At 63.0% G+C, this 57,347-nt stretch carries 51 protein-coding genes and 1 pseudogene (1 of these 52 running past the window's edge); 38 read left to right on the top strand and 14 right to left on the bottom strand.

Annotated elements, in window-relative coordinates; genetic code table 11:
• The 4 genes from MUB52_RS18645 to MUB52_RS18630 form a co-directional block, all read right to left on the bottom strand.
• Window positions 1-257, bottom strand: the start of a protein-coding gene (locus tag MUB52_RS18645) for a TRAP transporter large permease (RefSeq protein WP_263845668.1). The gene continues 1,030 nt to the left of window position 1, outside the view; 257 of the gene's 1,287 nt are visible here — the first part of the coding sequence; its start codon is at window positions 255-257; its stop codon lies beyond the left edge, outside the window.
• Window positions 257-778 carry a TRAP transporter small permease gene (locus tag MUB52_RS18640; RefSeq protein ID WP_263845667.1) on the bottom strand — a complete coding sequence of 174 codons (522 nt, stop codon included), beginning with the start codon at window positions 776-778 and terminating at the stop codon, window positions 257-259. Before MUB52_RS18640 ends, MUB52_RS18645 begins: the two co-directional genes overlap by 1 nt.
• A 12-nt stretch (window positions 779-790) precedes the next feature.
• On the bottom strand, window positions 791-1,762 hold the full coding sequence (locus MUB52_RS18635) for a TRAP transporter substrate-binding protein (RefSeq protein ID WP_263845666.1): 972 nt from the start codon (window positions 1,760-1,762) through the stop codon (window positions 791-793).
• Between the two features lie 200 nt (window positions 1,763-1,962).
• Window positions 1,963-2,808: a MurR/RpiR family transcriptional regulator gene (locus tag MUB52_RS18630; protein ID WP_263845665.1), complete on the bottom strand. Its 846-nt coding sequence runs from the start codon at window positions 2,806-2,808 to the stop codon at window positions 1,963-1,965.
• A 1,337-nt stretch (window positions 2,809-4,145) separates the two neighbouring features.
• Here MUB52_RS18630 and MUB52_RS18625 point away from each other — a divergent pair.
• The 32 genes from MUB52_RS18625 to MUB52_RS18470 all read left to right on the top strand — a co-directional run bounded on the left by MUB52_RS18625 (window position 4,146) and on the right by MUB52_RS18470 (window position 39,527).
• Window positions 4,146-5,666: an alpha/beta hydrolase gene (locus MUB52_RS18625; protein ID WP_263845664.1), complete on the top strand. Its 1,521-nt coding sequence runs from the start codon at window positions 4,146-4,148 to the stop codon at window positions 5,664-5,666.
• 356 nt (window positions 5,667-6,022) lie between these two features.
• Window positions 6,023-6,823: a hypothetical protein gene (locus tag MUB52_RS18620; protein WP_263845663.1), complete on the top strand. Its 801-nt coding sequence runs from the start codon at window positions 6,023-6,025 to the stop codon at window positions 6,821-6,823.
• Between the two features lie 41 nt (window positions 6,824-6,864).
• Window positions 6,865-7,218 (top strand): hypothetical protein, encoded by a 354-nt coding sequence (locus MUB52_RS18615; protein WP_263845662.1) that lies wholly within the window; start codon window positions 6,865-6,867, stop codon window positions 7,216-7,218.
• 1,530 nt (window positions 7,219-8,748) lie between these two features.
• Entirely contained in the window at window positions 8,749-9,237 is a 489-nt protein-coding gene (locus MUB52_RS18610; protein WP_263845661.1) for a hypothetical protein, read from the top strand.
• A gap of 165 nt (window positions 9,238-9,402) precedes the next feature.
• Complete coding sequence (locus MUB52_RS18605) at window positions 9,403-9,537, top strand: hypothetical protein (protein ID WP_263845660.1); 135 nt, start codon at window positions 9,403-9,405, stop codon at window positions 9,535-9,537.
• Window positions 9,538-9,833: 296 nt separating this feature from the next.
• Window positions 9,834-11,534 carry a tetratricopeptide repeat protein gene (locus MUB52_RS18600; protein WP_404818250.1) on the top strand — a complete coding sequence of 567 codons (1,701 nt, stop codon included), beginning with the start codon at window positions 9,834-9,836 and terminating at the stop codon, window positions 11,532-11,534.
• Window positions 11,531-12,628, top strand: a complete 1,098-nt coding sequence (locus MUB52_RS18595) for an AMP-binding protein (RefSeq protein WP_263845658.1) — start codon at window positions 11,531-11,533, stop codon at window positions 12,626-12,628. Before MUB52_RS18600 ends, MUB52_RS18595 begins: the two co-directional genes overlap by 4 nt.
• Before the next feature lie 62 nt (window positions 12,629-12,690).
• Window positions 12,691-12,864 (top strand): AMP-binding enzyme, encoded by a 174-nt coding sequence (locus tag MUB52_RS18590; protein WP_263845657.1) that lies wholly within the window; start codon window positions 12,691-12,693, stop codon window positions 12,862-12,864.
• Window positions 12,865-12,944: 80 nt separating this feature from the next.
• On the top strand, window positions 12,945-13,403 hold the full coding sequence (locus MUB52_RS18585) for a hypothetical protein (RefSeq protein ID WP_263845656.1): 459 nt from the start codon (window positions 12,945-12,947) through the stop codon (window positions 13,401-13,403).
• 109 nt (window positions 13,404-13,512) lie between these two features.
• Entirely contained in the window at window positions 13,513-13,788 is a 276-nt protein-coding gene (locus MUB52_RS18580) for a hypothetical protein (RefSeq protein ID WP_263845655.1), read from the top strand.
• Window positions 13,789-14,388: 600 nt separating this feature from the next.
• Window positions 14,389-15,651 carry an ABC transporter substrate-binding protein gene (locus MUB52_RS18575; protein WP_263845654.1) on the top strand — a complete coding sequence of 421 codons (1,263 nt, stop codon included), beginning with the start codon at window positions 14,389-14,391 and terminating at the stop codon, window positions 15,649-15,651.
• A 105-nt stretch (window positions 15,652-15,756) separates the two neighbouring features.
• A complete protein-coding gene (locus tag MUB52_RS18570) occupies window positions 15,757-16,842 on the top strand; it encodes a dehydroquinate synthase/iron-containing alcohol dehydrogenase family protein (RefSeq protein WP_263845653.1) in 1,086 nt (361 codons plus the stop codon).
• Window positions 16,843-16,881: 39 nt separating this feature from the next.
• Window positions 16,882-18,285 carry an aldehyde dehydrogenase family protein gene (locus MUB52_RS18565; protein WP_263845708.1) on the top strand — a complete coding sequence of 468 codons (1,404 nt, stop codon included), beginning with the start codon at window positions 16,882-16,884 and terminating at the stop codon, window positions 18,283-18,285.
• 141 nt (window positions 18,286-18,426) lie between these two features.
• A complete protein-coding gene (locus MUB52_RS18560; protein ID WP_263845652.1) occupies window positions 18,427-19,248 on the top strand; it encodes a helix-turn-helix domain-containing protein in 822 nt (273 codons plus the stop codon).
• Between the two features lie 181 nt (window positions 19,249-19,429).
• Window positions 19,430-20,455: a branched-chain amino acid ABC transporter permease gene (locus MUB52_RS18555; RefSeq protein WP_263845651.1), complete on the top strand. Its 1,026-nt coding sequence runs from the start codon at window positions 19,430-19,432 to the stop codon at window positions 20,453-20,455.
• A 1-nt stretch (window position 20,456) separates the two neighbouring features.
• Window positions 20,457-21,518 carry a branched-chain amino acid ABC transporter permease gene (locus tag MUB52_RS18550; protein WP_263845650.1) on the top strand — a complete coding sequence of 354 codons (1,062 nt, stop codon included), beginning with the start codon at window positions 20,457-20,459 and terminating at the stop codon, window positions 21,516-21,518.
• Complete coding sequence (locus MUB52_RS18545) at window positions 21,515-22,288, top strand: ABC transporter ATP-binding protein (protein ID WP_263845649.1); 774 nt, start codon at window positions 21,515-21,517, stop codon at window positions 22,286-22,288. The genes MUB52_RS18550 and MUB52_RS18545 overlap by 4 nt, the downstream gene beginning before the upstream one ends.
• Window positions 22,281-24,428 carry an ABC transporter permease gene (locus MUB52_RS18540; RefSeq protein ID WP_263845648.1) on the top strand — a complete coding sequence of 716 codons (2,148 nt, stop codon included), beginning with the start codon at window positions 22,281-22,283 and terminating at the stop codon, window positions 24,426-24,428. The genes MUB52_RS18545 and MUB52_RS18540 overlap by 8 nt, the downstream gene beginning before the upstream one ends.
• Window positions 24,429-24,433: 5 nt before the next feature.
• On the top strand, window positions 24,434-25,261 hold the full coding sequence (locus MUB52_RS18535; protein WP_263845647.1) for a phosphoenolpyruvate hydrolase family protein: 828 nt from the start codon (window positions 24,434-24,436) through the stop codon (window positions 25,259-25,261).
• A 202-nt stretch (window positions 25,262-25,463) separates the two neighbouring features.
• On the top strand, window positions 25,464-28,673 hold the full coding sequence (locus MUB52_RS18530) for a flotillin family protein (RefSeq protein ID WP_263845646.1): 3,210 nt from the start codon (window positions 25,464-25,466) through the stop codon (window positions 28,671-28,673).
• Between the two features lies 1 nt (window position 28,674).
• Complete coding sequence (locus MUB52_RS18525) at window positions 28,675-29,112, top strand: SRPBCC family protein (protein WP_263845645.1); 438 nt, start codon at window positions 28,675-28,677, stop codon at window positions 29,110-29,112.
• Between the two features lie 34 nt (window positions 29,113-29,146).
• The gene (locus MUB52_RS18520; RefSeq protein ID WP_263845644.1) at window positions 29,147-29,614 is read left to right on the top strand and encodes a nuclear transport factor 2 family protein; all 468 of its coding nucleotides are present in this window, start codon (window positions 29,147-29,149) and stop codon (window positions 29,612-29,614) included.
• An 18-nt stretch (window positions 29,615-29,632) separates the two neighbouring features.
• Window positions 29,633-30,079: an SRPBCC family protein gene (locus tag MUB52_RS18515; RefSeq protein WP_263845643.1), complete on the top strand. Its 447-nt coding sequence runs from the start codon at window positions 29,633-29,635 to the stop codon at window positions 30,077-30,079.
• Window positions 30,076-30,861 (top strand): FAD binding domain-containing protein, encoded by a 786-nt coding sequence (locus MUB52_RS18510; RefSeq protein WP_263845642.1) that lies wholly within the window; start codon window positions 30,076-30,078, stop codon window positions 30,859-30,861. Before MUB52_RS18515 ends, MUB52_RS18510 begins: the two co-directional genes overlap by 4 nt.
• Complete coding sequence (locus tag MUB52_RS18505; protein ID WP_263845641.1) at window positions 30,861-31,337, top strand: (2Fe-2S)-binding protein; 477 nt, start codon at window positions 30,861-30,863, stop codon at window positions 31,335-31,337. Before MUB52_RS18510 ends, MUB52_RS18505 begins: the two co-directional genes overlap by 1 nt.
• Window positions 31,337-33,187, top strand: a complete 1,851-nt coding sequence (locus MUB52_RS18500) for a xanthine dehydrogenase family protein molybdopterin-binding subunit (protein ID WP_263845640.1) — start codon at window positions 31,337-31,339, stop codon at window positions 33,185-33,187. The genes MUB52_RS18505 and MUB52_RS18500 overlap by 1 nt, the downstream gene beginning before the upstream one ends.
• Window positions 33,187-34,215 (top strand): xanthine dehydrogenase family protein molybdopterin-binding subunit, encoded by a 1,029-nt coding sequence (locus tag MUB52_RS18495; protein ID WP_263845639.1) that lies wholly within the window; start codon window positions 33,187-33,189, stop codon window positions 34,213-34,215. Before MUB52_RS18500 ends, MUB52_RS18495 begins: the two co-directional genes overlap by 1 nt.
• Window positions 34,212-35,087: an AAA family ATPase gene (locus MUB52_RS18490; RefSeq protein WP_263845638.1), complete on the top strand. Its 876-nt coding sequence runs from the start codon at window positions 34,212-34,214 to the stop codon at window positions 35,085-35,087. The genes MUB52_RS18495 and MUB52_RS18490 overlap by 4 nt, the downstream gene beginning before the upstream one ends.
• A complete protein-coding gene (locus MUB52_RS18485; RefSeq protein WP_263845637.1) occupies window positions 35,087-36,175 on the top strand; it encodes a vWA domain-containing protein in 1,089 nt (362 codons plus the stop codon). Before MUB52_RS18490 ends, MUB52_RS18485 begins: the two co-directional genes overlap by 1 nt.
• Window positions 36,172-37,065, top strand: a complete 894-nt coding sequence (locus tag MUB52_RS18480) for an amidohydrolase family protein (RefSeq protein WP_263845636.1) — start codon at window positions 36,172-36,174, stop codon at window positions 37,063-37,065. The genes MUB52_RS18485 and MUB52_RS18480 overlap by 4 nt, the downstream gene beginning before the upstream one ends.
• The gene (locus MUB52_RS18475; protein ID WP_263845635.1) at window positions 37,065-37,913 is read left to right on the top strand and encodes an N-acyl homoserine lactonase family protein; all 849 of its coding nucleotides are present in this window, start codon (window positions 37,065-37,067) and stop codon (window positions 37,911-37,913) included. The genes MUB52_RS18480 and MUB52_RS18475 overlap by 1 nt, the downstream gene beginning before the upstream one ends.
• Window positions 37,914-37,925: 12 nt before the next feature.
• Window positions 37,926-39,527, top strand: a complete 1,602-nt coding sequence (locus MUB52_RS18470; RefSeq protein ID WP_263845634.1) for an isochorismatase family protein — start codon at window positions 37,926-37,928, stop codon at window positions 39,525-39,527.
• A gap of 288 nt (window positions 39,528-39,815) precedes the next feature.
• Here MUB52_RS18470 and MUB52_RS18465 read toward each other — a convergent pair whose 3' ends face one another.
• From MUB52_RS18465 to MUB52_RS18450, 4 genes are all read right to left on the bottom strand, one after another.
• Window positions 39,816-40,811 (bottom strand): hypothetical protein, encoded by a 996-nt coding sequence (locus tag MUB52_RS18465; protein ID WP_263845633.1) that lies wholly within the window; start codon window positions 40,809-40,811, stop codon window positions 39,816-39,818.
• Window positions 40,812-40,832: 21 nt separating this feature from the next.
• The gene (locus tag MUB52_RS18460) at window positions 40,833-42,389 is read right to left on the bottom strand and encodes an FAD-dependent oxidoreductase (RefSeq protein WP_263845632.1); all 1,557 of its coding nucleotides are present in this window, start codon (window positions 42,387-42,389) and stop codon (window positions 40,833-40,835) included.
• Complete coding sequence (locus MUB52_RS18455) at window positions 42,379-43,851, bottom strand: hypothetical protein (RefSeq protein ID WP_263845631.1); 1,473 nt, start codon at window positions 43,849-43,851, stop codon at window positions 42,379-42,381. Before MUB52_RS18455 ends, MUB52_RS18460 begins: the two co-directional genes overlap by 11 nt.
• A 139-nt stretch (window positions 43,852-43,990) precedes the next feature.
• Window positions 43,991-44,965, bottom strand: coding sequence for a UDP-glucuronic acid decarboxylase family protein (locus MUB52_RS18450; RefSeq protein ID WP_263845630.1), 975 nt, complete (start codon window positions 44,963-44,965; stop codon window positions 43,991-43,993).
• 67 nt (window positions 44,966-45,032) lie between these two features.
• On the opposite strand from MUB52_RS18450, the gene MUB52_RS18445 reads away from it, so the two are divergent.
• Window positions 45,033-46,010: a glycosyltransferase gene (locus MUB52_RS18445; RefSeq protein ID WP_263845629.1), complete on the top strand. Its 978-nt coding sequence runs from the start codon at window positions 45,033-45,035 to the stop codon at window positions 46,008-46,010.
• 1 nt (window position 46,011) lies between these two features.
• Here MUB52_RS18445 and MUB52_RS18440 read toward each other — a convergent pair whose 3' ends face one another.
• Window positions 46,012-46,884 carry a glycosyltransferase family 2 protein gene (locus MUB52_RS18440; RefSeq protein WP_263845628.1) on the bottom strand — a complete coding sequence of 291 codons (873 nt, stop codon included), beginning with the start codon at window positions 46,882-46,884 and terminating at the stop codon, window positions 46,012-46,014.
• Window positions 46,885-47,008: 124 nt separating this feature from the next.
• Here MUB52_RS18440 and MUB52_RS18435 point away from each other — a divergent pair, with 124 nt between their 5' ends.
• Window positions 47,009-47,992 (top strand): glycosyltransferase, encoded by a 984-nt coding sequence (locus MUB52_RS18435; RefSeq protein WP_263845627.1) that lies wholly within the window; start codon window positions 47,009-47,011, stop codon window positions 47,990-47,992.
• On the opposite strand, the gene MUB52_RS18430 is transcribed toward MUB52_RS18435, so the two are convergent.
• Window positions 47,983-48,846 (bottom strand): sulfotransferase, encoded by an 864-nt coding sequence (locus MUB52_RS18430; RefSeq protein ID WP_263845626.1) that lies wholly within the window; start codon window positions 48,844-48,846, stop codon window positions 47,983-47,985. The genes MUB52_RS18435 and MUB52_RS18430 overlap by 10 nt on opposite strands.
• Before the next feature lie 109 nt (window positions 48,847-48,955).
• On the opposite strand from MUB52_RS18430, the gene MUB52_RS18425 reads away from it, so the two are divergent.
• The 3 genes from MUB52_RS18425 (at window position 48,956) to MUB52_RS18415 (ending at window position 52,002) form a co-directional block, all read left to right on the top strand.
• Window positions 48,956-49,849, top strand: a complete 894-nt coding sequence (locus tag MUB52_RS18425) for a sulfotransferase family protein (RefSeq protein ID WP_263845625.1) — start codon at window positions 48,956-48,958, stop codon at window positions 49,847-49,849.
• Complete coding sequence (locus MUB52_RS18420) at window positions 49,843-51,249, top strand: lipopolysaccharide biosynthesis protein (RefSeq protein ID WP_263845624.1); 1,407 nt, start codon at window positions 49,843-49,845, stop codon at window positions 51,247-51,249. Before MUB52_RS18425 ends, MUB52_RS18420 begins: the two co-directional genes overlap by 7 nt.
• A gap of 522 nt (window positions 51,250-51,771) precedes the next feature.
• On the top strand, window positions 51,772-52,002 hold the full coding sequence (locus tag MUB52_RS18415; RefSeq protein ID WP_263845623.1) for a hypothetical protein: 231 nt from the start codon (window positions 51,772-51,774) through the stop codon (window positions 52,000-52,002).
• 31 nt (window positions 52,003-52,033) lie between these two features.
• Here MUB52_RS18415 and MUB52_RS18410 read toward each other — a convergent pair whose 3' ends face one another.
• The 4 genes from MUB52_RS18410 to MUB52_RS18395 form a co-directional block, all read right to left on the bottom strand.
• Complete coding sequence (locus MUB52_RS18410; RefSeq protein WP_263845622.1) at window positions 52,034-52,891, bottom strand: hypothetical protein; 858 nt, start codon at window positions 52,889-52,891, stop codon at window positions 52,034-52,036.
• A gap of 539 nt (window positions 52,892-53,430) precedes the next feature.
• Complete coding sequence (locus MUB52_RS18405; RefSeq protein ID WP_263845621.1) at window positions 53,431-54,552, bottom strand: cupin-like domain-containing protein; 1,122 nt, start codon at window positions 54,550-54,552, stop codon at window positions 53,431-53,433.
• Entirely contained in the window at window positions 54,549-55,004 is a 456-nt protein-coding gene (locus MUB52_RS18400; protein WP_263845620.1) for a toxin-activating lysine-acyltransferase, read from the bottom strand. Before MUB52_RS18400 ends, MUB52_RS18405 begins: the two co-directional genes overlap by 4 nt.
• A complete protein-coding gene (locus MUB52_RS18395; RefSeq protein WP_263845619.1) occupies window positions 54,998-56,134 on the bottom strand; it encodes a hypothetical protein in 1,137 nt (378 codons plus the stop codon). Before MUB52_RS18395 ends, MUB52_RS18400 begins: the two co-directional genes overlap by 7 nt.
• A gap of 922 nt (window positions 56,135-57,056) precedes the next feature.
• Here MUB52_RS18395 and MUB52_RS18390 point away from each other — a divergent pair.
• Window positions 57,057-57,347 (top strand): annotated as a pseudogene (locus MUB52_RS18390) (transposase); the annotation flags it as partial.

Below are 57,347 nucleotides of genomic sequence, written 5' to 3'. Positions count from 1 at the left end.
GCGGCGAAGGCGATCAGCTTTTCCGCGATTCTGCCCTGGTTCATGATCTCGCCCGCGATCATGAAGAGAAGTGCGGCCACCAGCAGGTAGTTGTTGGCACCGCCGAAGGGGATCAGCCCGATGATCTGCGGCATCACAGCGGGATCGAGGAGGATCATCGTGGCCGCGGTGACGCCCAGCACGAAGGCAATCGGCAGGCCCGCGATCAGCAGCGTGACCAGCAGAAGGAGGATGGCCCAGGCCGGGTCAAACGGCATCAGGCGTCGCTTTCCGGGATGAGGCTGTCGGGGTCGACACGCCCGATCACAATGCCCACCAGCCGCACGGCGCAGAAGGCGGCGATCAGGCCGCCACCCAGCGCCATCGTGCCCCGGAACAGCGTTACGGGCAGATCCACCGAGATCAGCATGCGGCCGAGAAAGCTTTGCGCCGCAATGCCTCCGTACCACGCCATCAGCGCGCCAAAGCCACCCATCAACACGAGGTTGAGACAGGTCACAAGGCGTTTGGCGCCGCCAGGAAGCACGCGCAGCACGGCATCGAAGCCCAAATGCTCGTTGGTGCGCGTGAGGTAAGCGGCCCCGATGAACGTCAGCGCCGCGAGGATGTGCGCTGGCAATTCCTCGCCCCACGACACGCTGTCGTTGAGCACGAACCGGGCGAAGACCGCCCAGTTCAAGAGGACAAGCAGAAGGCCCGCCATGGCGATCACCAACCCGTCGAGCGCGGTTGTGATCCAGCGGTCGAGCGTATCGATCAGTGTGACCAGACGGTCCATCTGCCCCGCGCCTTACTCGATCCCGAGCGATGCTTTCGTCGCCGCGATCATGTCAGCACCGATCACGTCGACGAAGGTCGGGCTCTCATAGAGCGGCGCGGCCGCAGCCTGAAAGGCGGCAAAGTCGATCTCGTTGATCTCCAGCTTGTCGGCCAGCGCGGCGATGGTCTCGCTATCGGTGGTTTCACCCCATTCGAACGTCCAGGCCGCCATGTCTTGCGCAACCGTCATGACCGTGTCCTGAAGTTCGGGGTCGAGGCTGGCCAGGTAGGGCTCGCCGAACACAAGAAAGGTCGGCAGGTAGACATGGTTCGACAGCGACATGTAGCCTTGCACTTCGTAAAGCTTGGCGGTGTCGACCACATTCGCGGGGTTCTCTTGCCCATCGATGGTGCCTTGGTCGAGGGCCGAGTAGACCTCGCCAAACGAAAGTGGCGTGGCGTTCGCGCCGAGCGTATTGAACATCTCGACCCGCTGCTTGTTTGTCGGCGTGCGGATCTTGAGCCCGTCAAGATCGGCGGGCACGACGATCGGACGGACCTTGTTGGTGATCTGGCGGAACCCGTTGTCCCACATAGCCGCCAGCACCATGCCGGAGCCCTCGAACCCCTCGGCCAGCATCTCGCCTGCAGGGCTTGCCGCAAAGGTTTGCACGGCTGCGCGGTCCTCGAAGAGATAGGGCAAATCGAAAATGGCGGTGCGCGTGTTGATCTGGCTGACAGCCGATGCGGAGAGGGACGCGTGATGTGTCCCGAGCGACAGGCCCTGCAGCACATCCTCTTCTTTGCCGAGGGTGTTCGACATGAAGATCTGAACGTCGATCTCGCCCGGCGCGGCGGCTTCAAGCCGGGTTTCGTACTCCTGCAAGAAGACATGAGCGAAGGAGCCCTCGGGCAGGGACGAGTTGATCTGAAGCACGGCCTGTGCCGAGGCGACGGCCGGCACGACAGTGGCAAGTGTTGCAAGCAGCAAATGGCGGGTCATTGTTCGATTCTCCTATCGTGAGACCACTCCGAGACGTCGAGCCGACGCGAAAATCATTTTTCATGGATAAGGTTTCGCGAAATAGCCTTTGCGTTGATCGTTGGGCTGCTCCGATGCCGTTGCCCAAAAAACGGGCAGGCTTTCGCGAAGAATGCAAAGGAAATGGACAGGACGACAACGCAGGCCTGCAGCTCATGCCGTCACAGCTCTCCAAGGCGGTCGTGAATATCCTCGATGCGTCCCATCCGCTGCCGGCCCTCCGGCCCGGCCAATTCGAGCGTGCGTGTGGCAATCAGATTGCAGACCGCGAGCACGCTCGTGTGATTCAGAAGCGGGCCTTTCGAGGCGGTGGAGCAGGCGACACGCCAGCGCGCCGGCATCGCCTCGAGCTCTGCCACATCGCCGATGATGCCAACATGCACGCCCGCGTCGTGAGCGAGTTCGACCACGGAGGCGGCCGTTCTGGGCGCCCGCCGCAGGCTCAGTACGATGAGCACATCGGTCGCGCCGAAGCTCGCCGCGCTTTCCGCGAGCGTTTCCCCGGGCTTGGGGAGCAGCCGGACAGACGGCAAGACCTGCCCGATCTGCCAGGCCAGATAGCTGGCCAGCGGGTATCCCGCCCGAAATCCGGCGAGCCAGACCTTGGGTGCTGCATGCAAGCTGCCCACGATGTCGTCCACGAGTTTGAAATCGAGCTCGTTGTAGGTCTTCTCGAGATTGAGCCGCGACTGCTCGAGGTGCGCTGTGACCGCATGGGCCGGATCGCCCTCCGCTGTGCCGAAGCGCAGGAGCGCTGTGCCGGTCCGGCCAGCGTCCCGCACGGCCCGTCGGGCCTCCTCGTAGGACCGATAGCCGATCTTGCGCACAAAGCGCGACACGGTCGCGTTGGAAACGCCTGCCAGTTCCGCAACCTCGGAGGCGGTGTATCCCGCCATGTCGCCTGGAAAGTTCAGGACGGTCTCGGCCAGGCGCCGTTCACTCGGGTGCAGATCGGCCATGCTGGCACGAACCCGGGAAATGAAGGAGCGCGATGTGGTCTTTTTCATGCATGCAAAATGCTTTGCAGGGCGTCCCGCGTAAAGCGCCAACTGCATGCCTTGCCCTTGCGAGGCATCGGGTTCTGTCTTCCCGTGTAACGGGGCCGCCTTATCTTGCATCGAACGGGCCCCAGTCACGACCGAGAGTCGAGGGCGGGGTGGGAGGTCGGGAACCTTCTGCCTTGGGATCGGCAAGCAGATCCATGCGGTATCACGGTGAGGCCGAGGAGACGACGGAATACCCCGGACCCCAACCAGCGATGCCGCACTGCGTACCGACGACAAGCGGTAATGGTCTCGCAGATGTTTCAGCGGCGCATAGCGCGCCGCGTTCAGTAGATGATCGCGGTCCGATCGCGCGATGTCCGGGTGTGGCGCGTTGACATCGGTGCCCATGCAAAGAGTGACACCGCGAATTGTATGGCCAAGACGGATCGGACCGACTTGGGTCGCTCAATTGGATCTTTGGTGCATGTGAGGCCTCTGGCGATGGACGGTATGGCGTCCGGCTCTGGCGGGCCGAAGCCCAGAGCACCCTCCGGTCGCGTCGTATTGTCGTGGTGCCCAAGCTGTTGCCTCAAGCTTTTCAGCACCTGGTCCGACATCGCTTTCAGCGACCTCGCGGCGAACGGTTCGCATAGATCGGTGCACCTGCGGTGACGAAGGACGGCGCCGGTATCGCCTTGCTGTGTCACAACCAGCCCAGGAGGCCATCGACGACCACAGATCTCGCCTCGCTTTGTGGTGATCAATCCGCCGTCGCGCGCGGCGGTTACGCCGTTCGATCACGCGTGAAGAGCGGCGGCCGCGCACTGAACCAACGGTGGCAGGTCTGGGCCAGTGGTCAAGGCGGGGATTAGAGGCCAATCCTCGGACGTTCTCAAACCTGAGGAGATCCCCGGACCCGCCGGCTGTCTCGATCGTGTTCGTTCCATCGCGCGTTCGATCAATCAGAAAACCTCTGTCGCGCACGCCCGCGGATCTATCTGATGATTGCTGAGCCGGACAACATCAAGCCGATAGCTTTCCCGCTCATGCGCGTCCACCGGCCCAGCGAGGACTAGGCTCGGCAAAGGGTGGACAGCATTGGCGGTAAGATCTGGCGCGTCTATAACACCAGACGACGGCGCCCTCAGATCGCCTCTCTGCGCCGGCAGAAACTTGCCTCGATTCCCCGGCCGACCTTGAGATGGGCTTTCTGCGTCAGATTACGTAGCGTAAGGCATCAGCTAAACTCAGTTGGCGATATCCCGCTTGGCGTTTGATCAGTACCATTGGAGTTGCATTTGTCATTGATACCCCTGAAACAAAAGGGTTCTGCTCCCGCAAGTCTTGAGATCTCTTTATTGGGTGGCTTGCGTGTGGTCCGGAACGGCACGGATGTGCCACTGCCGGCGTCCCGCAAAGCGCGTGCCCTGCTGGCCTTTCTGGTCGAGACCCGCCGCCCCCATCGACGTGAGCGCCTGTGTGAACTGTTCTGGGAGCTTCCGGATGACCCAAAGGCCGCGCTGCGTTGGTCGCTGAGCAAACTGCGCAAGGTTGTCGATACGCCCGACCACCGCCGGATCCTTGCGGACCGAGAATGGGTGGCCGTCGATGGTGCGGGGCTGTGGATCGACGTACTGGACATGCAAACGCGTCTCAGCGAAGGTGGCGACGGCTTTTCGGATGCCGAGTTGGAGGAGTTGGCGGGCCGTCTAGATCAGGTCGTCCTCGACGGCCTGGATGACGCGGGAGGGGAAAGTTTTCGGGCGTGGCTTGAGGCCCTGCGAGATGACGCAAAGGCGGTGCGGACAAAAGTCCTCGAACAGCTTGCGACACGCTCGGGCGGCTCTGGTAAATGGATGCGCCTGTGGCGGGATGCTGCCCCGGACGACGCGAAAGCCTTCGACCAAACCCAACACAGACCCGGCATCGATGGGGTGGCCGGTCTGCCGAATCGGACCGGCCTTCGTGTATCTGACCGACCCATGGCACCGACCGCAGTGCCGGACCATCCAAGACAAAGCTCGGAGGGCGCGCGGACGCAACGCATCGGCTTTTGCGAGGTCGCCGACGGGACCAAGATTGCCTATGCGTCCATCGGATCGGGGCGCCCCCTTCTCAAGGCCGCGAATTGGCTCACTCACCTCGAGTTTGATTGGACGACCCCGATCTGGGGCGAGTGTTTTGCCGAAGTCGCGCGGGATCGGACTCTGATCCGCTACGATGAGCGCGGGTGCGGGCTGTCGGACTGGGACGTCGAAAAACTCGACTTCGACGCGTTCGTGGAAGACCTTGAAGCCGTCGCCGACAAGTTGGAGTTGAAACGCGTGCCAGTGCTCGGCATTTCGCAGGGGGCCGCGGTCGCAATTGAATATGCCGCACGCCATCCCGACCGGGTCTCGGGGCTCATTCTCTTGGGCAGCTACGCTGCCGGTTGGCGACATCTGGCGAGCGCGGAAGAGCAGGCGCGGCGCGAAGCGGTCCGCAACCTGACCGAGGTTGCCTGGGGCACGGAAAACCCCGCTTATCGGCATATCTTCTCCAAGACTTTCATGCCGGACGCCAGTGTCGAAGACCTCGCCTGGTTCGATGAATTCCAGCGGCAGACCACATCACCACGAAACGCCGCGCGCTTTCAGGATGCGTTCGGTGACATCGATGTGCGCCATAGGCTCGATCAGATCCAGGTACCTACAATTGTGCTGCACTCGAAGGGCGATCAGCGCATCCCCCTCGCACAGGGTCGCGAAGTTGCGTCCGGAATCCCCGATGCACATTTCGTGCCTCTGGAGAGCCGAAATCACGTGCTGGTCGACTATGAACCCGCGTGGCGCACCGCCATGAATGCGGTCAGGCACTTCATGAAAGCGCATGACCTCTAGCCGGGTTTGCACTTGCGGCGCGATCCCATGGCGACACCCTCCAGCAGGATCGATTGCGCCCGCGGTTTCATTGCCGAGTTGACGATCATCTCGGCAGATCGAGGTGTGTCCGGCTGAGCTCACAGCAAGGCGCTCAAAAACAATGGAAACTGCGCGTCGATGCAACGCCGACAACCACGGTCCCGACCACGCTACGCGTTCGGATAACTGTGAGCGGATATAGGGCTGTGGCCAGGGCCGTCCTCGCCCAGTTTCTAGTCCAAGGAGTTTGACCAATGAGTACCACACCGCAGATCGTCACCGGAGCATTTCGGGCGAATACAACCGGCTCGGCGAGCCTCCCTTAAGCAGTTGTGATGGGCAACGACACCCTCGTTGTTGCCCAAATCTCGAACCGGACCGGTCAACAAAATACCTCCACATTCTTCGTGCGCGGCCAGCAGTTCGGCTTCGGTGGCAACCGCATCGGCGAAGAGGCACTGTTCCTCTTTCCAGACAGCATCGACACCAGAACCTTCGACATCATCGGTTTGGAAAGGAACCTTGTTGCCATCCTCGCCGATCAGGATCAGGCGATTGATCGCGATGTGCCCGTCGTCGGCGTGTTTGACATCAGCGCTGGCGGACGGGCGAGCTTCGTCCGGGGCAGAAGCGAAGCGGTTGCCGGGACAGGGGTGAGGCATTTCGATTTCGCCCTGACCAAGCGCGGAACCGATGGTTGGATGGCGCATTCGATCGGACGGCGGGGCGTGTCAGTCCTGTTCTCCTGGGACACATTGCGCCAAGCCTCAGATGAGGGAGACCCGGAGGTGATCCAAGGTGTCGGGTTCCGGCGCGGTCAAGATGACGACCTGCAATCGACAATGCTGGCCGAGGGCAACATCCTGCTGCCGCACGACCGCAAGGGTGACGAAGACGACGAGGTCCGTTTCGAAGCCCGGATCATCTCGCCGGGCGGTGTAACCATCAAGCGGGTGTCCCTGGGGATCGAGCCGTTCAGAAACGACGATGATGCAATTGAGGCGTTGAAAGGCGGCGGCTTCGTGGTGGCCTGCACTCGAGTTCGTCGGCCACGACAAAGACGTCGTCTTCCATCCCTTCGAAGCCGATGGGACCGCATTGGAATCATGCGCGAACGTGGCCTTTACCGGCCATAGGGGCGACACCAATGAAGGTCAGGCAATCGCCTCGTTGGGGGATGGCGGTTTCATCATTTTTTTATGAGAAGAACAAGGACACGAGGCAGATCCGCGGCCAGCGCTATAACAGCGCCGGTGTCGCTGTGGGGGACGACTTTCTGGTCGCCGATGAAGACGGGGCCGAGATCAGCGCGCAGCTGCTGGATGACAGCCGGGTTGCGCTTGTCTACCGGATCATCAGATCGCGGAACCTCCAAATGGCTGTTGTCAAAGCGGAGCTGTCGACGCCTGTTGCCGGACCATCCACCCCAATCTGCGGTGGGAACGACACGGTCACGGGCGGGGAGAATGAGGACGTTCCCGACCCAGAGCGGAGCCAGCTCCGCCCGGCCAAATCTTCAGGTGGCACCTGAATTGTCGCCGACCACGACGACCGGCGCGACATTGAGGCAGCAGCACACATGATGGCGGGCGGCCCATGGATCTGGGCTTCGCCGTCATGACAGGCGCAAATTACAACGCTGCGCGGCCGAAAATACAACGACACTACAATGGTCGTGACAACGCTTCGCGCCGGGTCCTTCGCATATACTGCGCCCCATGACACAGGTCTCGGCACCTCTCTATTGAATCGAAGGTGGCGAGCCCTGGCTCCAATTCTGGCGGCGCATTTTGCCGCCGACATGTGATGTTAACCCGTAGGGACAGGTAGTTTGCCCAGGCACGACCCCAGTGGCGGCTCTTGATGTCGAAACCGCCACTGGGCCCCACTTTGACACCTCCCGGCCAGCTGCTCAGTAAACCGATTTTCCCAGCCTCTCGTTTGGTCCGGCGCCGCTCAACGACATGGCGCATTGGCACCGAAAAAGGGGATATCTGACATGAGCAGCATATCCAGAATTCTGGGTCCGCCGGTGCAGGTAAACTCCACGCCCGAAGCGGTCCGCCCCAGGGTGGTGGGCTAAAGAGCAATCGCTTTTTGGTTGCCTATGCAACCAGAACAGGGCCTTCAGCCTCAAGACTTTTGATCCGGCGCCGGGTTTTCGAGGACTCCGGCAATCGGATCGGCGCACAAACCCTTTTCCCATGTGACGTCGGCATCGACGATATACGTTTCGGTGTCTCGACAGCGGCCAATGGCCATGGTGTGATTGCGGCCGAGGGCTATGATTTTTTACAGAGATCATGACCAGAGAGTGCGAGATTGATGAGGCCGGGGTCAGCCGGTTCGCCGCAGGCGAGTCCACGCTGACCGCCTCCAACTCGATCGAAAACATCAACCCCGCTGTCATTGGCAACGCACGGAACAATTGTCGTTTTTCTGTGCGCGCGAACTGCGCTCAACCGCGATCAGCACTTGGGCGATCTGCGGCCCAATCACCTCTGTCAGAACGGTGACCGGGCCTGCGTCGCACCAGACGGAGAGATCGGCGCGAATGCCGAGGACGCAGGGGATGAATGATGGACGGTGGCGCGGGGCTGAGGATCACTCTCAGAGGCGTGGATATGGCCGATCTGACGGCCGCCAACGTTATCTTTGACCCGTGACGCCCGACCGGCAATCGCCCCGGTCTTGCACCAACGATTTCACCGCGTGACAAACCGCCCGATCCGCAACCAAAGGCCAAATACAACGACTTTCAGACCGCAATACAACGATTGCAACAACGCTCGTAACAACGACCCCCGGATAACTTGCTGCGAGGCAAGTTCAGCCATCTTCTCGTCGCATGCACACGACAGGTTGGTGACCGGGCAGCCTCTCTTTTTTGAAAAGCGCGAGTTCGTAGGAAAGCGATTGAACAAGATGCGCAGCCATTTCCGCGCAAAAGCATCCGGGTGCCGGATTTCGCGAAAGGCACCGATGTGTCTCGCTTTGGTCGTTCGGCTGACCTGACAGCCCAGCAACCGCTCGGGCCGACCCTGAGACAATGCACAGGTTCTTGGAGGACATCAGGCTGCGCTCTCTCACCGCCGCCGCGCTTTTGCGGCCTCGCCGACGCTGGCTGTGCTGGTCGCCAATATCTCAGGCGCGCCCCGGCCACGGGCAGACCACGCGGACCTTCGGCGGTTTGGCCATTGCTGGCAGATCAGGGTTTTTTGAAGCGGGAGACGATTTGGACGTATCAGACGGATGGGCGGATCTTGGTGAGTTCACGTCAATAAACGATTTCAAGAACGTGAATGCCTTCGGCAACGCTGCACTGAAGATCAACGAGTGTTTGGATATTCGCCCCGGTGCCAGTGTTGGGTCGACCTGGCGCGCGTCGCCGCTTGAGAAAGCCAGACTTCGGAAAAAGAGTAGGGAACAACTCCCCGATTTTGCTTGGGGTCGCCCTCAGATCACACATCTGACCGCAAATCTGCTTTGGTTTGTCATGGACCTTCAAAACCCACGAGAGATGGCCGAGCCCTTCGGCTTCGATCTGTGACGGCCAATCACACCAATAACAACGCTTGGCGTCGCAGCAACCACGACCACGAGAACGCTCCGAACAATGATGGCGGCCCATATCCGTTCCCAACGTCTGACACGGTTTGTCGCCAATTATGATCGAGCGCCATGGCCAAATAGAGCTAGGAAGCGGAACAACCGGATGAAAGACGAGCGCAACGTCAACACCGACGACATTGATCCAGAGGCCCTGATCAATGATCCCCATGCGAGCTTGGCCGATCTGCAACAAGAGACCCGCGCGGTAGAGATCGGACCTAGGGTCAGGTCCCATTGATTTCGGCTGATTGGCTTGGTTCATCGTTCGGAAAAGGAGCAGTGAACATGTCTGGACATCGGATGATGTGGATCAACCTTCTGGGCGCCGACTAGGCCCTGATCCATCCGCTCGTCGACGCCGGACCTGTGCCGCGACTGGCCGAGTTGATCGAAGGCGGCATTTCCGGCAAGCTTTTTCACCGGGGTCGCTCAGCTATCCGGCCTCGGCCGTCACCATGGTGACCGGAACGGCACCGCATCAGCATCACGTCTTTTCACTCCTGATCGGCGAGGAACGGCTACTGGCCCGTCCTGTTGTCGGATTGGAAAACGGCACTGGTCTGGGACGTGGTCGCGACCGCCGGGTTGGCAAGTGCCGCTGTTGACTGGCCCGCAACCTCTCCAGCGAATAGCTCATCCGGTGCGACGATCATGAGCGATGTCTTTGCGATTCCGGATGGCGACAGCTTTGACGGCTGGAGCTTCGATCCCGGCTGCGTATCTGACCCGGCACTGCATGAGCAACTCAGTGAACTGCGCATGCACCCCAGAGATGTCACCGGCGATTTGGTAAACCTCTTGTTGGATGCCAAGCACACAATCGACACAAAGAGCGACGACTGCCGCACCGTGCTTGCCCACGCCTTATCCCGAACCTTAACGCTGCACGGTGCCGCAACCCATATTGCGTCGTGCGGCCCGTGGGAGCTGCTGGTCGTGAACTTCGATGTCGTCGATCAGTTGTCCCAGACATTTCTTCAGTTCATGGCGCCCAGAGTGGGGCAGGCGACGAAGGCGGACCATGCGCGTTTTCGGTCGGTGCTGGAGGGGGCCTACCGATACGTCGACATCATGCTCGCGCCTTACCTGCAGCTGGCGGGCCCGGGGGCCATCGTCCGCCTGACGTCGGACCACGGCTATTTCACCGGCCCGCTGCGCAAGCGCCCGCCTGAGCTGCGGGTGGGTAATGCACATGCCGCTCACAAGGGTCTTCGCATCTTCATGCGCCAAAGGCCCGGACTTGCAGATAGACCAGTTGATCACGGGTGCGTTCACGACAGATATCGCGCCGACGATTCTGGCCTTGCTCGGGATTGCGGCGCCGCAGGATGGGTCCGGAGGGGCGCTCACCGAAGGTCTTCGAAAGCCGCTTCGTCCATGCGCACCGTGTCCGGCCACGGTGGTCCGGCAAAGCGGTCGCGCAGGCTGGAGCGCAATGGTGACAGCGAAGATCATGGCACATCTGCGTCATCGCAACATTTTGGCCACTTTACCCGCCGACAACGGAGCGGCGGTCGAGGCGGCAAACTGCGATCGCCTCTTCAAGATCGCGCAGAGTCAACTCATGGCGGGCCATCATTTTTTGCCGCTTGCGTCGCTTCACGAGATCCTCGCGACCTCTTCGGGGCATGTGGATGCAATCTGCTGATGGCCAAATGTCACGTCGCACTCGCCCGGTGCGATCAGGCAAAGGCGGCACTTGATATCGTCCGGGCGCTTGGTAGGGACGCTCCTCAAGTCGACCTTCTTCTCGGTCGGACTGCCTTTGCCGCAGACGACCGAGGCACGGCGAAGATGCAATTTGACAAGGCGGCTCAAGGGGCTGGCAAAACGATGCAGGGTGCGCATATCCTCGCAGACGTGGGCTGCTCTCATCTGCGCATGGGTCTCTTCAACGCAGCCTCAGAGGTGTTTGAACGCGCGCTCAAGATCGATGGTGCGTCGGCCCGTGCCCTCAACGGTCTGGGCACGATCTCCCTGAAGGCCCAAGATCACCATCAGGCGCTGGCGTATCTTCAGGCGTCGCTGGGTACGCTCGACAACCAGCCGCGAACACACATGATGCTGGGCTATGCGTTCTTGGGCTTGGGGCTTTTGCGCAAAGCCCGCAGTGCCTTTGATGTCGCGTTGCCGATGGATCCGGCATTGGACAGCGCCCGGGTCGGTCGGAAGAAGGCGGATGAGTTAGAGGCACACTGCGCCCTTTATGCGCTGAACGCCGAGATGGCCGAATGATCCGGATCACCGGCAGCCTTTGTCATCTGCAAAGCGGTGCCAGCCGGTTCGGGTCAGCGCCGTCACGCCAAATTTTCCGACGTGCAGTTGCTCTGAAGCGCAACGGTGCCTTGCGAGGGGATCACGCCGTCCTCGCGCAAGAGGGAAAACCGGATTCCTTCGTCAATCTCTTCGCAGTTTGGCTGTTGTGGGCCGCCGCAGTTTTGGTCAACCCAAAACTTCCCGATCAAGAGCTTGCGCGGCTTGTCGAATTCAGCAAGGCGCGCTTTGTGATTGGCCCGGACAGCACCGCGCCGGCCCGCGTTCGGCGCTTCGAGGCGTGCGGAATTCAGAAAAGTACCAACCTCGGCCCTGACGGGGGTGCAGCGCTGGACCACGCGGCCCTGATCCTCTTCACGTCCGGGTCAACCGGGCAGCCAAAGGGCGTGGGGCATTCCCGGCGTTCGATACTTGCTCGCGTGACGCTCAACAAGGTGCACATGGGCCGCGATTGCCGGCAAACGACGCTTTCGACGCTTCCGGTGTCCTTTGGTCATGGGCTGATTGGAAACCGCCTAACCCCCATCGCTGGTAGGTGGGACGATCCCTCTCGGTGCCGATATGGGGCCAGTGCTGGCATTCAACCTCAACCAGATCCTGCAGGATCGCAACATCCGCGTCACGAGCTTGGTTCCCGCACTCTGGAAACTTGCGCTGCGTGGCTCGTCCGGCAGGCCATCGACGCTGGAAAGGATCCTCATCGGTTCGGCCCCCTTGTCGAGTGGCCTTTGGCGGGGGTGATCGAGTGGGGCGGCTGCGACACGGTCGTCAACATGTACGGCATGACCGAGGCCGCGAATCGGGTCGGCGGCGCGTCCTCGAGGGAGATGACGCTGGAGGACGGGGTCGTGGGTCGGCTCTGGGGCGGCGCCGCTGCCGTCCTGACATCCGATCATCGTGTCCTTCGACGCGGAGAAGGCGAACTTCTTTTTCAGACACCGACGTTGATGACCGGCTATCTCGATCGCCCTCAGAAAACACAAGAGTTTTCCACCAAGGACGATACCGCACCGGCGATATGGGGACGATCGACGGCAATGGTTTTATCCGTCTGAAGGGCCGAGCGCGGTACATGATCAATGTGGCGGGCTCCAAAATCTGTCCGGAGGAGATTGATTTGCTCAAGGAACGACACCCGGCCGTCGCAACCGCATGTTGCTTTGCCACGCCGGACAAGGTCACGGGAGAGGCCGTCGCCGCGGCCGTGATCCTCAAGCCTGACGTTAAAACCTCCGATGCGCACCTTCTCGTCTGGGTCAAAAGTCAAATCCTCGCCGAGGCGCAGACATAGTCCGTGCATGTACGTGACGCATGTGCACGCAACGCGCATGGCAAGCTTGACCGGACGAGGGTCGCTGAGGATGTCTTTGGATGACCTGGCAGCCCGGTGATCTTGTCGATCCGGAAACATCTCGTTTCACCATCCGGTCAATCGAGCGGGAGGACGTGACCGATGAATTTCTGACCTGGTTCACCGAAGAGGATGCGATGGTCGGCCCCAATATGCCTCAACGACGCATGACCGTCGCGCAGGCACATCGCTGGACCCTGGGCTCCAACAACACTCGCAGGTTCTTCTTGCTGGTTTTGGACCGAGAGCGAAGCATGCCCATCGGATTCTTCACGGCGGTGATCGACATGCATGAGGTCGATCACCGCCGTTGTCATCGGGGACCGAAACTATTGGGCGCAGAATGTCGTGGCCGAAGCGCGCGCGGCGCTCCTCGACTTTCTCTTCGGAGCGCTCGGTGTTTAAAGGGTGATCGGCAAGCCGCATGGGCGAAACTTCGCGTCAATCTTCAACTACCAGGCAATGGGGTTCACCTGTGAGGCGGTGCTGCGCGAACAGATGAAAGCAAGCATACAGACAAACGGCTCGATCATCTCGTCTAAGGCCTCTTTGCCAACGAGTGGGCTGCAACAAGAGGCAAAGTAGTTCATGCTCAATAGTGCCGATACGGTAAGCGTCATGGCAGATGCGCGTGGCTTGGACCCAGGTGCGGTCGGTCCTGAGCTGGCATGGGGCGTGTCGGCCGAATGGACCAGCCTTGCACATATGCGACCGATCCTCGCCCTCGAAGAGTCGCTTGGACGCCAGCGACGGCCGGATGAGATCGTCTCGCTCGCCAATATCGGTTCGGTGGATAAACTGCTGAGCGCGAAAAAATCGTCCAGTCCTGATGCAGACCGATGCTGCCTTGACCGGTCCTGCTGAGGCGGGCGGCTTGGGGCCGCCCATCCGGCATAATTCCGTTGGCATGCGTCGATATCAAACCGATCCGTATCCAGGCCAGTTGACCGCTGAACAACCGATAAATCGAAAGTCCCTGTGGGATGCTCGTCGGCAGGTCAAGGATGCAGGCGCGTTCGCGACGCCCAAGCAGGCGCAGGTGGTCATCCATCGCACGCTCGAGCACGGCCCCCATGCCCGACCTCTCGCGTTACGCAACACACGTCCGTTGCGTCTGCAAACCTGATCAGAGCAAGCTCAGTTGCAAACCAGTGATGCAGCATTTGTCAGGCAAACGGCTTGATCCATCTTTGGACGAGGCAGCGACGGATTTCTGTCCCTTTCCGTTGGGTCGTGTCTCGCCACGTTAGGGCGCGAAAGACACCAAATCGTGCGCGACATTCCGGCCGAACCGGTGCGCGGTAGCGCGCGCCTTGCGCGGGGTCTCAGCAAATCGGCGCGACAATTCTGAAAAAATCATACCTCTGGATACGGCGCAGAACATCTCGCTATCCACTTCCGGGGCCATTCGCTCCTCCAATGATGATGCAGCCGCCCAGCGGCGCAATTCAAAGGGAGGAAACGATGAAAAAGAATCTCATTGGCGCGTCGGCGCTCGCGATCCTGGCTGGAAGCCAGATGGGATGGGCCGGGGCGCACGAGGGTCCGTTGAAGGTTGGGGTGCTGGCCACGCTCGAAGGCACCTACACCGCGCTCGGCGAAGACGGGGTGCGTGGCTTGAGGACCGCTCTGGCGCAGGCCGACAACATGGCGGGCGGTCGCGAGGTGGAACTCGTGATCCAGTCGACCGATACGACGCCCGACAGCGCCGTGCGCGGCGCGCGCAAGTTGGTCGAACAGGACGGCGTCTCTATCGTGATCGGGCCGCTTTCGGGCTCGGAAGGCATTGCGATCCGCGACTACGCCAAGACCCAGCCGGACGTGACCTTCATCAACGGCATCTCGGGCGCGCAAGAGACGACCTATGTCGACCCCGCCCCAAACTTCTTCCGGTTCAACATGGATGGTGCCCAGTGGTCGGCTGGTCTCGGCGACTACATCTTCAATGAAAAGGGCTACGAGACCATCGCGACCGTCGGAGAGGACTATTCCTTCGTTTACACACAGGTCTTCGGGCTGGTCACCGAATTCTGCGCGGCCGGCGGTGAAGTGACCGAACGCCTGTGGGTGCCGCTTGGCACCAAGGACTTCGGCTCGATCATCGCAGCTCTGCCGGATGATGTCGACGCGATCTACCTGGGTCTCGGGGGCGGTGACGCTGTCAACTTCCTGAACCAGTACCAGCAGGCGGGCGGCGATGCGAACCTAATCGGCGGGACAATCATGGTTGACGGCACCGTGCTGAACTCCAAGGGCTCGGCGAAGGACGCGCTGATCGGCGTGCCCTCGGCTGGCCCGCAGGCGGACACCTGGGACGACCCGGACTGGCAGGCGTACGTGAAAGCCTATCAGGACACCTTCCCGCCGGAGGAGCGCTTCCCGTCGCCATCCCTTCTGGCGACAGGGTACTACAACGCCACAAGCGCGATGTTGCAATGCATGGACAGCGTCAGCGGCGATCTCTCCGACGGGCAGGCGGCGTTCCGTGACTGCCTGACCGGCCTGGAGCTCGACGCACCTAACGGCAACATAACGCTCGACGAGAACCGGCAGGCCGTCGGCACCAACTTCGTCTCGGAGGTGGTCGAGCTGCCGGATGGCACGCTGGGCACGCAGCTCGTGGCGATGAAGGAAGGCGTCAACCAGACGCTCGGCATCGACGCGGAGGCCTTCGCGGCCATCGGTCTTCCAAGCCGCGAAACGCCGGAGTGCAAGACCAGCTATTGATCTCGCACCTTCCCGGCGGCCCGCTTCACTCCCGGCGGGCCGCCGCAGCCTTGCCGGAGGACGGCCGGGCCGCCACTGGTGGGTGCAAGCGCTCGAGGGACTGCCATGACGCTCATTCACCTTCAGTCCCGTATTCATTTCGCCGATGGCGTTCTTGAAGAGGCGCTCCGGGGTGAAGTCGAGGCGGCGGCACATAAGACGCTCTGTGTGCTGTACGACGAACGCGACCCTTTGGGCGACGTGGCATTGCGCATCGGAGCCAGCCTGCCGAACCGCACCGCAACCCAGTTCATCGGTGCGACGCCGGACGACACCAAGCAGAGTTTCTGGGAGCGGCTCCAAACGTCGGTCGATCCTGCCGAATGTGACGCTCTCATCGCCTTTGGGACCGCGCGCGTGATCGCCTTCGGTCGCAAATGCCGGGTCGAGATTGCCAATGCGCGCTATGCGAAGGCCAGCGCCGAGCAACGCCTGAAACGGCGGCGGTCACTGCTGCCCGACTACGTGGTGATACCCGGTATCGACGGGTTGCCCGATCCCTGTTCCGACCCCGGCGGGGCGTCGCTGTTCCGGGGGGTGCCGCCGAGCGTGGTGATCTGCGATCCGACGCTCACGGTCGGGACCGACGCGGAAACCCGCGCCAGCTGCTATGCCACGACCCTGACACGCTGCATCCAGTCGCTCGGGGTCAACGCCTTCAACCCGGTCGCCGACGCCTTCGCAACCGAGGGGTTGCGGCGGCTGGTTCTGGCGGGCGTGCGCACGGAGGACACACCACGGCTGGAGCAGTACCGCGATCTGATGGCGGCCGCGCTCAGCGGTGCGATGTCCCAGCAGAAAGGTGTCGCCATTCTCCAACTCGTGTCCGGCATGCTCCAGGCCATGGTGGATCGCAGCGTGCAGCCGGGGGTTCTTAACAGGATCCTCTTGCCGCATTTCGCCGACCGGTCGTTGTCGGCCTCGGATGATCGGAATGCGCTGGTCCGCTACATCCTGAAGTTCCCCGTCGATGTGGAGTTCGACATCTGCCTCGCGGAGTTTCTGGACCCGCTGCCGCTGCAGAAGCGCCTGCGCGACCTGGGCCTGACCAGACGGGCGGTCCGAAAAACGTCGCTGGCCGTTTCGAGCGATGCGCGCGCGGCAACCATGTCGGCTGATGAAATCGAGGCGGCACTCAATGCGGCCTATTGAGGAGAGCGTGTGAAAGGCCATCTGATCAACGGCAGTTGGATGACGGGCGGACAGTCCGTTCCGAACGTGAATCCCTCGGACACGTCGGATGTCATCGATCAGTATCGCAGCGGCGGTCGTCCGGAAATCGAGGCGGCCATCGAAGCGGCGGATGCCGCGTTCCACCACTGGGCGCGAAGCGGCCCGCAGATCCGCCATGACGTGCTCAAATTCGTCTCCGACGAGTTGCTGGAGCGCCGGGAAGAGATCGGCACGCTTCTCAGTCGCGAGGAAGGCAAGATCCTTTCCGACGGCATCGCCGAGACAGTTCGCGCCGCTCAGATTTTCGGCTTTTTCGCAGGCGAAGCGCTGCGCCTGACGGGCGACATCATTCCGTCGGTGCGCGATGGCGTCAGCGTCGAAATCACCCGCGAACCGATTGGCCCGGTCGGTATCATCGCGCCGTGGAACTTTCCGATCGCCATCCCAGCCTGGAAGATTGCGCCGGCCCTTTGCTATGGCAACACGGTGGTTTTCAAACCGGCTGAGTTGGTGCCCGGCTGCGCCTGGGCCCTGGCCGAGATCCTGAGCCGGAGCGGGCTGCCCAAGGGCGTCTTCAACCTGGTGATGGGCAAGGGCTCCGTCGTCGGTCAGGCGATGCTGGATGCGCCCGAGTTGAAAGGGATCAGCTTCACCGGCAGCCAGGCGACGGGTCAGCGCGTGGCCGAGGCGTCGGTGCGCAGGCAGCGGAAGTTCCAGTTGGAGATGGGCGGAAAGAACCCGCTGGTCGTGCTCGACGATGCGGATCTGGAGAGGGCGACAGACGTCGCACTCGACGGAGCCTTCTATGCAACCGGCCAGCGGTGTACGGCCTCGTCGCGCTTGATCGTCACGGAAGGTATCCACAACCGCTTTGTCGAACGGCTGACCGAGAAGGTCCGCAGCCTCAAGGTCGGCCCCGCACTGGCACCGACGACACAGATGGGGCCCGTCGTCGACGAAACCCAGCTGGAAACCGATCTCACCTACATCGAGATCGGCCGGTCCGAAGGCGCGAACCTGCGTGCGGGCGGCGAGCGGGTGAGGGCGGAGACGGAGGGGTACTTCCTGTCGCCGGCGCTGTTCACCGATACCGAGCCGGGGATGCGGATCAACCGTGAGGAAATCTTCGGCCCCGTGGCCAGTGTCCTGCGTGCGCGTGATTACGATCACGCACTGGATCTCGCCAACGACACCGAATTCGGATTGAGCGCGGGCATTTGCACCAGCTCTCTCAAGCACGCAACAGATTTCCGCCGGGCTGCACAGGCCGGCATGGTCATGGTCAATCTGCCGACCGCCGGCGTGGACTACCACGTGCCGTTCGGCGGCACCAAGGCGTCAAGCTACGGCCAGCGCGAGCAGGGGGTCTACGCGCGGGAATTCTTCACGACGGTGAAGACGGGATACATTCACCCCGGATAGGCGCGATCTGTATCCTAGCGTATCGAATAGTCTCTTTTTTGCGTCGAATCCTTGCCACGAATCGGTTTTCTCGGCTGAATTCGAAGGCTTGGCGAGCACCGGCAACACAACAGGGGCCGCCAAGCATGGGAGGACAATTCGATGAGCCAGGCTCTTGCCGTCAGTCACGGTGAGTTCGGTCGAGCCGCGATCTACGACCTTGACCGGCCTATCACGACGCACGCCCACCGCGAGGGGCACTTGATCTTCTACATTGCCGGCAACCATGCGAAAACGCAGGTCTGCAACGAGATCATCCCCCTCAACCGGGCAACCGCCGTCGCGGTCAGCCCGTGGGAGCCGCATTACTTCGACCCGATGTCGGGCGCGTCCTGCCTCTGCCTTGTCCTCTATATCAAGCCGATGTGGTTTCTCGAAAACTCGCAGTCGGCGGAGTTCGCGCTCAATTTCGGGCGCCCGCGCCTGGCGCTGACAGCGGACCTTGCGGCCACCGTTCAGAGGCTGGCGGGGCTGATGCTGTCGGACGGCACCGAGCTTTGCATCGACTCGCTGCTGATTGATCTGACGACGAAGTGCTACGAGGCGACCTGGGCGGGGCGGGAACGGCCGACACCTGTCGGCTTGATGGGGCGCTTCAGCGACTACCGGATCCGGAAGTCGCAGAGGCTGATGCTCGAATGCCTCGAAAACCACGTCGGCCTCGACAGCCTCGCCGGCGAGGTCGGCCTGTCACGCCCGCATTTCTTCAAGCTTTTCAAGAAACAGACGGGCGTCACACCGAACGTCTATTTCAATACGCTGCGCTCGGAACGCGCTATCGAGGACCTGACCCAGACGGAGAAGAGCGTGACGGAAATCTCTGTCGATCTGGGCTTCGCCTCGCAGGCCTCGTTCACGCGGTTCTTCGCAATGAACGTTGGCATCGCACCGACCGATTACAGGCGCACCGCCATGGTCAGCTGAGCGCACCCGCAGCACCGATTTACCGACACTGAGGCACTGCGAAAGACTTTTCGATACGGCCGTTTCGAAGGGGGGCGGCTAGCCTGTTCTCGCACGGTTTCGGACCGTGAGGGGAGGACAGCGTCTTGCGCAAGACACCTAGCCGGATAGGAAAGGGCGGTCACAGGGGCCGCAGCGGCACATGATCCGCCGGTTCGCCGAGCGCCACCCGTGGTGGTCGGCCATCCTTGGGCTCGCCGTGCTCATCCTGCTCTATCTGATCTTCGCGATCTGGCCCGAGTGGCTGGTCGAGGCGATCGGGCGGAAGAAGATCTTCCTCAACGCGCTTTTCAACGGCATCACGCTGGGCGGGCTCTATTTCCTGGTGGCCTCGGGGTTCACTCTCATCTTCGGGCTGATGCGGAACGTGAACCTCGCGCATGGCTCGCTCTACCTGATGGGCGGCTATATCGGCTTCTTCGTCGCTGACTGGACCGGGCTCTGGCTGCTCGCCTTTCCGGTCGCCTTTCTGCTCGTCGCCATGTTCGGCGTCATTTTGCAACTCGTCGTCTTCCGCCGGATGGAGGGTGAGGACTTGCGCCAGACGCTGGTCACCATCGGCATCTCCATCGTCCTCGCCGACCTGATGCTCTGGTTCTTCGGGGGTGACTTCTTCAACATCACGCCGCCCGGCTGGCTGTCGGGCCCGATGGAAACCGGAATCATCACGTCGCAGCGTGTCCGCAGTTCGGGCGAGGTGGTGACCTCCACGCTGACCTATCCGATGGTCCGCATCGTCATTTTCCTGGCCTCCGTGGTGATCGGCATCGCCATGTGGCTGCTGCTCAATCGGACGCGCGTGGGTATGCTGATCCGCGCGGGCGTCGACGATCGCGACATGCTGAGCGCCACGGGCGCACGGATCCAGCTTGTCTTTGTCGGTGTTTTCGCCTTCGGGGCCGGGCTGGCCGGACTGGCAGGCGTTGTGGGCGGCACCTTCCAGTCCATCGCGCCGGGCGAGGACATCCGATTTCTTCTCGCCTCCCTCGTCGTCGTGATCGTCGGCGGCATGGGCTCGATCCCCGGTGCGGCGCTTGGCGCGCTGATTATCGGCCTCGCCGAGCAATTCGGTTCGGTCTATTTCCCGACCTATGCCGTGGTGCTGACCTTCCTGATCATGGTGCTCGTGCTGGCCTTCCGCCCACAGGGCCTGCTGGGGCGGGCGTGACATGGCGGATGTGACGGTCAGCCCGGTCGACAAGGCCCGCAGAAACCCCGAGCCCTACTGGATCGAACGCATCCCCGGCGCCTATTGGGTGGTGGGCGTGCTGCTGCTGATCCTGCCGAGCTTCGCGTCGAACTTTTTCATGTTCCAGATCATGGGCTGGACCTTCATTCTCGGCATCATCGCATCGTCGCTCATGTTTCTGGCGGGCTACGGAGGCATGGTGAGCCTGGCCCAACTCACCTTTGCGGGCGTGGCGGGCTACATGGTCGCGATCTTCGGGACCAGTGCCATCGACACGATCTCCATGGGCTGGCCCTGGTTCATCACGATCCCCCTCGCGCTGATCATCGCGGTGCTTTTCGCCACCGTCATCGGCTGGCTCGCGGTGCGGACCGAGGGCATCTATACCATCATGATAACGCTGGCGATTGCGGCCGCCTTTTTCTACTTCACGCGCCAGAACTACGAGATCTTCAACGGCTTCCAAGGGTTCAACTCGGTCCTGCCGCCGCAGCTCTTCGGGGTCAACTGGCGCGGCCCGGAAGCCTTCTATTACCTCACACTTTTCTGGGCCGCAGCGGCCTACTTCGCGATCCTCTATCTTTCGCGTGCACCGTTCGGGCTGTCGCTGCAAGGCGTGCGCGACAACCCACGGCGGATGGCGGCCCTGGGGTTTAACGTCACCGCGCATCGGGTTGCAGCCTATGCTTTTTCCGGCCTGATTGCGGGGATCGGCGGTATTCTTCTCGCCTGGCAGTCAGCGCAGATCAGCCCCGGGACGATCAGCATCGCGCCCGCCATCGACATCTTGGTGATCGCCGTCGTGGGCGGTCTGCGCCATCCAATCGGCCCGTTCATCGGCGCGTTTCTCTACGTGCTGCTCAAGACCTTTGCCGTCGATGTGCTGATCGCGCTCGGCCTTTCGGGCGACCGATTCCAGCTTCTGATCGGGCTGGGCTTTCTTGCTGTTGTCTATTTTTCACCTGACGGGCTGCTTGGCCTCTGGCAAAAACTGCGCGAGAGCCGCCAGCGCGATCCGCTGACCGGGGAAGCGCGGCCATGACCGCGCGCGTCTCCACAGGTACCGAAAACGCGCTGGAGCTTCGCGCCGTCTCCAAGCGGTTTGGCGCGCTTGCCGCGCTTTCCGACATCGACCTGACCGTGCAGCCCGGCGAGCGACGTGCGGTCCTGGGATCGAACGGCGCCGGAAAAACCACGCTTTTCAACTGCATCACCGGTGACTTCCCCCCCTCCGACGGCGCGATCCGCTTCTTCGGGGAGGATGTGACCGGTTTCCCGGCACAGGAGCGCATCCGGCGCGGGTTGCGGCGCACCTACCAGATCTCGCTGCTCTTCACCGGGTTGACGGTGCTCGACAACGTGTATCTCGCATGCCTCGGCGTGTCGCGCGGCCGGTTCTCCTTCCTGCGCCCGCGCCGGAGCAGCCCGCTGGTTGCAACGGCCGAGGACCTGGTCGACACCGTGCATCTCTCCGACGTGGCAGAGACCCGGGTGAGCGATCTGTCCTACGGTCAGCAACGCCAGTTGGAAGTCGCCATGGCGCTGGCCGGAGCGCCGCGTTTCATTCTCTTCGATGAGCCGGCCGCGGGTCTGTCGCCAACCGAGCGGCGGGAACTGGTCGACATCCTGACCGGGCTGCCGGCTCACATCGGTTACATCATCATCGAGCACGATATGGACGTGGCGCTGCGCGTCTCGGACTACGTCACGATGATGCACAACGGGCGCATCTTCAAAGAGGGCAAGCCCGCCGAAATCGAGGAAGATCCGGAGGTTCAGGCGCTTTATCTCGGGGGAGACGACAGTGCCTAGCCCGGTTCTCGATATCCGCGACCTCAATGTCTATTACGGCCATTCCCACGCGCTTCAGGGCGTCGATCTCGAGCTGCCTTCGGGCGTTCTCTCCGTCGTCGGTCGCAACGGCATGGGCAAGACGACCCTATGCAAAGCGATCATGGGCCTCGTACCGGCTGCCTCCGGCACGATCTCCTTCCACGGGCAGGCGGTGGTGGGCCGCAGCCCGTCGGACATTGCGCGGATGGGCATCGGCTATGTCCCCCAAGGCCGTCGCCTCTGGCGGTCGCTCACCGTCGACGAGCATCTGAAGCTGGTGGAGAAGGCGGGCGGTGCATGGTCGGCCGAGCGGGTCTATTCCGTCTTCCCGCGGCTTGCCGAGCGGCGGCAGAACGGGGGCGGGCAGCTCTCCGGCGGCGAACAGCAGATGCTGGCCATCGGCCGCGCGCTTCTGTTGAACCCGCGCCTTCTGGTGATGGACGAGCCAACCGAAGGGCTGGCCCCGGTCATCGTGCGCCAGCTGGAGGATCTGCTGATCCGCCTCGGACGGGAAGGCGACATCGACGTCCTGGTCATCGAGCAGAACATCGGCGTCGCCTGCGCCGTCGCGTCCAACGTGGCGATCATGGTCAACGGGCGGATCAACCGCGTCATGGACAGCGGCATTCTCGCCGGAGACCGCGATTTGCAGCAGGCGCTTCTGGGCGTGGGGCGCCACGCCCATGACGAGACCGATACGCCGGAGCGAACGGCAGAGGAGGGGCAGACAGAGGCCAAGATCACCAAGATCTATGTCTCAAACCCGAACGTTCCGACCCGCTGGACCAGGCCTGTCCCGGTGCGGGTGATCGAACAGTCGGCGCGCACCGTCACGGAGGCGCCCAAAGCCGCGACTGTCGTGCCGATGCCGCAGGCGGTCGGGCCGCACACCCGCGGCACCGTTTATGTCTGCGGCACGCTCGACACGAAGGGGCGCGAGTTGCGCTACATGGCGGATGTGGTCCGGAGCCACAGGCTGCCGGTCACGCTGGTCGACCTTTCGACCTCGGGCGGCGCCTCCGGTGCGGACATCCCGCCCCATGTGGTGGCCGGATTCCACCCGCGCGGCGCGGGCGCGGTCTTCACCGGCGACCGGGGCACGGCGGTTGCCGGCATGACCCGCGCCTTCGAGCGTTGGGTTGCGTCGCGCACCGATGTTGCGGGTCTGCTCTCGGCGGGGGGCTCGGGTGGCACGGCGCTGGTCGCGCCGGGCTTCCGGACAACGACCGTCGGCGTGCCCAAGCTGATCGTCTCGACCGTGGCGAGCGGAAACACAGAACAGTACGTAGGTCCTTCGGACATCACGATGATGTACTCGGTCGCGGACGTGCAAGGGCTCAATTCGATCACACGCGAGGTGTTGGCGAATGGCGCCAACGCGCTCGCGGGGATGGTCCGCGCCCGCCAGGTCGCGCCCCCGGAGACGGACGACAGACCCGCCGTCGGCATCACCATGTTCGGCGTCACCACACCCTGCGTGCAGATGGTGACCCAGGCACTCGAGGACGACTACGACTGCCTTGTCTTCCATGCCACCGGCGTCGGCGGCCGCTCCATGGAAAAACTCATGGACTCCAGTCTGTTGTCGGCGATACTTGATCTCACGACAACCGAGGTCTGCGACATGGTTGCCGGTGGCGTCTTCGCCGCAACAGAGGATCGCTTCGACGCTTCGATCCGCGCCGGTCTGCCCTTCATCGGGTCCTGCGGCGCGCTCGACATGGTCAACTTCAACGCCCCCGAAACCGTGCCCGAGAGATACAAGGGCCGGCTTTTCTACGAGCACAATCCGCAAATCACGCTGATGCGCACCACGCCTGAGGAAAACGTCCGGATGGCGCGGTTCATCGGCGAGAAACTGAACCAGATGACCGGCCCCGTCCGCTTCTTCCTGCCCGAAGGCGGTGTCAGTCTGCTCGACGCACCTGGCCAGCCGTTCTGGGATCCGGAGGCTGACCGTGCGCTGTTCCGCACCCTTGAAGAGACCGTCCGGAACACCGCGAACCGTCAGCTCGTCCGGGTGCCGCACAACATCAACGATCCCGAATTTGCCGAGCTGGTCGTCAAGACCTTCCGGTCTTTCCACGCCGCCCCGCGCCGCACCGCCAGAGGAGCCTGACCGCCATGTTCGACCGTAGCGACCTGATGACGAAATTCCGTGCCATGCGCGACCGGGGTGAGCCGATCATCGGCGGCGGGGCCGGAACTGGCCTCTCGGCGAAATGCGAGGAAGCGGGCGGCATCGACCTGATCGTGATCTACAATTCAGGTCGCTATCGCATGGCCGGGCGCGGCTCTCTCGCCGGGCTCATGCCCTATGGCGATGCCAATGGCGTGGTGATGGAGATGGCGGGCGAGGTGCTGCCTGTCGTCAAGAAGACACCGGTTCTGGCGGGCGTCTGCGCCACCGACCCCTTCCGGTTGATGGACAAGTTTTTGGATCAGGTGAAGGCGGCGGGCTTCTCCGGCGTCCAGAACTTCCCGACCGTGGGCCTGATCGACGGGACTTTCCGCGCCAACCTGGAAGAGACCGGGATGGGGTACCACCACGAGGTCGAGATGATCCGGATGGCCCATGAAAAGGACATGCTGACAACGCCTTACGTCTTCTCGGAAGAAGACGCAGCCGCCATGGCGAAGGCCGGAGCCGACATCATCGTCGTGCATCTGGGTCTGACCACCGGCGGTGCGATCGGGGCGGATACGGCGGTGACCCTGGCGGATGCGCCGGGTCTCACCGACACATGGGCCGCCGCGGCGCTCGACGTGAACCCCGACGCCATCGTGCTGGTCCATGGCGGGCCGGTTGCGATGCCCCAGGACGCGGATTTCGTTTTGAAGAACACCAAGAACTGCCACGGCTTCTACGGCGCCTCCTCAATGGAGCGCCTGCCGACCGAGATCGCGTTACGTGAGCAGACCGCGGCCTTCAAGGCAATCGGGAGGGCATGATGGGGCAGACCAACATAGCGCAGGCGCCAAGCCCTACCTCGAGTGGGCTCCGAGCGGCACGTACGATGCGCGGCCGCTCAAAGCATCCATGGCGCGCAAGTTGCGCGCGACATCACCGAAAGTCCTCCCGGGGGGGAGGTCGGGCTTGGTGCATGCGCGCCGGGTCCGCGCGGAAGATTGCCCTTGAAGCGGGAGAAACCTCATGACCGGACAAATCATCGGACAACTCATTCTCTGGCTGATCCTCGCGGTCATCGTTGTCTTCATCCTCTACTGGGTGATGAACTGGCTCTACCGCCGCTCGACCAAGGAGGTCGCCTTCGTGCGCACCGGCTTCCTGGGCGAACGCGTGGTGATCGACGGCGGCGCCTTCGTCTGGCCGATCATCCACGACATCACACCCGTGAACATGAACTCGCTCGATCTCGCCGTGACGCGGGCGAGGGAGCAGGCGCTGATCACCGCAGACAATCTGCGCGTGGACGTGGACGCCGAATTCTACGTGCGCGTCAAGCAGACCCGCGAGGCCGTGAGCCTCGCGGCCTCCACCATGGGCCGGCGCACGCTGGAGCCTGAACGCCTGAACCGGCTGCTCGAAGGCAAGTTCATCTCCGCGCTGCGCACCGTCGCGGCTGAGATGACCCTGGCGGAGCTGCATTCGAAGCGCACCGAGGTGACCGCCCGTGTGGCCGAGCTGGCCCAGGAGGGGCTCGACAAGAACGGGCTGGAGCTCGAAAGCGTCGCGGTCACCGATATCGACCAGACCGACATCCAGTATTTCAATCCATCGAACCAGTTCGACGCCATTGGTCTGACGAGCGTGATCGAGTCAGTCGAGGCGCGGCGCAAGCTCAGAAACGACATCGAACAGGACACGATGATCCAGATCCGCGAGCGCAACCTGCAGGCGGAGAAGCAGTCGCTGGAGATCGAGAAACAGTCCGAGGAGGCGCGCCTGGAGCAGGAGCGCGAGATCGAATTCCGCCGCGCCCAACAGCGTGCTGAACTGGCCCGCGAACGCTCCCAGCGTGAGAAGGAGGGTGAGGAGGCGACGCTGGTGAGCCGCGAAGCCATCGAAAAAGCACGCATCGCCAATGAGGAGATGATCGCCGAGGCCCGTATCGCCTCCGAACGCAAGATCCGCACACAGGAGATCGAGCGCCAGAAGGTGCTCGACGAGGCCGAGATCGCCACGCGCGAGGCGGTGGAAAAGGCGCGGATCAGCCAGGAACGGGTGCTGTCAGAGACCCGCATCAAGTCGGACAAGGACACCCAGGCCGCCGACATCGCTGCCAAGGAAGCGATCGAGAAGGCGCGCATTGCCCAGGAACGTGCGATCACCGAGGCGCGCATAGACAAGGAGCGCGAAACGCAGGCCAAGGAGATCGAGCGCAAGCGCAGCATCGACGAGGCCGGCATCGCGGCCACCGAGGTGATCGAGAAGGCGAAGATCGCGCAGGAGCGTGAGGTGACCGAGGCGCGCATCGCGCTCGAGCAATCGACCCGCGAGAAGGAGATTGCACGCAACCTTGCCGTCGACGAGGCGACCATCGCGGCACGCGAGGCGTCCGAGAAATTACGGATCGCGCAGGAACGCGTGATCAACGCCGAACGGATCAGCGCCGACAAGGCGACGCGTGAATTGGAGATTTCGCGCCAAAAGGTCCTGGAGGAAGCCGAGATCGCCTCGAAGCAGGCGACCGAGGCCGCGAGCATCGCGCGCGAGAAGGCGCTGGCCGCTGACCGCATCGCGGCCGAGCAGGATACCCGCGCCCGCGAGATCGAGCGGCAACGTGCGCTCGATGCCGCGCAGATCGAGGCAACGGAGGCCACCTCGCGCGACCGGATCGCACAGGAGGAACGTGTCCGCGCCCTCGAGATTGCCCGGAACAAGGTCATCGATGAAGCCGAGATCGCCGCGCGTGAGGCGGTCGAGGCAGCGCGGATCGCGCAGGATGCCAAGCTTGCCGTCAAGCGGATCGAGAGCGAGGAGTCGACCAAGCAGCGCGATGTGGCACGTCAGAAGGCTTTGGAGGTGCTGGAGATTGCGCGCGCCGAGGCCACCGAGGCGGCCCGCATCGCCAAGGAGAAGAAGGTCGCGGCTGAGCGGATTGCCTACGAGCAGGACCTCCGCGAGCGCGAGATTGCCCGCAACCGCGCCGTGGACGTCGCCAATGTCGCCGCAAGCGAGGAGGTGGCCGGGGCCCGGATCGAGGAAGAAAAGCGCACCCGCGCCAAGCAGATCGCCAAGGATGCCGAGATCCGATCCCGCGAGATCGAGAAGCAGGAGGCCATCGAGGCCGCCGAAATCTCGTCGCGCCGGTTGGTCGACCAGCAGCGGATCGAGAAGGAGGCCGAGACCACCTCGGAGAAGATCGCACGCGACCAGCGCATCCGCGAGCTGGAAATCGCACGCAACAAGGCGATGGACGCCGCCCAGATCGCCGCCGACGCGGCCATCGAGGCCGCCCGCGTGGCGAAGGCCAAGACCGTCGATGCCGAGAAGATCGCGGCGGAGCAGGAACTGGATGCAAAGAAACTCGACCGCAAGACGGCGCTCGAACAGCTCGAAATCGCCCGCGTCCAGGCGCTGCGGGAGGCCGAGATCGCAAGCCAGGAGGAGGTCGAACGCGCCCGCATCGCCTCCGAACGCGGGCTGGATGACGCGCGCATCGGTCACCAGACCGACCGGCGCAAGCTGGAGATTGCCCGCGAAAAGGCCGTCGAAGAAGCCACGATGGAGAAAGCCATCGCACTTTATCAGAAATCGCTCGATGAAAGCGCCGCGGCTGTCGAGGCCGAGAACGCCAAGGCCCGCGCGCTCGAGGCCGCCGAAAAGGCCAAGACCGCCGCCGAGACCGAGAGCGTCAGCCGCGAGAAATCCCTCGACATCCTGCGCGCCGAGAAGGAGGCGGAACGCACCCGCCTGATCTCGGAGGCCGAGAAGGTGCGCAGCGTCGTCGAAGCCGAAGCCGCCAAGCTGATCAACGAAGCCGAGAACGTGCTCACCGACGAGGCGCGGCATTCGCTCTTCAAGCGCAAGATGCTGGAGCATGTGGAAGGCATCGTCGCCGCCAGCGTCAAGCCGCTGGAGAAGGTCAGCGACATCAAGATCATGCAGCTCGGCGGCTCCGGCACCCAGGGGCTCGACTGGGCGGGTGGCGGCAGCGGTGGCCATGGCGGCAGCGGCGGTGGCAGCCCGACCGACGAGGTGATGAACTCCGCCCTGCGCTACCGGGTGCAGGCCCCCTTCGTCGACAGCCTGATGCAGGAGATCGGCATCGACGGCAGCAATGTCGCGAAATCCGACATCATCCGCTCCGCCTCGGACATGACGCGCGCAAGTTCGGAACTCGCCCGCGCCAAGGCGGCGCAGGCCAAGTCCGACGACGACAAGAAGGACAAATCCTGACATGGCACGGGTCTATGTCTCTTCGGTGATCGGCGCGTCGGCGGCCAAGGTCTGGGAGCGGGTGCGCGACTTCAACGCGCTGCCCCGCTGGCACCCGCGCATCCGCGACAGCCGCATCGAGGATGCGCTTCCGTCCGACAAGGTGGGGTGTATCCGGAATTTCACGCTGCAGAACGGCGACCGGCTGCGCGAACGGCTTCTGGGGCTCAGCGACTATGACATGTTCTGCACCTACGAGATCCTGGAAAGCCCGATGCCGCTCTCCGACTACATCGCCACCCTTCGTCTGACCCCGGTGACGGACGGAGACCGCTGTTTCATCGAATGGTCGGCGGAGTTCGCGACAGCGCCGGAAGATGAGACCGATCTGGTCGAGGGGATCGGTCGCGATGTGTTCCAGGGGGGCTTCGACGCCCTCAAACGGCATTTCGGAGGATAGGCGCGCCGCGTCGTCCGCAGAGGAGGAGGACCTCATGAAGACCACACTCACCGCACTTGCCGCCGGCCTCGCGGCCACCGCCGCCCTTGGCGAGGCGCATGACATGACGTTGCCTCCGCTGGCGCTCCAGCCCAACGCAGAGATGGTGACTTTCGAGCATATCGACGCGCTCAACGCCTGTGACTGGGACCGGCTGATGGCGCAGTACCCCGAAGAGGTTCTTATCATCCTGCCGAATGGGGTCTGGGTCGAGGGCCGCGCGGCCATCGGCGACGTCTTCGCGGGCTTCTGCACGCCGCGCGCCGACGGTGGATTCCTCGGCGCCACCTTCGTTGCCGAGAAGGTCAAGACCGTGGGGGAGACGGTCAACGTTTCCTGGCGGGTCGAGGCAGACTGGCTGGCCGAGCCCTACAAGGGGGCCGACGCCTACGTCACCCGGGACGGGCTGATGTACGTGCAGGTCACGACCTTCGATCCGGCCGACATGAAGTTTGCGGAGTAGGTTGGGAGCGCGCCGGTCATGGTCAAGATCATCCGCAGCACGATCCTCGACGCACCGCTCGACGCGGTATGGGACGTGCTGCGCGATTTCAACGGCCATGACCGGTGGCACCCGGCCATCGCGACCAGCCAGATCGAGCGCGGCCAACCCTCCGACAAGGTGGGCTGCGTGCGCCGGTTCAAACTGGAGGACGGGGCCGAGTTGCGCGAGCAGTTGCTGACCCTTTCGGATCTCGAGACAACCTTCAGCTACTGCCTGCTGGAGACCCCGGTGCCGCTTCTGAACTACGTCGCCCATATCCGGCTGATGCCGGTGACCGACCGCGACGCGACCTTCTGGGAATGGGAGAGCCGGTTTGACACGCCGAAAGGGCGAGAGGCCGAATTGGGTGAGTTGGTGGGCGAGGGCATCTATCAGGCCGGGTTCGATGCGGTCCGGGCCAGCATGGGGCTGGAGGGCACATGACGACGGTTCGGACACTGGCGACTGTGGCGGAGGCCGTTTCGGAACGCGGGCACGTGCTGGGGGGCGGAACGCTTCTGATGCGCGAGGTCAACTACCGGCCCGAGACGGTCACCGAGATCCTGCGGATCACCGATGCCTCCCTGAAGGAGATCCGCATCGAGATGTCACGGATCACGCTCGGCGCCGGAGTGACCATGGCCGCTGTTGCGGCGCGCGCCGAGCTTGCCGCACTCGCCCCGTCCGCGCGGTCTGTCGGCGGCCCGGCGATCCGCAATATGGCGACGGTCGGAGGCAATCTTTTCGCGCCGCATCCCTACGGCGATTTCGCGGCAGCGCTTCTGGCGCTCGACGCGCGGGTGCACTGGGCGGGCGGCCGCGAGGAGGAGATCGAAAGCTTCCTTGCAGGGCGCGATCGCGCCTCGGGCCTTGTCACGGCTGTGTCCTTCGTTCCGCCCGCACGTGGTGGGTTCCGGTTCCGCAAGGTGTCGCGGACGAAGCCCAAAGGCGTGTCGCTCATGTCCATCGCGGCGAACCTGACGCTGTCTGGCAGCCGGGTCGAACGCGCGCGCATCGCCTTCGGCGCCATGGGGCCGACACCGCTGCGCGCCAAGGCGGCTGAGACGGCGCTTGAGGGCAAGACGCTGGACGAGGCCGGGATCGCGCGGGCGCTGACGGTCGCGACCGACGGGCTCGCGCCTCCCGACGATGCGCTTGCGTCGTCCTGGTACCGCGACCGCGTCGCGCCCGTCCACCTGTCCCGTCTGCTTTTGGAGCGTTCCTGATGGCCCAGACACCTGTCCGCTTCACCCTCAATGGCCGCGAGACCGGGCTGTTCGTCGAGGAGGCTGCAAACCTGCTCGATGTGCTGCGCCGCGGCGCCGGGGACATCTCGCCGAAATACGGATGCGGGCAGGGCACCTGCGGCGCCTGCACGGTGCTGATCGACGGGGCGCCGCACCTGGGCTGCCTGACGCTGGCCGCCACTGTGGAGGGGAGGGAGGTCCGCACCACCGGCGGGATGGCGGATGGGCCCGGGCTCACCGCGCTGCAAACGGCCTTCATGGAGGGCTTCGCGGCGCAATGCGGCTTCTGCACGCCGGGGATGCTGATGGCGGCGAAGGCGCTTCTGGACCGCAACCCGCAGCCCACGCGCGACGAGGTGATCGAAGCGATCAGCGGCAACCTCTGCCGCTGCACCGGCTATGAGCCCATCGTGGACGCGATTTTGGCGGCCTCGGGACAGAGGGGGGCGGCCTGATGTCTTCCATCGAGTTTCGCAAGGATCTTTTTGCCGACGAACGCGACGACAATCTCAACGAGATCGGCAAGCCGAAGCTTCGGCAGGACATCGAGGGGCACGTCCGTGGCCGGACCGCGTACTATGATGATCACCTGTTTGACGGGCTTCTGCACATGCGCTGCGTGCGCTCGCCGCATCACCACGCGCGGGTGCGGTCCATTGACAGTGCCGGGGCCGAACGCATGGCGGGCGTGCGCCGCGTCGTGCGCGCCTCGGACGTGCCGCACAACATCAACACGCTCCTGTCGCTCATCGGCTTCGGGCGCGACGACGAGCAGCTGATTGCCGACCGCAAGGTTGCCTACAAGGGTGAGCCGGTGCTGGCCATCATCGCCGAGACCGAGGCGCAGGCGCGTGCGGCCTGCGCGGCTGTTCGGGTCGACTGGGAGGTGCTGCCGCATGTGCTCGACGTCGAGGAGGCGCTGACGCCCGGCGCCCCGGTGGTGAACGAGGAATACCCGAACAACTGTTTCGATTACGCGCCTTACGACCACGTGAAACTGCGCTTCGGCGATGTCGAGGCGGGGTTTGCTCAGGCCGACCGGATCGTGGAGGCTACGTATGAGATGTCGCCGATCGAACAGGCGCCGATCGAGACCTGTGGCGCCATCGCCGCGCCCGAGACGTCCGGACGCTATGTCTGCCACACCGGCACCCAGGCGCTGTTCTTCTCGCTGGGAACCACGGCGAAGCTTCTGGATATGCCCTCCTCGAAGCTGCATTTCATTGGCGGTACCGTCGGCGGCGGCTTCGGCGGCAAGGTCGACAGCCTGACCGAGCCGATGGCGGTGCTTGGCGCGGTGCTGACCGGCAAACCGGTCAAGTTCCAGTGGGACCGCGAGGAGGAGATGCAGGTCGGCGCACCGCGCGGCGCCGAGCGCTGGATCATCAAGGACGGCGTCATGGCCGACGGGCGCATCGTCGCGCGGCAATTCACCGGCTTTTTTGATGCGGGCGCCTATACGCGGCTGTCCTCATATGCCGGAACCAAGGGCACCGGGCACCTGCCGGGACCGTATTCGATCCCGAACGTCGCCTCGAACGTGTTCTGCGTCTACACCAATCGCACGCCCGCCACCGCGATGCGGGGTTTCGGCATCACCGGTGTGGATTTCGCCATCGAATGCCACATGGACCGGGTGGCGGAGGCGGTGGGTGCGGATCCGATCCACCTGCGCATTCTCAATGCCTATCGCGACGGTGACATGAAGGCCCACAGGCGGCGCGCCAAGAACTGCGCGCTGGTCGAATGCTGTCAGGTGGCGGCCGGCAAGGCCGGGTGGCGCGTGTCGCCCGAGGACATGGCGGCGTCGTCCAAGACGGGCACCACGGCGGACCGGCAGGCGATCCCCGAGACCGCGCTCGACGAGGACGGCCGGATCGGCGACCGCAAGGCGGGCCGCATGCCGTCGGCCAGGCCTGCGAAAGGTACGAAACGCTTGCCCGCCGGGACCCATGGCCGCGATCACAAGGCCGTTCCGGTGCAGAGGCCGGATATGCAGCAACTGGCGGAACGGGTCGGACACCGGGTCGCGCCGGAGCGCGATGCTGCCCCAGCGGCTTCGCCGACTGTGCCCGCCCGCGCTCCCGACACGCCGACCCCAGCCACGGCGCCCTCGCGCCCCACGGCGGCGCCGCCCGCAACATCTTCGCCGCCTGCGGAGGCACGGCCTGCTGCCGCGCCTCCGCAACCCATGCCTCAGCTGCAACCCGCGCAACCGAAACCCTATGAGCCCGACACGCCCTTTCGTCAGGGCGTCCGGCGTCCCGGCGTGTCGCGGTTCCTCTCCGGATCGAGGAGGCGCTGATGGCCATTCACCCTGGACGTGGCTTCGCCTGCATCAACTATCCCATCGGCATGAACCTCGGCGGTGATCCGGCACAGGCGCTCGTGCATGCCACGCCCGACGGCAAGTTCATGGTTACGCTGTCCGCGATCGACCTTGGCCAGGGTATGAAATCGGTCACCCGCCAGATCGCCGCCGAGGCGCTCGGCGTGCCGCTGGAGGACGTCCACGTCGACACCGCCGACAGCGACACCGGCCCGCACGACATGGGGAGTTTCGCCTCGCGCGGCACGCACCGGGTCGGCAACGCTGTGATCCGCGCCGCCAGTGAGGCCCGGGCGCAGATGATGGACGCCGCGTCCGAGGAGCTTGAGGTCTCCGCGACCGACCTCGACACCGACGGGCAAGGCAACATCCATGTGAAAGGCGCGCCGTCGCGGACCATCACCGTCGCCGAAACCGCCATTGCGGCGCAATTCAAGCAGGGCAAGACCCTATCGGGACGGGGCATTTTTCTGATCGAACCTTCGGGCGTCGATCCCGATACCGGGGAGATGTCGCCCGTCACCACCTATGCCCATGCCGCGCTGGTGATCGACCTGACGGTGGATGACGAGACCGGCGAGGTCGAGGTGACCGAGATCAATTCGGCCTATGAGGTGGGCCGCGCGCTCAACCCCAAGCTGGTCGAGCAGCAGTTGATCGGCGGCGCGTGGATGGGGGTGAGCCATGCGCTCTACGAAACGACGGAGCCATACTACCCCGACCGCGCCCACGGGCCGGAGGATTTCAACAGCTACCTGATGCCGGGGCCGGGCGAGATCGTGCCGCACAACATCGCGGTGCTGGAACGCCCCGCGGAGGATGCGCCCTATGGCGGCAAGGGGCCCGGCGAGATGTGCGCCAACCCGGTGCTGCCGGCCATTGCCAACGCGGTCTACAACGCGGTCGGAGTGCGCGTGGACAAGCTGCCAATCACGCCGGAGAAGATCCTGCGCGGTATCGAGGCCAATGGCGGGGCGAAGCCGCAAGGAAGGCCCGGGGCATGAGCGTGCGGCGCGATATCGTTGGCATCGGCTCTCCCGAGGCGCTGGCTGCTGCCATGCGCGACGCGCAGTACATCGCGTCGGAGCCCTTGGCGACGGCGATGTATCTTGGGTTGGCGTTGGGCAAACCGATCCTGCTGGAGGGCGCGCCGGGGGTCGGCAAGACGGAAGCCGCAAAGGCCCTGGCAGGCGTGTTCGGGCGGCAGGCGATCCGGCTGCAGTGCTATGAGGGGATCGACGCGGCTGCAGCACTTTACGAGTGGGATTACCCACGCCAGATGTTGGCCCTGCGCCAATCGCCCGAAACCGATCTCTACGGCGAACGGTTTCTGCAGGAGCGACCGCTGCTGGCAGCGCTTCGCAATCCGACGCGGACCCTGTTGCTGATTGACGAAATCGATCGGTCCGACCAGGAATTCGAGGCGTTTTTGCTAGAATTCTTGTCCGATTTCAGCATTTCCATCCCCGAGCACGGGACCGTCCGGGCAGCGGAGCCGCCGATCGTCGTTCTGACCTCGAACCGCACGCGCGATCTGCACGAAGCGCTGCGGCGGCGCTGTGTCTATCACTGGATCGACTACCCGTCGCCGGAGTTGGAGGCCGATATCGTTCTGATGCGCGCCTCCTCCGTCGCGCGCGCGACGGCCGAGGCGGTTGTGGCTTCGGTCGGATTGATGCGCGCCGAACCGCTGGCAAAGCCGCCCGGCGTGGCCGAAACGGTGGAATGGGCCGAGGCGGCGACGCTGCTCAATGACCAGGGCGCGCCCTGGCCAGAGGCGTTCCGGCGGGCCATCGGGGTGGCGCTGAAAGATCATGACGATCTCGGCTACCTCGAGTCACGCCTGACGGAGCTTCTCCCCGGGGAGGCGGCGTGATGCGGCAGGTGCTTGCTCCCTTCTTCCGACTGGCGACGGCGTTGCGGAGCGCGGGCTTCCCCGTCGCGCCCGACCAGACGCAAGGGTTCATCGCAGCGGTAGGTGCGCTCGGGCCGCGCGATATTGGCGATGTGCGCTCGGCGGCTCTGGGGCTTTTTGCGATCCCACCGGAGCGGGTCGCGGACTTCGATGCGATTTTCGATGCTGTCTTCTCGGGCCGCGTCGTTGCTGCGGCAGCCGAGGGCGCGGAGGACGATGTCGACGTCCGCGAGATGACGGGCGATCCGGAGGAGGTTGAGGTCGACACGAGTGCGGAGCCCAGGGGCGGTGAGGCGGTGGCGACCGAACGGCTCGGCACGCGCGCCATCGTCGAGACGGCGTCTGACGCGCTGGCGCGCCTCGCGCGAGAGGCGCCGAAGCGGCTGCCTCGGCGGCTGAGTTACCGTCGGCAGCGGACACATCACGGCGACCGGATCGACCTGCGCCGCGCGCTGCGCCAGGCCGCCCGGCAGGAGGGCGACGTTCTGACCTTGCCTCAGACGCGGCGCAAGACGCGGCAACGGCGGATCATCCTGCTGATCGATGTTTCCGGGTCGATGAAGGAATTCTCCGACAGGAACCTCTCTGTCGGTCATGCGTTGGTGCAGGCAGCGGACCGGGCCGAAGCCTTTACCCTTGGCACGCGGCTGACCCGGATCACGCCCGCGCTTCGGCTGACGCATCGCGAGGCGGCCGTGGCCCGCGCCGGGGAGGCGATTGCAGATATCGACGGCGGCACGCGGATCGGGGCGGCGCTGGCCGCGTTTCTCGATGTGCCGCGCTTTGCGGGCTTCGCGCGCGGAGCGCTGGTGGTTGTGCTGTCGGACGGGCTGGAGCGCGGCGACCCGACTGACATGACCGAGGCGGTCAGGCGGCTCTCGCGCCTCTGCTGGCAGCTCCACTGGCTGACGCCTTTGGCCGCCGATCCCGGCTTCCGGCCGGAAACCGAGGCGCTGGTCAGTGTCCTGCCGGTCCTCGACCGCCTGAGCGACGGCGCGAGTATCGCGGCAATCGCCGATCACCTGTTGAACAGGGCGCGGGCGGCATGATCGACGCGCATCATCATATCTGGCGGCAGGCCGATCTGCCCTGGCTTCTGGGCCCGGAACAGCCGCGCATCTTCGGTAGCTACGCCGCGATCAAGCGGGACTATCCGATCGAGGAATACCTCTCGGATGTTCAAGGCAGTGGCATCACGGGCTCGGTCTATGTCCAGGCCAACTGGGCGCCCAATTGGGCCGTCGATGAGGCGGCGTGGGTGCAGGCCGAGGCGGATCGCACCGGTTGGCCGATGGCAATCGTCGCCTACGCGGATTTCACGCGCGGCGATGTCGGCAAGACGCTGAAGAAGCTGGCCGACATACCGGGTGTCAGGGGCATTCGCCAGCAATTTCATTGGCATGAGAACCCGACCTATCGCTTTGCCAAGACGCCTGACCTCTGTACTGACACCGATGTACAAAAGCGGATCGCGCTGCTGGCCGAGTATGGATGGAGCTTCGATCTGCAGGTCTTTGCCGGCCAGATGGCGGGCGCTGTGACGCTGGCGAGGGCCTGCCCGGAGGTGACCTTCATCCTGCAACACAACGGCATGCTGGAGGATCGGTCGAAGACAGGGGTCGCTGTCTGGAAGGCGGGGATGACCGCACTCGCCGCCTGCCCGAACGTCGTCACCAAGCTCTCGGCCTTCGGCACCTTCATTCACAGGAACGATCCGAAATTCATCACCGCCCAAGTCAAGGACGCCATCGCGCTGTTCGGCGCGGAACGCTGCATATATGGGTCCAACTTTCCGATCGAGAAGCTCTGGACGAGCTATGCCGATCTCTGGGCCGCCTTCCGGAAGGCCGTCCCGAAACCCCACCAGCAACAGATTTTCAACGACACCGCCGTCCGGGTCTACCGGCTCGGCGCGACGACAACGAAGGGAGACGCCTGATGGCCTTGCAAATCCATGTGCTCGACTACGGAGACATCGAGCTAGAGACGAGTTTTCTGGTTCTCGGCCACGAATGCGGACGGACCCGGCGTGTGCCGGTTTACGGCTTCCTGATCACCGGGGGCAGCTATCCGGTGCTGGTCGACACCGGGTATCGCGACAATGCGATCATGGAGAGCCTCGGCATGCGCGGCCTGCAGTTCCACGACAACATGATCGAAAACCAACTGGCCAAACACGGGCTCAAGCTTGGGGATATCCGTTACATCCTGCACACGCATCTGCACATCGACCATGCCGGCAAGGATGATCTCTTCCCGATGAACACCACCGTGGTGCTGAACCGGCGCGAGATGGAGTTCTCCGTCTCCGGCATCATGTACCCGCAGTACCCCAAGCCAGACATCAAACATCTGGTTGACCGCATCTACGAGGAAGAGGCGATCCGCTTTCTCGACCTGGAGATCACCCAGGCCGAGGAGATCATCCCCGGCGTCTGGTGCGAGCCTGCGGGCGCGCATACCGAAGGCTCGATGAACGTAATCGTTGAAACGTCGGAGGGCCTCGCCTGTATCTGCGGCGACGTGATCTACGATTTCAACGATCAGATCGTGAACCATGTGCACACCAACAACTGGATGGAGCCGCGCGTGACCGGCAACCACGCAGGCTCCAAGCGCGAGGAGAAGGGCGCGATCAAGAAGCTTCTGAACAATTACACCTTCCTGCTGCCCGTTCACGACAAGCCCGCCAAGATCGAACATCAGCAGGTGGTCGGACGGCTGGGCATGCAGGTGCCGGGACCGCTGACCGAGACGGTGGCCAAGCGCGACTGGTTCCCGATGTAGGAGGGCGCCCCGATGGCACATAAAGCCTTCGACGACAGGTTCCGCACGCTGATCGAAGAACACGAACCGGTGCGCCAGCTCGGCACCGGCTTCACCTTCACCGAAGGCCCGCTCTGGCATCCGGTGGAGCAGAGCCTGATCTTTTCCGACATGCCCGCCGATGTGCGGCGCCGGTACGTGCCGGGCAGCGGGGTCATGGAAATCCTCAAGCCTTCGAACAAGGGCAACGGGATGACCTATGACGCGGACCTCAATCTGATCGTCTGCGAGCATGCGACGTCGTCGGTGGCGCGCTTTCGCCCCGATGGCACGCGCGAAGTTCTGGCGAGCCACTTCGAAGGCCGTGAGCTGAATTCACCCAACGATGTGGTGGTCCGCCGCGACGGCGCGATCTTCTTTACCGATCCGACCTATGGCCGGATGGAGCATTTCGGCGTGCCGCGCCCGACCCAGATGGGATTTCAGGGCGTCTACATGCTGCCGCCCGGGCATCGGCCGGGCGACGAGGCGGTGCTGGTGTCCGACCGCTACATGTTCACCCAGCCCAACGGCTTATGTTTCTCGCCCTGCGAGCGCTGGATCTGGGTCAATGACACCGAGCAGGCCAACATCCGCATGTTCGATGTGGGCGAGGACGGGCAGCTGACGAATGCCCGCATCTTCGCCAGCGGCATCACCGAGCCGCTGCGCGCCGGTGTCCCGGATGGCATGAAGGCCGACCGCGACGGCAATGTCTTTGTCACCGCGCCGGGGGGTGTCTGGGTCTATGATTTTCATGGGCTGAAGCTGGGCGAGATTGCGGTGCCGGAGCTGGCGGCGAACCTGCATTGGGGCGACAGCGACTGGGGGACGCTCTATGTCTGCGCGACCACGTCTCTTTACTCCGTCCGCACAAAAACCACCGGCAAAGCCGAGGGGTTCATGACGCCGAAAGCCGCGCCGGCACCCGCCGCCGCTCCGGCGGCGACAGCGGCGGCCTCAACTGGCGACCTCCAACTCGCCGGTTCGGTCAATCGGATCGACCCCGCGCGCGCCGCGCTGATCCTGCAGGATCTGCAGAACGACGTGATGATCGATGGCGGCGCCTTCGCCGCGACGGGCAGCCCGGACCACGCGCGCGCCCAGAACGTGGTCGCTAATGCCAAACGGCTGGTCGAGGCCGCGCGGGCACGTGGCGTCATGGTCATCCATGTCTGGATGGTCTGCGAGGAGGGGCATCCCTATCTTGCCCAGCATGCGCCGCTGTTTCAGGGTCTGAAGGGCGAAAACGCATTGGTGCGCGGCACCTGGGGCGTGGCCCCCGCCGCAGGGCTGGAGCCGGCCCCCGGCGATCTGGTGGTCGAGAAAATGTCGATGAGCGCCTGGGAGACCTCGCGGCTCGAAAGCTACCTGCACCACGGAGGCCGCGACACGATTATCAACTGCGGCGCCTGGACCAACATGAGCGTCGAGCACACGGCCCGCACCGGTGCCGACAAGGGGTTTCGCATGGTTGTGCCGCATGACGCCTGTTCGACCATGAATGCCGACTGGCACCGCGCCTCGATCAACTATGCGATGCAGAACGTCGCCGCCGTGACGACGACGGATACCGTACTGGCCGCACTTGGGTAGCGATGGGCCGAAAGGTTCAGATCAAAGGCAGGCGGCCCGGATCGGCCACCGCGCCTGACCGCGCAGACAGGGGCCTTGTGCCCATCCTCTGCGCTGATTGTGCTGGGGCAGAGATTTCAGCTGGAGACTGGTGGTTGAGTACCGGTGGCGGTCCGAACGTCGATGATGCCTGACGAGGTCGCGACCGGCGCGCGAAACGCCTTGCAGTCCAACTCGAAACATCGCTGCCGATTGTTGCGTGATGCAATAGAAGCACGGAGTCGGTCGGGCCGTAGATGACTTGGCGGCTTAGCGGCGGAGGTATTGTCCGTCCTGGGCCTGCTGCCGGTCGGTGGCATTCACGAAGGCGTAGCGATCCAGCTCGATCTCCATCCGGTCCGCGTTGACCTTCTCACCCGCACCGAAGATGTACCCCACGGCTTCACCGAACGCCCCGGCTGTATGCGCGGCGAACATGACCGGGACCGTCGGCAATAACAGTCGGGTGGCGCGCCCGGTGCGGATGATATGATAGGCTGCGGTGATGCCGCGCTTGATCGGAATGAGGGGCGCGCCTGCGACATAAACCAGCCGCCGCCAGATCGACCAGTTCAGAAGCTCCATCCGCGCGGCGGCATAGACGCGTTGTGCGAGGTAATCCTGCCGGACCAGAACCGAAAAATCGGAGATCTGGGCGTGCGGGATAATGACTTCTGACGTGATGAACATGGGCGTTCCGCGCTGGCGCATGTCTTCGTGCAGGACCGCTTCGTTGTTCATCAGGTCGGGCAGATCGTCGCCGTATGGCATCAGCGTGTCCTTGCGGTAGGCGGCGTGATGGCCGCCGAAGCGCGGGACGGGCCCGGAGATCACCGGGGCCACGGCTGTGCCGAATTGTCCGTATAGATGCGCCCAGGCGACGATGCCGGGATTGGAGGGTTCCATGCTGAAGCCGAGCGCGGGGCGTGCGTTCTCGACCAGTTCCTTGATGGCGACCTCTGCGGTGCGAGGCGGGGGGAAATTGTGCTCCTCCAGATACATGACCGCAGGGGCGCGGGCGGCTGCGATGGCGGCGGCGAGAAAATGGCCGCTGGCGAAGGTGCCCGGGCGCTCGACAATCTGGTGGCAGCCGAAGCAGTTCAGATCGTCCATATCCGGGTTCAGGTCCTCGGCCGAACAGCAGGCGATGATCAATTCGACATCCGCGATGGCGGTCTGTTTGAGCAGGAAGCTGACCGTGCGTCTGACCGTGGCATAGGTGTCATCGGTGGCGACGATCATTGATAACTTTGGGTTTGGTGTCATGTCGTGGCTCCCTGCAATGTGTCAAATATAGCGGATCTTGTCGCAAAGTTCATCCGCAAGCCGCAGCGACAGGGCGGCAATGGTCCAGGTTGGGTTGGCGGCTCCGCCCGTCGGGAAGACGGAGCTGCCGGTGACGTAGAGGTTCGACAGCCCGTGCACCCGGCAGTCCTTGTCCACCACGCCGAAGCGGGGGTCGGACGACATGCGGGTCGAGCCCATCTGATGCAGCCCGTAGGCGTTGTAGTCCTGCAGATGCGCGAGGGACGTGTCCCCGTGCCGCAGCCCCGGGAACCCGGCCTTGGCCAGCGCCCCGGCCATCAGATGCATGGAGCGTTTCGTGCTCTCACGCATCAGGCGGCTTTCGCGGTAGGTGAGATAGGGCAGCTGACGCCCGAAGGCGTCGCGCCTGTTGCTCAGCGAGATGCGGTTCCCGGGCTCGGGTTCCTGTTCCACAAAGGCCATGAAGCGCAGGTGATCGAATCGCGCACGGTGCCACAGCTTGTTCCGGGTGTGCCAGGCGAGATAGCGCAGGCTGACGGGGCGCAGGGCGGCGATCAGGTCTGCCCTTCGGTCCGTTCCGCAACGGGGGGCCTGTGCCGACGCTGCGCGTTTGCCGGCAATAATCGGTGCTTGATCCTCATATCGGCTGTAGCGGTAGCACCTGATGTGCAGATCCAGAAGCTGTTCGCGGCGGCGGACGTCGTTTGACAGCCCGAACGTGCCCTGAACCTCGACACCATGCTCTCGGGTGCTGTTGGTGAACTCCAGAAATTCCGGCCCCCGGTCGCCCACCGGCAGCACGCCTACGGTTCTGATCGGGTGCTCCATATGATAGCGCCCGACCACGTCATGCGCATTGCCCACGCCTGCGGAATGAACCGAGTTCGATGTCAGAAGCAGGCGCGCGTTTTCGATGCCTCCGGACGCGAGCACGATCATGCGCGGGCTGAGGGTACGCACGGGTTTGCCGGGAATGGAAATCTCTATGCGCGCGATGCGCGTGCCGCTTTCGCATGGAAAAAGCTCGGTGACGGTGGCGTTCAGAAGGCAATGCACCGTCTGCGAACGAGACACCAGATCACGGTAGCGCGCGCCCAGATTCAGAGGGGCGCTATAGGCCACGGTCTTCGCGCTCAGATCGCCCTGACCGAACGGCGATCTGTTCAGATTGGCTTGAAACCGGGTGGTGGCGGCGATCCCGAAATCCGCGCGCGCTTCGTTCAGATAGCCTTCGATGTCCTGCAGCGTGATCGGCCAGCCGGAGTTCCTGATCCAGTCGCGGGCCTCGAAATCGACCGGATCAAGCGCGACGCACGCCCCGGTCCACAGGGTCGATGTACCGCCAAAGACGCGGGCACGCGAGGCCACAAAGGGATAGTCTGCGAAATTGGATTGGCCCTCGTTGAGGGCCTGCGCCTTCGGGTCCGCCTTCTGCCCGCCGCTCTCCAGCAGCCAGACCTTCAGCCCGGTCCGCGACAATCGCCGCGCGACCACCAATCCCGCGACGCCCGCGCCGACGACACAGACATCCATCTCATCCGGCACGTCCTCGACCATCTTGCGGGCGTCAAAGAACATCAGGAACCTTCCCGGCTGCACGGGTCGTCCGGGTTTGCCGGGCCGTGATTGCCGCCCAGAGCAGCACCAGACAGGCCGGGACCAACCAGACCACGCGCGCCTGATACCGGTCGACGGGGGCAGACAGCCCGCCAAACACAATTGCGTTGCAGATCAGCCCCAAGACCATTGCCAGGATCACCCGCCGCTCTGCGACGGTGCAGCGTTTGCTGAGGGTGAGCGCTGCCAGGGCGAGGGCAGAGATGATCGTTGCGGCAATGACAACCGGCTCGAAGGCATCGCGCAGCGCGCCCCCCTGGGCCTGCGTGGCATGATCGCCGGACCTGTAGGTCTGATCAAAGCCGGCGACTGCAGCGATTTGCCCCTGTCCCACGCGCAGGAATTGTTTCACGGCGTTGCCGACAAACGACCAGGTCTGCGCGGCGGGGTGGGCGAGGAAGATGTTGGCCAGAAGGGGGATTTCTTCATCCCGGATGCGTTGGACCATCTCTGCACTTTGTGCGCGGATGCCGTCTTTGGACCACAGGAACTCGCGGATGCTCTCGGGCAAGCGGTCTCCGAAGGCGTCACAGATGGCCCAGTCTTCCTGGCCGCAGTTTTCGCGCAGGTAGGCGGCACCTGGTCCATCCTGAATGGACCGGGCCAGAACAATCGGCAACCGCAGGGGCACGGTGCTGGGTTCGTCGAGGACGACGACACTGGCTCCGAGATTTGCCAGAGGCGACGCCGCCACGGTTATCGCGGCGGCGACGAGCGGAGCCACGGCCAGCCGCGCGGTCACCAGCCGCCAGAACAGAACCAGGCCCAGAAAGCCAGCCGCAAGAGGAATGTTGCCGTAGTGGGTCGCCACGGCGAAACAGGCGAGACCTGTCAGCACAGCTTGCTGGACGCGCGTCAGGCGGTCGAAGGGGCCGATCAGGCAGGCCCCGAAGATGACGATGGTGGCCGCGAAGATGTCCGGCATCAGGTAGACGACACGCCACGGCAGCTGCGTGACCGCGATCACCAAGAGCAGCCCGCCGATCAATATGACCCGCGCCTGCAGCATCTGCGGTGTCACAAGCACAAGAAGGGCAAACAGCGTCAGCGTGCCCTGCGCCCAGGCCAGCCCGAATGGGCCGAGCGCCGAGAGCAGCGCATAGGCGAACGCGGAGTAAGCGATGGACCGGCCAAAGCGCGGCTCCCCGTCGAACTGCAGCTTTTCCCCCGATGCCGTTGTATCCGACGCGGCCCCGGGCGCGGCTTCTATGGCAGTATCGGGCGTGGGCAATCCGGTTTGCATCATGCCGAGCGCCAGATCCCAGATTTCCGCGCCCGCCCTGAGGTAGCTCTGCGAATCGACAAACACGTAGTCGGCGTTCGTCACAACTATGGGCCAGCACAAAACCAGGGCCACCAGAGCCGAGATCATCAAACCGCGAAGGTTGAAGAGCGGCGCTTGCGGTTGAGGTGCCGAGGTCATCTGCCCGCGTCCAGACCCGCGTGTTGCGGTCGAGGCGGCGCGGCGGCGCGCTCGCACTCTGCCTGGCAAGGGCGTCGGGCCGGCGCATCGCACCCCCCAACGAGACCTCTCGGAGACAGGTCGCGACCGGGATGCATGATCACCCCATTTGCGCGGCGCGGACGGATTGCCCCAGTTCCAGCCGCTTGCGGAAATCTTCGATGGTCCTGACAAGCCCCGCGTGCAGGGGGCAGCGTGGCTCCCATCCCGTGAGGGACGTCATCAGCGAGATATCCGGGCACCGCCGCGTGGGGTCGTCCTGTGGGATGTCGAAAAACTCGAGCTTGGCGGTCCCGCCAACCAGATCCGTGATCGTCTGTGCCAGCTCCAGCATGGTGATCTCATGCGGGTTGCCAACATTGATCGGGCCGGTGACATCAAAGCCGAGATCCATGATCGCCATCATGCCGTCGATCAGATCATCGACAAAGCAGAACGACCGCGTCTGCTCGCCCGAGCCGTAGATGGTGATCGGCTTGCCGGTCAGGGCTTGATGCACGAAATTGGACACCACACGGCCATCATCGAGCTGCATCCGCGGGCCGTAGGTGTTGAAAATACGCATGATCTTGATATCGACGCCATGCTGGCGCCGGTAGTCGTGGAACAGGGTCTCGGCGCAGCGCTTGCCCTCGTCATAGCAGGCGCGGGGGCCGTCCACGCGGACGTTGCCGGGGTAGGCTTCCGTCTGGGGATGCTCGATCGGATCGCCATAGATCTCGGATGTCGAGGCCTGGAGGATCTTGGCGCCGGTCCGTTTGGCAAGGCCCAGAAGGTTGATCGATCCGTGCACGCTCGTCTTGAGGGTCTGAACCGGGTCGGCCTGATAGTTGCGGGGCGAGGCCGGGCAGGCGAGGTTATAGATCTCGTCGACTTCAACATACAGCGGGAAGGTCACATCGTGGCGAATGGCCTCGAAATTGGGCGCATCCATCAGATGTGCGATATTCTCCTTGCGTCCGGAGTAGTAGTTGTCGACACATATGATGTCGTGGCCCTGTTCAACAAGTCTTTCGCACAAATGGCTCCCCAAGAAGCCTGCCCCACCTGAAACCAATATTCGCCGCTGCGCCATGGCCAAAAACCCTTTAATGCTTCAAATGCTCCGATCTTAAACGAGTTAACACAGATTAATAGAATTTATGCTCGACGCATCTTCAGATTTTCAGGTTGTGGTTCCGGCACATCAGGCGGCTGACACGCTGGGGCGGTGCCTGCAGGCGCTGATCGACGGCGGCGTCGATCCGGCACAGATCGTCGTTGTGGATGATGGATCGACCGATCAGTCGGGCCAGATTGCGCGGGATCTGGGCGCGCATGTGATCCGCAACGACGAGGCCTTGCGACCGGCCAAGGCCCGCAATGCTGGCGTCGCGGCTTGCACGTCTGATTTGGTGGTTTTCGTCGACGCGGATGTGGTGCCGCATGCAGATGCGCTCCCGCGCCTTCTGGCGGCATTCGAGGACCCGAGTGTCTCGGCGGCCTTTGGCTCCTACGACACCAAACCCGAAGCCCCCTCCATCGTCAGCCGATACCGTAACCTCTTGCATTTCCACGTCCATCAGACCGCGCGGCCGGAGGCCGAGACGTTCTGGACGGGTCTTGGCGCGGCCCGCCGCGCGCGATTTGAAGCGCTTGGCGGCTTCGCCTCAGAGTGGGAAAACATCGAGGATGTGGAGTTTGGTGTGCGTCTGCGGGCCGAGGGGGACAGCATCCGCATCGTAAGGGATGCGCAGGGGACGCATTTGAAGGACTGGACGGTGCCGTCGATGTTCAAGACAGATCTTTTCGGTCGCGCCGTGCCCTGGACCCGATTGATCATGGCCGGGCGTCTGTCACCGGAAACGCTGAACGGAGGGACGGCGCATCGCGCGTCGGCACTCTGCGTCCTCGGTTTTGTCTTTCTGCTGCTCGTCAGCCCGTTTTGGGGGCCGTCACTTTTCTGGGCACTCGTCTTGGTGTGTTGCTTTGTCGCGATCAATGCCCGTTTTTTGATCAGTTTGTATCGGATCGGTGGGCTGCGGCTTGCCGTTGGCGCGGTGCCCTATCACGCGCTTCATTATCTTGCTGCGAGTCTTGGCTATGGGCGCGCGCGGCTGGTTTACGCCAGAGACGGTTAAGTCACGCCGAGCTCTGTTTGGCCGCGCGCGCAGCGGATGAATACCCGGCCACCATGGCAAACTGACTGATGGCGAGCAGAACGGACAGTCTGAGCTTGCCGAGCCCACCCTTTTTGATCGGCCACGTGAGCAGACCCCAGTAGAAGGCCAGCGGTTCTCGTTTCGGCTGATCGGCATTGCGCGCATCCAGCAGCTGGTGCAGGCGGAACGCGCCCGCGCCGTAGTTGGAATGCTGTCGCCAGTATTTCTGGAGCGTCATGCCGTGGTAGTGGTCGATGATGGCGTCTTCAGCGTAGACCAGCGCCCCGCCGGCATCCCTCCAGCGCAGGCCGAAGTCGCGGTCTTCGGCAGCGGCGCGCTCGAAGGTCTGATTGAACCCTCCAATGTTTTCAAAGCCTTCGCGACTCATTCCGATGTTATTGGACGTGAAGAACGGCACGTTGCCCCGATCGGCTTCGAAATAGTCGTAGAGGTAGTCACACAGGGCCTGACTGGCAGAGGCATAGGGATCGTCGGGCAGCGCATTGATCACAAGACCGCCCACCAGCCGGTCGGACCGCCCGGCGTGTGCGGCATGCAGCTTGGACAGCCAGTCTGGCCGGGGCTGACAATCGTCATCCGTAAAGGCGATGAAGGGCGCGGATGTGCTGCGTGCGCCGCGGTTGCGCGCGGTTGCTGGCCCCGCATTGTCCTGCCGCAGGCAGCGGACCTTATCGCCGAACGCTGCGCAGACCTCCTGCAGCGGCGTGGGCGAGCCGTCGTCGACGACAACCACTTCGAAATCCACGGCATCCTGCGCCATGAGCGCCCGCAGGCAGCGTTCCAGCTGCGCGGGTCGGTTATAGCTTGGGATAATGACGGCGATTTGCGGCATGTGTTCTATCTGGCAAAATTGTATCCGTTTGCAAACAACCAATGCGCATTGCCGGTTTCCTTTGGTCGAGATTTTTTGGAAATTGGGATAGTGGGGCAGGGCGGCTGATGTGAGAGGGTTCGATATGACGAGATTGCGAAATCAACCGGCCGGCAGCGTAATCCTGGTTGCATCCGCCGGGCAGGACAGCATTGCGCGCACGCTTGAGTGTTTGCGACATCAGACCATCGCGGATCGACTGGAGATTGTACTTGCAGCGCGACCCGATGAGGTGTCAGGTTTGAAGACCACGGATCCTGAGGGGTTTTTCGGCGTCGAGGTGGTGCCTGCTGATTTCACGACCTCGGCCATTGCGCGCAGCGCAGCGATTCGCAAAGCAAGCGCCGATGTCGTGTTGTTCGTGGAGGATCATTCCTTTCCGACGCGGGCCGATTGGGCGGAACGGTTGGTCGCGGCGCATCAGGCCGGGCATGTGGCGGTCGGCCCCTCGATGAAGAATGCCAACCCCCGAACACCCACCAGCTGGGCCAATCTTGTAATCGAGTACGGCCAGTGGATGAATGTGACCGCCGCGGGCCAGGTGGACCAGTTGCCCGGGCACAATTCGTCGTACAAGCGCGCGGCGCTGACGCAGTACGGCGATGATCTCGCCGAGATGCTGGAGGCGGAGTGGGTGCTGCACAATGAACTGCGCGCCCAAGGTGAAACGCTCTGGATCGATCCGGAGATTTCGACGGCACATCTGAATTTCTCCAGATTCGGCAGTGCGATGAAGTTGCATTTTCTGGAAGGACGCATGTTCGCCGCGAGCCGCTCGGCGCATTGGGGGCGCGGGCGGCGGGCCGCCTACGCGCTCGCCTTTCCGCTCATCTTTGTGGTGCGGTTTGTGCGGATCGCGCGCCAGCTCTTGGCCAGCGAGGAAGCGCGCTCGTACTTCCTCAGGACGGTCCCGTCCTGTGTCGTCTTCCTGCTGCTGAGTGCGATGGGTGAGGGCATGGGCTATGCGTTCTCGGATGGCGGACAGCGTGCCCAGTTGGGACAGTTGGAGTATGACCGCTGGAAATTCATTCAGACCGGCGAACAGGACCTGACCATCGATTATGTCTGATCGATCAGGGCAAGGTCGCGCTGCCAGGAGAGCGGCAGGTCCTCTCCGGCGATAGCGCGGGCGGCGCTGTAGGACTTGGCCAGCTTTCCTGCCAATATGGCGCGTGTTTCCAGGGAGATTTCGACTGCGGGCGCGCGGTTGACCGGGCGGTCTGATGGCACCGCACTGCGCCCGATGCCCAAGTAATCGCATAAGGCATCGCACTGGGCCTGAGTGCGGGCAGGATCGAAAAGGTGCTCCGTAAAGAAGGTCTTGAACCGATCCTCGGGAAGCACGGCGCGGTAAGTCTTCAGTGACCTGGGGTAGTTCACGTGAAAGCTCTGGCCGCAGAGCGTGCACAGCGCATCCGTCAGGTCGGTGCCCCCGGGCGCCTTCAGCCCCGGTCGGGTCGACAGAAAGCTGTATTGCGACAAGAGCCGGTCCACCGGGTTGCGCATCACGAAAAAGACATTGGGTTGGTCGAGGAGGGCATCCATGTGCCGCACCGCATCTTCGTCCAGCATGGCATAGGACGGGGAGATTTCTCCGGCAACGGCACCCGACCGGGCCAATTCATCGAAAAACGCACGATAGCTGTCGTCGCTCAGCTTGCGGATGCCGAGATAGTGATAGCAAAGCCGCAGGCCGGACAGCGGATGTTTGCGCGTATAGTTGCCCAATCCCAGCACAGCGAGCCGCGTGTTCATGGCTTCACTGATGACCCGCTTGCGCGCCTCCACGTGTTTTGCGTCGAAGTAGCAGACTTCCTTGATGGGTGAGAAACGTATATCTGGCAGCCGTCTCAAGAAGTGGCCAATCCAGGTGGTGCCGGCACGCTGCGCGCCGACACCCACAAAAAACGGTCGTCTGCTCATCTGTGTGCGCCTCACGTGCGGCTTTATGCCAGTCTGCGCGTTGACCGCCGGTTTGCAAGCCCTCACAAAGAGACGAGGGGCGGAAAGTGCCATGGGTTGGACCAACTGAATGCATAATACGCAGCGCTATTTTGTCGGCATCGGCGCGCAGCGTGCCGGCACCACATGGCTGGCCCGCATGTTCGACCGCCACCCTGACATTGGCATGTCGCCCGTCAAGGAGACACACTACTGGAGCTCGAAATACGTAGATCACCAGCGCAATTCTGTGCGCGGCCTGCAGGCGATGAAGATCCGGATGCCGCAGCTGCTGCGTCATTGCCGGGCGCACCCCGGCGAAACGCTGCCTTGGATCTCTGCTTATCTGGGCATGATGGCGCACCGAGACGCCAGCTACCGGACCTTCATCGAGAGAGGCCGCTACGGATGTCCGGTGGCAGGTGAGATCACGCCAGCCTATGCGACCTTGCCCAAGGAGGCTTTTGCGGCTTTGGACGGCTGTCTGGCTCAACCCCGGTACATCTTCATTCTGCGCAATCCTGCGGACAGGTTCATCAGCCAGATCGCACATACGGCGGATCGAGACGCATCGGTTTTGAGAACACCCCTGTCGGAATTGTTGGCGCAGCCCTATTTTGCGATGCGCTCGTCCTATGAGGCCACCTATCTCACCTGCCGGAGCGTCGTTGATGCCGACCGGCTTCACGTTCTCTTTTACGAAGATCTCTTTGGTCCGCAGACAGCGCAGCCCGCGTTCGACGCACTCTGCGCGTTTCTGGGCGTGCCCAGCATGGCGGTCGACATTGCGGAGGTGGTCAATGCCCGACCCCGGCCCGAGCACGGCGCGGCGCGAGAGGAGATCGTCGCGCTGTTGCAGAATGACTATCTCTTCGCCCGGGACAGCTTCCCGGATGCGTTGCCGTCAAGCTGGATCAGCGATCTGGCCCTGATGGACGGTCTGCCGCGCGACCGCGCCGCAGCACCGGGTGGTCAGTCATGCTGAGCACAAACCGCGCCTATGCCTCTGGCGCCGGGGGCGTCTTGGTGTCCCAGGGTGTCAGCGCAGTCGCGGGCGTTGTTTCTCTGTGGTTGCTGGCCCGTATTCTCACGACCGATCAGCTGGCCGGCTATGTGGTCGCGATGTCTGTTCTGATCCTTGTCGGGTACAATGCCGGTCTCGCCATCGAGCGCGCCATGTTGCTGCGCCTTGCCGAGCTTCCGGTCGCGCCCGGGGTGCTCGCCGGGCGCGGTCTGATGCTGCGTACGCTCGCTGTGGTTTTGTGTCTGGCGGTGCTGGCGCTGGTGTGTGTGGTGGTCTACGCGCAAGGCGCCGGCGATGCGGGCAGGTGGCTGATGCAGATGTCGCCCCTGATCCCGGCGATCACCATCGGCGTGACCCTGACGGTGTGGTTTCAGGCCAACCACCGTGTCGGCACATCCGCGATCATGCAGGGGTTGACCGATGGCGGACGCTGCCTGTTTTTCGCTGCCGTCTTTCTGGCGGGCCTGGGCCCGTCCGCGGTGGCCTATGCGGCGGTGCTGGCGGCAGCCTTGCCGATTTTTGCCCTGTCCTCTCTGGCCTGGGGCAAAAGCGTGCATGCCCCGTCCGATCTGCGCCTGAGGGATATCGGTGCGGGCTTTCAGTTTCTGGTCATGCGCGTGTCGCAAATGGGGCTGCGGCAGCTTGACATCATCATCGTGGGCATGTTCGCCACCGGCCTCGAAACCGCGCAATACGCCATCGCGGCGCGCATATCTGCGCTGGCCTCCGTCGGTCATCTGGCTTTTTCCAGCACCTACATGCCGCGTGTGCGGCATCACCTTGCAACCGCCGACCAGGAGGCGATCAAACGCGAGTTCCACGGCGCGCGCCTGCTCGCCTTCGTGATGACCCTTCTGGCCGCGATCACATTCTATGTGTTTGGGTCGTTCGCCCTGGGCGTCTTCGGGAATTTCACGGGCGGGTATCCGGCGCTTCTGCTGCTGATGGCTGCACAGCTTCTGAATGCCAGCTATGGCTTGCAGACGGAGCATCTGGCCATGTCCGGCCACCTGCATGTGGCGGCTGTCATTCGTGGCCTGACAACTTTTGTCTTTGTGATTGCGCTGCTGATCTTGGTGCCCGGCTACTCCAGCGTAGGGGCCGGGGTTTCGGCACTGATCGCGGCTGTGGTCTTCAGCGTTTCGGGCGCATGGGCGCTGCGGTGGCGCGGGGGGCCGGCCGTGTTATCCGTGCGGCTGACCGGTGCTGCGATTGCGTCAACCTGCGCGATGATCGCAGGTGCTCTGATCCCTCAGGTTTGGGGGGCCGCCCTGGCCGTGCTCTGCCTGTGCCTGATCGCGACACTGACGGCTGAACGCAGCCTGCTTTGGCGGATCGCACGAGATTTGCGGCCGTCTTGAGACACATTCAGCAGCCCTTGACCTGACGCCGCCTGCGGCACCCTGGTTGCCGGATGAGCGGATCGTGGGCGGGGCCGACCGGCGGCGGCGCACCCCCGGGCGCACTTCATGGTAGCGGAAGCAGATGTGCCGGCCGTGGGCAGCGTTGTTTCGGTTCTTGACGCAAGCCTGTCCGCCGTCGTGCAGGACAGGCAGACGCCGGCACATCGGTTCCAAGGGGCTTGGGGCGGACGGGGCCCCTCAGACCTTGGCGCGTGCCGCGCTGTCCGGTTGTCTGCGCTGAGGCTGACGACCTCTCCGGTTTGGTCTGCATACGACCGTTCGGCTTTCTTCTGGTCTGTGAGCGGGGTCAAGCCGACAGCAGCCCGTCTTTTAGGCAGCTCCGAGCAGTGCCAATTGCGGCCTGGCATGACAGCAGCGGTGGACATGACGACAGACGGCCGAAGGTTGATTAGTTATTCCTTCGTTCCTATCGTCGAAAGGGTATAGCCAGGATTTGGGGAAAGGGAGAGGGCAACCGGCATGGTCGATTTCTTTCAGTCCCTGGGCCTGACAGCCTATCTGATCCTGGCGGTTCTGGTGCTTGTCCTCTGGAATATCAAGAAGCTGATCCTCTTGCGCTCGCCGCTCGATTCCCAACAGCACCGGACTTGGCGTGCAACTGGGGGGACCACCCGTCCCGATCATTTGGAGAATTCGGATCTAGATGCCCCTGGGCAATCCAAGACGTCGGACAGCGATAAGGACAAGTAACAGGGATTGGAGCAACCGGATCTCGGGCGACCTAGCCGCTTTCGAACCTTACGTAAAACTCCGTTATGTCCTCGGCAAATGCGGACCTGAAGGCAGATTTCCAGTCATGTCCTTCGCCCATGCGGTGATAGAACTCCAAGATCGCGCCATCTCCGTGATCGTGGGCCAACATCATCGCCGCAAGAAAACCCTTGTAGTACATCGCATCGGCCAGCCGGGGGTCATCCGAGAAATACTCAAGCTTGGATAGCGGTGTCGTGATCCGCGACGTTAGTTCACGGACGCCGTCCGTGACGGATTCGATATCCAAGTCGCATGTATCGCAGCCGAAGAATTCGCCGAAGTAGAAGGCGGACCCTTCCATCAGCCATGCAGGGCCGAAGGCATCGAGTGTGTCGTCGATCTCGGCAAGACGGCTCAGCCCGACGGACTGGAATTGCACCGAGTGATAGAGTTCATGAGCGAGCGCAATCGAGATGAACTTCCGTTCGGCTTCGGGGGCGGACGTCTCGCTCAGAAAGACACAAAGGGCAATTGCGTCCCCCGTGAAAACGCCAAAGGCCCTGTCATTCGGAGATGTGCACCTACGCTTGAACGCGTCCGATAGCTCCTCTTCGTTCAGCGATGCAGAGTGCTCTTGAAAGAGCGGCCAAAGGTCGTCGGCGTCCGTCGCGACAATCACGGGGGGTACGGTGAATTCCCGGCCGTCGAGTTGATCGCCAAGGACGGCGGTTTGATGGCTGAGCACGTCGACGACGATCCTGTCGAGGCCTCTCGCCTTGATGGCTGACGCGGCAACGACACCACCATCGGCCAGAGTTGAGACGGCGCTCATGCAGAGGAGCACGCTGGAAGTGACAACGATTTGCGCCGTTTTCAGCATCTCCATCCTCCGCCTCGCCCGATGGCCGATCTCTTCCCCGATGCCAGTGCAAAGGGGAAGAGATATCGCGTTTAGATCCGCGGGTTAGCGGCCATCCCAGTCGCCGTAATTGTGATCACCCGAATAGGCGTCACCATCGCCGTTGATGGACGGGTTCTGGTTGGGGTCGCTCATATCCCTGGCAATCTCGGCGATAGACCTCGTGGCCGCCTGATGCGGGGTCGGGGGCGCCCCCAGATAGGACGGTGTGGTGCCACGGATGGAACGGGAAACGCCGCCTCCGCCACTGTCGCCTCCGCCACCGCCGCCGCCGAAGGACGCCGCTCCAAAGAGATCATCAGAAATTGAAGTTTTACAAACGCTTGACATTTTGTGTCTCACTTTTGGTTTTGGCCCGGTTGTGCTACCTAGGCCACGCTTGATGTTCGCCGGCAATGAGTCCGACGGCTCAATCGGGCGGTGGGTTGGTCAAGAACCTGCCGCCCACTTACGGTCACAGATCGCAACAGCCTGCGACCGCAATCTCGAGTTGACGCTACTGAAGCTCAGTAGCGCCAGAAATAGCTCACCGACATGGTGGGACTGTCCAGTGCGTAAACCTGATGGAACCACCCCGCAGGCTGCACGAGAAGCTCGCCGGGATGCAGCTCGACCGAGATGCATTTTGCCTCGCGTGCCTTGGGGTATCTGTCATGATCAGGTCGGTCCGGCTGAAACCAGCATTTCTGGTAATTGTTGTAGGATTTGTAGGGATAAAGCAGATCGGCCTGATCGGCTGAATAAAGGTCGAGCCTCTTGCGGCCGACCACCTGAAACAGGAAGCCTGTCAGCGGGTCGCGGTGCAGCGGTGTGGCCGGCACGCCGGTGGCAACCGAGCCGAGCCAGAGTTGCGGCGGCACGAAGTCTTCGGCGTCAAAGTACATCGGTCCGAAATTCGCCCACATCTCATCTGGAAGGCCGGAGCCTTCTGTATAGGCCTTGAATTCGAGCGATGAGCCCGCTTTGGTGGGCGTGTTTTCGAAGGTGCGCAGTTCGTCTACGAATTGCCGCATGGTGACATGGTCCGACGCGGAGCGCATGCATACCACGACGTCGCCATACTCGGCTTCCAGCCGTTCGAGCGACCAGTCCCGGCAAGGGGGCGAAGGCTCGAGCCCTGAGACAATGACAGGCCGGCTGTCTTCCATTGCCTCGAGCAATTGATATTGGCTGGGGGCATTGAGACGCTGCACCTCCACGCCATTCCGGTAGCCCCTGTCGCGGTGCAATCGCTCGACGCTGGCGAAACGCTGCAAGGTCCAGTCGCTTGGCCGCAGACAGGAGAAGGCGAGCAGGAAGGCGAGGCTTTGATCACCGGCAAGTTCGGTGCTGCCGATGATTTCCGGGCTGCGCCAGTCGACGATATCGAATTCCCGAAAGATCAGTTCCAAGGTCGATATGGGGAATTTTATCTCGGTGTCGGCGTCATAGTCTCCCTCGGGCCGGTCGACCAACAACTCATCGGCAAAACGAGCGCGAAACCCGAGTTGCGGGTAATCCTGCACAGTGACGCGAACGGTTCCTCTGCGTCGCTCCGGATTCTCGAACCCGTCTTGGACAAGCTTGATGAAGCCCTCAACTGTATGCTGGGGGCTCACGAAGTCCGACTGAGGATAAGCAACGTTCATGCTATGGCCCTCTCGCCTGCTTGCCGGGCGGTGATGCCAATCCAGCGGCTGACGCGTCGGACGGAGCCATCGGGATTGCGCCTTAGACTTGTGGCGCCCGGTTCATCTGGAAAGATATTGTGCAGCACATCGTGCAGAACCTCGCGGATGTTGCCGTACGGCGTGATCCAATCGTTGAAAAACAACCTATCGCCGCTTTGCCATTCGTCATGGGTCAGGGCACGCCCGGTCGCGTGCAGCTCGCGCTCGACATCTTCGCTGATCCACGCCCACGTCACCATGGCCGTCGGAGCATAGTCATTGTTCAAATAGAATCGAACCTGCTTGGTCCATAACGCAGGCAGCACCTCGGCACGAAAATAGTCACCAAGTTTGTGATGCCGATGGTAGTGTGATTGCGCCAGAAGCTCCAACGCATAGCCGGTCGAGGCGTAGTGATCGATTTCTACCATGCGGCCTGCACCTCGCGTGCGCTGCGTGCATGGATTGACATGACGGTGCCTGCTTCCGAAAGACGCGACCGCAGTCTTTTCTGCAGTTCAAAGTGATGGCCGAAAGGGGCGGCCTGACGGGTGATACGGATATCTCCAGAGCTTTCGGGATGGCGTTCCCATATGGCGTAGCCGATTGGCTTCATGTCTTCGGCGAAGGCGATCAGGGCGGACTTGTCTTGCATGTGGCTACGCAAAGCGGCGTAATAGTCGCCGATCTCGCGCTCGGACTCCCCCTTCCAATAGTCGATATCCAGAAGCGCCATCATTCCGAGTGATCGATATCGATTGATCGCCGGGTGATCCCGGTCCGGCTTGGGGGCGGGGAGCAGGTAGTTTTCGGTTTTATGTGGAACGTGTTTTCTTCGGTCGGTGGCCATAAGACGTGTGATCCCTTCTTTCCCCAAGAACGTGTTCCAAAGTGTATCGGCTCCCTGCCCATCATAGGACTTTGCCGCAAGCACACGCGCTATCGTGTAATTCCACCGATAGCTGTATGGTGTGCCGGGGTCACCAAGCGCTCGTGCGAGCTGCGTCGCATCGGCATGCAGGTAGACAAGGTCATCGGCGCTGTGCGCCGCCTGCAGATCGGCTGCGATTGGACTGTGAGCGGTGGCGCTGTATTCGAGTAAGGCCAGCTCGCTCAGAAAAGCCGCGATCTCGCGCTGGATTGGTGGGATGAAGCGCCCACCTCCCAGGGTCAGTTGGACCGCATGGCCGAACTCATGGGCAACGGCAAGGATATCGGCCGCGGAGACTGAATAGCGGATGGACACGAGCGGCGCTTTGTCAGGACTGCGATCCAGGGTGAAAGGTTGCTGGACGTCCTCACCTTCGGCGACGCATTCGAGCTCGATCGCGTGCGCCGCCCGTTCGATTGACTGCGCGTTGCCGGGGAACTTCTTGGTTAGCGCTTCCATGGCAAGCGCCCAGGCGTCCTTCGCGGAGAGGGTTGTCGCATTGGACGGCGTCTGCGCAGCGCGGCCTTCAGGCGTCAGGTCATTCAGCACGGTTGATACGGCCGCAGGAGTGAGACAGTGCAACTCCAACCAAGTTCTCAAGTCATTTGCCATGATATCGATACGCTGCAATGTCTGTAGCCCATCGCCAACCAAGGGATGTGCAATCGCGTTACAATTCGCCGTTAACCTGCATTTGGAAAAAGGACCCTGCTGATGTCAACGATCGCATCTTCGGTGGCGATTTTCGGCGGAATCCGCCGATGGGCTGCGGCAACGCCCATGGTCCGTCAGCCAGTGGGGCCTTGCACCGGAACCATCGTCCTTTTGGTAGTTGCTCGGCAAACGGACACGAGCACAGTCGAAGCGGTCGCCGCAATCGAAATGGGGCGCGGTACTGCTATCCTCACCAGAACAGTTGTCGTTTCCGGCAGTGCCGCGCGGCGCGCGACCCGACTATCCACCGATTGGTTCGGCGCTATCGCCCTGGCGCTCCCAGCCATTCAAGGCCCACCGCGTGCCGCGATCATTAAATGAGCCCATTTTCCCTTCGCGTCGGGGATCCGAAAAGCCAAAAAACAGCAACCCTTTCATTTGGTATCCGCTTTTCTTCAGAACCGCGGTCCAATCTATGCAACTTGGAGGAACGAACCGCTCATTACCTGAAGCCAAAGTGCTTGCGGTAATGACTATGCAATCTAAATATGATCAAAATTCGAAGTCCGCCAAATCGAATGAAACGGACCCTTACGATCGACAGCTCAGAGGCAGCTTCGTCCCGCAAATCAGTTGAAAATCTTCAGGCTTCGATTGCGCTTGCGACGAAGGTCCCGTCTGTTGGGTCGCGCCGCAGCGACGTCAAGTCGAGCCATCGTCCTGTACGGGTCGCCCTCGTCCGAGCAAAGAGACCGAGTTTGTTCAATGACGTATTTGCCCGAATGATGGTAGTGAGCCCCTAGGCTGAGGACGCATTGATTTTCGACCGAAGGCATGATTCACGGCTCAGGACTGAGCGGTGAACATGTCTGATCTTTTCTAGTTGAGCGGCGCGCAGATGGCGCGTCTTGAGCGCTTCTTCCCGAAGTCCCACGGGAAACCCCGCGTCGATGACAGTCGGGTGTTGAGCGGGATTGTCTTCATCAATCGCAATGGCTTGCGTTGGCGCGATGCCCCTGAAGCCCACGGTCCGCACAAGACACTCTACACCCGTTGGAAACGGTGAAGCGACAAGGGCATCTTCGCCCGGATGATGGCCGGACTGGCTGCCCGGCACGGCGAAGAGACGACCGTGAGGATTGACGCCACCGACCTGGAGGACCACCGCACAGCGACCGGCATGGCCGCG

Source organism: Roseobacter sinensis, assembly GCF_025755255.1.
In the GTDB taxonomy this organism is placed as follows: Bacteria; Pseudomonadota; Alphaproteobacteria; order Rhodobacterales; family Rhodobacteraceae; genus Roseobacter; species Roseobacter sinensis.
This window is presented reverse-complemented; position numbering and strand designations above follow the sequence as displayed.

What these genes read in the sequence shown, in the direction of transcription:
- MUB52_RS18640 (WP_263845667.1), bottom strand. Translation starts at nt 778, where the DNA reads ATGGACCGTCTGGTCACACTGATCGATACGCTCGACCGCTGGATCACA.
- MUB52_RS18635 (WP_263845666.1), bottom strand. Translation starts at nt 1,762, where the DNA reads ATGACCCGCCATTTGCTGCTTGCAACACTTGCCACTGTCGTGCCGGCC.
- MUB52_RS18630 (WP_263845665.1), bottom strand. Translation starts at nt 2,808, where the DNA reads ATGAAAAAGACCACATCGCGCTCCTTCATTTCCCGGGTTCGTGCCAGC.
- MUB52_RS18620 (WP_263845663.1), top strand. Translation starts at nt 6,023, where the DNA reads ATGGGCAACGACACCCTCGTTGTTGCCCAAATCTCGAACCGGACCGGT.
- MUB52_RS18615 (WP_263845662.1), top strand. Translation starts at nt 6,865, where the DNA reads ATGGCGGTTTCATCATTTTTTTATGAGAAGAACAAGGACACGAGGCAG.
- MUB52_RS18605 (WP_263845660.1), top strand. Translation starts at nt 9,403, where the DNA reads ATGAAAGACGAGCGCAACGTCAACACCGACGACATTGATCCAGAGGCC.
- MUB52_RS18595 (WP_263845658.1), top strand. Translation starts at nt 11,531, where the DNA reads ATGATCCGGATCACCGGCAGCCTTTGTCATCTGCAAAGCGGTGCCAGC.
- MUB52_RS18585 (WP_263845656.1), top strand. Translation starts at nt 12,945, where the DNA reads ATGACCTGGCAGCCCGGTGATCTTGTCGATCCGGAAACATCTCGTTTC.
- MUB52_RS18580 (WP_263845655.1), top strand. Translation starts at nt 13,513, where the DNA reads ATGCTCAATAGTGCCGATACGGTAAGCGTCATGGCAGATGCGCGTGGC.
- MUB52_RS18575 (WP_263845654.1), top strand. Translation starts at nt 14,389, where the DNA reads ATGAAAAAGAATCTCATTGGCGCGTCGGCGCTCGCGATCCTGGCTGGA.
- MUB52_RS18570 (WP_263845653.1), top strand. Translation starts at nt 15,757, where the DNA reads ATGACGCTCATTCACCTTCAGTCCCGTATTCATTTCGCCGATGGCGTT.
- MUB52_RS18565 (WP_263845708.1), top strand. Translation starts at nt 16,882, where the DNA reads ATGACGGGCGGACAGTCCGTTCCGAACGTGAATCCCTCGGACACGTCG.
- MUB52_RS18560 (WP_263845652.1), top strand. Translation starts at nt 18,427, where the DNA reads ATGAGCCAGGCTCTTGCCGTCAGTCACGGTGAGTTCGGTCGAGCCGCG.
- MUB52_RS18555 (WP_263845651.1), top strand. Translation starts at nt 19,430, where the DNA reads ATGATCCGCCGGTTCGCCGAGCGCCACCCGTGGTGGTCGGCCATCCTT.
- MUB52_RS18550 (WP_263845650.1), top strand. Translation starts at nt 20,457, where the DNA reads ATGGCGGATGTGACGGTCAGCCCGGTCGACAAGGCCCGCAGAAACCCC.
- MUB52_RS18545 (WP_263845649.1), top strand. Translation starts at nt 21,515, where the DNA reads ATGACCGCGCGCGTCTCCACAGGTACCGAAAACGCGCTGGAGCTTCGC.
- MUB52_RS18535 (WP_263845647.1), top strand. Translation starts at nt 24,434, where the DNA reads ATGTTCGACCGTAGCGACCTGATGACGAAATTCCGTGCCATGCGCGAC.
- MUB52_RS18530 (WP_263845646.1), top strand. Translation starts at nt 25,464, where the DNA reads ATGACCGGACAAATCATCGGACAACTCATTCTCTGGCTGATCCTCGCG.
- MUB52_RS18525 (WP_263845645.1), top strand. Translation starts at nt 28,675, where the DNA reads ATGGCACGGGTCTATGTCTCTTCGGTGATCGGCGCGTCGGCGGCCAAG.
- MUB52_RS18520 (WP_263845644.1), top strand. Translation starts at nt 29,147, where the DNA reads ATGAAGACCACACTCACCGCACTTGCCGCCGGCCTCGCGGCCACCGCC.
- MUB52_RS18515 (WP_263845643.1), top strand. Translation starts at nt 29,633, where the DNA reads ATGGTCAAGATCATCCGCAGCACGATCCTCGACGCACCGCTCGACGCG.
- MUB52_RS18510 (WP_263845642.1), top strand. Translation starts at nt 30,076, where the DNA reads ATGACGACGGTTCGGACACTGGCGACTGTGGCGGAGGCCGTTTCGGAA.
- MUB52_RS18505 (WP_263845641.1), top strand. Translation starts at nt 30,861, where the DNA reads ATGGCCCAGACACCTGTCCGCTTCACCCTCAATGGCCGCGAGACCGGG.
- MUB52_RS18500 (WP_263845640.1), top strand. Translation starts at nt 31,337, where the DNA reads ATGTCTTCCATCGAGTTTCGCAAGGATCTTTTTGCCGACGAACGCGAC.
- MUB52_RS18495 (WP_263845639.1), top strand. Translation starts at nt 33,187, where the DNA reads ATGGCCATTCACCCTGGACGTGGCTTCGCCTGCATCAACTATCCCATC.
- MUB52_RS18490 (WP_263845638.1), top strand. Translation starts at nt 34,212, where the DNA reads ATGAGCGTGCGGCGCGATATCGTTGGCATCGGCTCTCCCGAGGCGCTG.
- MUB52_RS18485 (WP_263845637.1), top strand. Translation starts at nt 35,087, where the DNA reads ATGCGGCAGGTGCTTGCTCCCTTCTTCCGACTGGCGACGGCGTTGCGG.
- MUB52_RS18480 (WP_263845636.1), top strand. Translation starts at nt 36,172, where the DNA reads ATGATCGACGCGCATCATCATATCTGGCGGCAGGCCGATCTGCCCTGG.
- MUB52_RS18475 (WP_263845635.1), top strand. Translation starts at nt 37,065, where the DNA reads ATGGCCTTGCAAATCCATGTGCTCGACTACGGAGACATCGAGCTAGAG.
- MUB52_RS18470 (WP_263845634.1), top strand. Translation starts at nt 37,926, where the DNA reads ATGGCACATAAAGCCTTCGACGACAGGTTCCGCACGCTGATCGAAGAA.
- MUB52_RS18465 (WP_263845633.1), bottom strand. Translation starts at nt 40,811, where the DNA reads ATGACACCAAACCCAAAGTTATCAATGATCGTCGCCACCGATGACACC.
- MUB52_RS18460 (WP_263845632.1), bottom strand. Translation starts at nt 42,389, where the DNA reads ATGTTCTTTGACGCCCGCAAGATGGTCGAGGACGTGCCGGATGAGATG.
- MUB52_RS18455 (WP_263845631.1), bottom strand. Translation starts at nt 43,851, where the DNA reads ATGACCTCGGCACCTCAACCGCAAGCGCCGCTCTTCAACCTTCGCGGT.
- MUB52_RS18450 (WP_263845630.1), bottom strand. Translation starts at nt 44,965, where the DNA reads ATGGCGCAGCGGCGAATATTGGTTTCAGGTGGGGCAGGCTTCTTGGGG.
- MUB52_RS18445 (WP_263845629.1), top strand. Translation starts at nt 45,033, where the DNA reads ATGCTCGACGCATCTTCAGATTTTCAGGTTGTGGTTCCGGCACATCAG.
- MUB52_RS18440 (WP_263845628.1), bottom strand. Translation starts at nt 46,884, where the DNA reads ATGCCGCAAATCGCCGTCATTATCCCAAGCTATAACCGACCCGCGCAG.
- MUB52_RS18435 (WP_263845627.1), top strand. Translation starts at nt 47,009, where the DNA reads ATGACGAGATTGCGAAATCAACCGGCCGGCAGCGTAATCCTGGTTGCA.
- MUB52_RS18430 (WP_263845626.1), bottom strand. Translation starts at nt 48,846, where the DNA reads ATGAGCAGACGACCGTTTTTTGTGGGTGTCGGCGCGCAGCGTGCCGGC.
- MUB52_RS18425 (WP_263845625.1), top strand. Translation starts at nt 48,956, where the DNA reads ATGCATAATACGCAGCGCTATTTTGTCGGCATCGGCGCGCAGCGTGCC.
- MUB52_RS18420 (WP_263845624.1), top strand. Translation starts at nt 49,843, where the DNA reads ATGCTGAGCACAAACCGCGCCTATGCCTCTGGCGCCGGGGGCGTCTTG.
- MUB52_RS18415 (WP_263845623.1), top strand. Translation starts at nt 51,772, where the DNA reads ATGGTCGATTTCTTTCAGTCCCTGGGCCTGACAGCCTATCTGATCCTG.
- MUB52_RS18410 (WP_263845622.1), bottom strand. Translation starts at nt 52,891, where the DNA reads ATGGAGATGCTGAAAACGGCGCAAATCGTTGTCACTTCCAGCGTGCTC.
- MUB52_RS18405 (WP_263845621.1), bottom strand. Translation starts at nt 54,552, where the DNA reads ATGAACGTTGCTTATCCTCAGTCGGACTTCGTGAGCCCCCAGCATACA.
- MUB52_RS18400 (WP_263845620.1), bottom strand. Translation starts at nt 55,004, where the DNA reads ATGGTAGAAATCGATCACTACGCCTCGACCGGCTATGCGTTGGAGCTT.